At 31.0% G+C, this 57,671-nt stretch carries 44 protein-coding genes (1 of these 44 running past the window's edge); 27 read left to right on the top strand and 17 right to left on the bottom strand.

Annotation, left to right across the window (positions count from 1 at the left end; genetic code table 11):
- The 4 genes from CHRY9293_RS10845 to pdxR all read right to left on the bottom strand — a co-directional run.
- Window positions 1-1,247: the 5' portion of a GNAT family N-acetyltransferase gene (locus CHRY9293_RS10845; protein ID WP_162032993.1), read on the bottom strand. Its footprint begins 1,168 nt before the window's first position; the window shows 1,247 of its 2,415 coding nt (coding positions 1-1,247); its start codon is at window positions 1,245-1,247; the stop codon falls past the left edge of the window.
- Window positions 1,231-2,748, bottom strand: a complete 1,518-nt coding sequence (locus CHRY9293_RS10840) for a pyridoxal phosphate-dependent decarboxylase family protein (protein ID WP_162032992.1) — start codon at window positions 2,746-2,748, stop codon at window positions 1,231-1,233. Before CHRY9293_RS10840 ends, CHRY9293_RS10845 begins: the two co-directional genes overlap by 17 nt.
- 42 nt (window positions 2,749-2,790) lie before the next feature.
- Window positions 2,791-5,019, bottom strand: a complete 2,229-nt coding sequence (locus CHRY9293_RS10835; protein ID WP_162032991.1) for a TonB-dependent receptor — start codon at window positions 5,017-5,019, stop codon at window positions 2,791-2,793.
- 296 nt (window positions 5,020-5,315) lie between these two features.
- Window positions 5,316-6,797 carry a MocR-like pyridoxine biosynthesis transcription factor PdxR gene (gene pdxR / locus CHRY9293_RS10830; RefSeq protein WP_162032990.1) on the bottom strand — a complete coding sequence of 494 codons (1,482 nt, stop codon included), beginning with the start codon at window positions 6,795-6,797 and terminating at the stop codon, window positions 5,316-5,318.
- A 71-nt stretch (window positions 6,798-6,868) separates the two neighbouring features.
- Here pdxR and CHRY9293_RS10825 point away from each other — a divergent pair, with 71 nt between their 5' ends.
- The 6 genes from CHRY9293_RS10825 (at window position 6,869) to CHRY9293_RS10800 (ending at window position 12,804) form a co-directional block, all read left to right on the top strand.
- Window positions 6,869-7,489 carry a hypothetical protein gene (locus CHRY9293_RS10825; RefSeq protein WP_162033011.1) on the top strand — a complete coding sequence of 207 codons (621 nt, stop codon included), beginning with the start codon at window positions 6,869-6,871 and terminating at the stop codon, window positions 7,487-7,489.
- Complete coding sequence (locus CHRY9293_RS10820) at window positions 7,479-8,603, top strand: aminotransferase class I/II-fold pyridoxal phosphate-dependent enzyme (RefSeq protein ID WP_162032989.1); 1,125 nt, start codon at window positions 7,479-7,481, stop codon at window positions 8,601-8,603. Before CHRY9293_RS10825 ends, CHRY9293_RS10820 begins: the two co-directional genes overlap by 11 nt.
- Before the next feature lie 2 nt (window positions 8,604-8,605).
- Window positions 8,606-9,253, top strand: coding sequence for a dethiobiotin synthase (bioD, locus tag CHRY9293_RS10815; RefSeq protein WP_162032988.1), 648 nt, complete (start codon window positions 8,606-8,608; stop codon window positions 9,251-9,253).
- Window positions 9,216-10,223, top strand: coding sequence for a biotin synthase BioB (gene bioB, locus CHRY9293_RS10810; protein WP_162032987.1), 1,008 nt, complete (start codon window positions 9,216-9,218; stop codon window positions 10,221-10,223). Before bioD ends, bioB begins: the two co-directional genes overlap by 38 nt.
- A gap of 33 nt (window positions 10,224-10,256) precedes the next feature.
- A complete protein-coding gene (bioA, locus tag CHRY9293_RS10805; RefSeq protein WP_162032986.1) occupies window positions 10,257-11,531 on the top strand; it encodes an adenosylmethionine--8-amino-7-oxononanoate transaminase in 1,275 nt (424 codons plus the stop codon).
- 331 nt (window positions 11,532-11,862) lie between these two features.
- On the top strand, window positions 11,863-12,804 hold the full coding sequence (locus CHRY9293_RS10800) for a hypothetical protein (RefSeq protein ID WP_162032985.1): 942 nt from the start codon (window positions 11,863-11,865) through the stop codon (window positions 12,802-12,804).
- 592 nt (window positions 12,805-13,396) lie between these two features.
- On the opposite strand, the gene CHRY9293_RS10795 is transcribed toward CHRY9293_RS10800, so the two are convergent.
- Entirely contained in the window at window positions 13,397-13,909 is a 513-nt protein-coding gene (locus CHRY9293_RS10795) for an Lrp/AsnC family transcriptional regulator (RefSeq protein WP_228455514.1), read from the bottom strand.
- Window positions 13,910-14,010: 101 nt separating this feature from the next.
- On the opposite strand from CHRY9293_RS10795, the gene CHRY9293_RS10790 reads away from it, so the two are divergent.
- Both CHRY9293_RS10790 and CHRY9293_RS10785 read left to right on the top strand, forming a co-directional pair.
- A complete protein-coding gene (locus tag CHRY9293_RS10790) occupies window positions 14,011-15,399 on the top strand; it encodes an MFS transporter (protein ID WP_162032984.1) in 1,389 nt (462 codons plus the stop codon).
- A 122-nt stretch (window positions 15,400-15,521) separates the two neighbouring features.
- Window positions 15,522-16,403, top strand: coding sequence for a DUF3078 domain-containing protein (locus CHRY9293_RS10785; RefSeq protein WP_162033009.1), 882 nt, complete (start codon window positions 15,522-15,524; stop codon window positions 16,401-16,403).
- A gap of 156 nt (window positions 16,404-16,559) precedes the next feature.
- Here the strand turns inward: CHRY9293_RS10785 and CHRY9293_RS10780 are convergent, their stop codons facing one another.
- Window positions 16,560-17,129: a fasciclin domain-containing protein gene (locus CHRY9293_RS10780; protein WP_122636508.1), complete on the bottom strand. Its 570-nt coding sequence runs from the start codon at window positions 17,127-17,129 to the stop codon at window positions 16,560-16,562.
- 354 nt (window positions 17,130-17,483) lie between these two features.
- Here CHRY9293_RS10780 and CHRY9293_RS10775 point away from each other — a divergent pair, with 354 nt between their 5' ends.
- Window positions 17,484-17,960 carry an RNA polymerase sigma factor gene (locus CHRY9293_RS10775; RefSeq protein ID WP_162032983.1) on the top strand — a complete coding sequence of 159 codons (477 nt, stop codon included), beginning with the start codon at window positions 17,484-17,486 and terminating at the stop codon, window positions 17,958-17,960.
- A 1-nt stretch (window position 17,961) separates the two neighbouring features.
- The gene (locus CHRY9293_RS10770) at window positions 17,962-18,759 is read left to right on the top strand and encodes an anti-sigma factor (RefSeq protein WP_162032982.1); all 798 of its coding nucleotides are present in this window, start codon (window positions 17,962-17,964) and stop codon (window positions 18,757-18,759) included.
- A gap of 540 nt (window positions 18,760-19,299) precedes the next feature.
- Here the strand turns inward: CHRY9293_RS10770 and CHRY9293_RS10765 are convergent.
- Window positions 19,300-21,114: a chloride channel protein gene (locus tag CHRY9293_RS10765; protein WP_228455513.1), complete on the bottom strand. Its 1,815-nt coding sequence runs from the start codon at window positions 21,112-21,114 to the stop codon at window positions 19,300-19,302.
- Window positions 21,115-21,304: 190 nt separating this feature from the next.
- Window positions 21,305-22,105, bottom strand: a complete 801-nt coding sequence (locus CHRY9293_RS10760) for a Cof-type HAD-IIB family hydrolase (RefSeq protein WP_162032980.1) — start codon at window positions 22,103-22,105, stop codon at window positions 21,305-21,307.
- A gap of 246 nt (window positions 22,106-22,351) precedes the next feature.
- Here CHRY9293_RS10760 and CHRY9293_RS10755 point away from each other — a divergent pair, with 246 nt between their 5' ends.
- The 3 genes from CHRY9293_RS10755 to CHRY9293_RS10745 all read left to right on the top strand — a co-directional run bounded on the left by CHRY9293_RS10755 (window position 22,352) and on the right by CHRY9293_RS10745 (window position 31,582).
- Entirely contained in the window at window positions 22,352-23,677 is a 1,326-nt protein-coding gene (locus CHRY9293_RS10755; RefSeq protein ID WP_162032979.1) for a phosphatidylserine decarboxylase family protein, read from the top strand.
- Window positions 23,678-24,480: 803 nt separating this feature from the next.
- Window positions 24,481-27,102 (top strand): non-ribosomal peptide synthetase, encoded by a 2,622-nt coding sequence (locus tag CHRY9293_RS10750; RefSeq protein WP_162032978.1) that lies wholly within the window; start codon window positions 24,481-24,483, stop codon window positions 27,100-27,102.
- Between the two features lie 4 nt (window positions 27,103-27,106).
- The gene (locus CHRY9293_RS10745) at window positions 27,107-31,582 is read left to right on the top strand and encodes a non-ribosomal peptide synthetase (protein WP_162032977.1); all 4,476 of its coding nucleotides are present in this window, start codon (window positions 27,107-27,109) and stop codon (window positions 31,580-31,582) included.
- Between the two features lie 70 nt (window positions 31,583-31,652).
- Here the strand turns inward: CHRY9293_RS10745 and CHRY9293_RS10740 are convergent, their stop codons facing one another.
- The 3 genes from CHRY9293_RS10740 to CHRY9293_RS10730 all read right to left on the bottom strand — a co-directional run bounded on the left by CHRY9293_RS10740 (window position 31,653) and on the right by CHRY9293_RS10730 (window position 35,332).
- The gene (locus CHRY9293_RS10740; protein WP_162032976.1) at window positions 31,653-32,147 is read right to left on the bottom strand and encodes a GNAT family N-acetyltransferase; all 495 of its coding nucleotides are present in this window, start codon (window positions 32,145-32,147) and stop codon (window positions 31,653-31,655) included.
- Between the two features lie 8 nt (window positions 32,148-32,155).
- Window positions 32,156-32,734, bottom strand: coding sequence for a hypothetical protein (locus CHRY9293_RS10735; RefSeq protein WP_162032975.1), 579 nt, complete (start codon window positions 32,732-32,734; stop codon window positions 32,156-32,158).
- A 192-nt stretch (window positions 32,735-32,926) separates the two neighbouring features.
- Complete coding sequence (locus CHRY9293_RS10730; protein ID WP_162032974.1) at window positions 32,927-35,332, bottom strand: GNAT family N-acetyltransferase; 2,406 nt, start codon at window positions 35,330-35,332, stop codon at window positions 32,927-32,929.
- Between the two features lie 467 nt (window positions 35,333-35,799).
- Between CHRY9293_RS10730 and CHRY9293_RS10725 the strand changes: the two genes are divergently transcribed.
- From CHRY9293_RS10725 to CHRY9293_RS10715, 3 genes are read left to right on the top strand one after another with little or no spacing between them, the layout of a single operon-like run.
- On the top strand, window positions 35,800-36,252 hold the full coding sequence (locus CHRY9293_RS10725; RefSeq protein WP_162032973.1) for a hypothetical protein: 453 nt from the start codon (window positions 35,800-35,802) through the stop codon (window positions 36,250-36,252).
- Between the two features lie 14 nt (window positions 36,253-36,266).
- Entirely contained in the window at window positions 36,267-36,965 is a 699-nt protein-coding gene (locus CHRY9293_RS10720) for a hypothetical protein (RefSeq protein WP_162032972.1), read from the top strand.
- Between the two features lie 4 nt (window positions 36,966-36,969).
- Complete coding sequence (locus CHRY9293_RS10715) at window positions 36,970-37,683, top strand: DUF1266 domain-containing protein (RefSeq protein WP_162032971.1); 714 nt, start codon at window positions 36,970-36,972, stop codon at window positions 37,681-37,683.
- 105 nt (window positions 37,684-37,788) lie between these two features.
- Here CHRY9293_RS10715 and CHRY9293_RS10710 read toward each other — a convergent pair whose 3' ends face one another.
- The gene (locus tag CHRY9293_RS10710) at window positions 37,789-38,655 is read right to left on the bottom strand and encodes a sigma-70 family RNA polymerase sigma factor (protein WP_002979276.1); all 867 of its coding nucleotides are present in this window, start codon (window positions 38,653-38,655) and stop codon (window positions 37,789-37,791) included.
- A 734-nt stretch (window positions 38,656-39,389) separates the two neighbouring features.
- Here CHRY9293_RS10710 and CHRY9293_RS10705 point away from each other — a divergent pair.
- Window positions 39,390-42,320, top strand: coding sequence for a sensor histidine kinase (locus CHRY9293_RS10705; RefSeq protein WP_162033008.1), 2,931 nt, complete (start codon window positions 39,390-39,392; stop codon window positions 42,318-42,320).
- 107 nt (window positions 42,321-42,427) lie between these two features.
- On the opposite strand, the gene CHRY9293_RS10700 is transcribed toward CHRY9293_RS10705, so the two are convergent.
- The gene (locus CHRY9293_RS10700) at window positions 42,428-43,219 is read right to left on the bottom strand and encodes a S1/P1 nuclease (protein WP_162032970.1); all 792 of its coding nucleotides are present in this window, start codon (window positions 43,217-43,219) and stop codon (window positions 42,428-42,430) included.
- A 336-nt stretch (window positions 43,220-43,555) separates the two neighbouring features.
- Here CHRY9293_RS10700 and CHRY9293_RS10695 point away from each other — a divergent pair, with 336 nt between their 5' ends.
- From CHRY9293_RS10695 to CHRY9293_RS10680, 4 genes are all read left to right on the top strand, one after another.
- A complete protein-coding gene (locus CHRY9293_RS10695; RefSeq protein WP_228455512.1) occupies window positions 43,556-44,473 on the top strand; it encodes a type VI secretion system baseplate subunit TssG in 918 nt (305 codons plus the stop codon).
- 24 nt (window positions 44,474-44,497) lie between these two features.
- A complete protein-coding gene (locus tag CHRY9293_RS10690; RefSeq protein ID WP_162032968.1) occupies window positions 44,498-45,400 on the top strand; it encodes a TssN family type VI secretion system protein in 903 nt (300 codons plus the stop codon).
- A 24-nt stretch (window positions 45,401-45,424) separates the two neighbouring features.
- Complete coding sequence (locus CHRY9293_RS10685) at window positions 45,425-46,567, top strand: hypothetical protein (protein WP_162032967.1); 1,143 nt, start codon at window positions 45,425-45,427, stop codon at window positions 46,565-46,567.
- Between the two features lie 107 nt (window positions 46,568-46,674).
- Window positions 46,675-47,844, top strand: coding sequence for an aminotransferase class V-fold PLP-dependent enzyme (locus CHRY9293_RS10680; protein ID WP_162032966.1), 1,170 nt, complete (start codon window positions 46,675-46,677; stop codon window positions 47,842-47,844).
- Between the two features lie 192 nt (window positions 47,845-48,036).
- On the opposite strand, the gene CHRY9293_RS10675 is transcribed toward CHRY9293_RS10680, so the two are convergent.
- Window positions 48,037-48,690 carry a metal-dependent transcriptional regulator gene (locus CHRY9293_RS10675; protein ID WP_122547405.1) on the bottom strand — a complete coding sequence of 218 codons (654 nt, stop codon included), beginning with the start codon at window positions 48,688-48,690 and terminating at the stop codon, window positions 48,037-48,039.
- An 84-nt stretch (window positions 48,691-48,774) separates the two neighbouring features.
- Between CHRY9293_RS10675 and CHRY9293_RS10670 the strand changes: the two genes are divergently transcribed.
- A complete protein-coding gene (locus CHRY9293_RS10670) occupies window positions 48,775-49,806 on the top strand; it encodes a threonine aldolase family protein (protein WP_162032965.1) in 1,032 nt (343 codons plus the stop codon).
- Window positions 49,807-49,880: 74 nt separating this feature from the next.
- Window positions 49,881-50,444, top strand: a complete 564-nt coding sequence (gene aroQ / locus CHRY9293_RS10665; RefSeq protein WP_162032964.1) for a gamma subclass chorismate mutase AroQ — start codon at window positions 49,881-49,883, stop codon at window positions 50,442-50,444.
- Between the two features lie 44 nt (window positions 50,445-50,488).
- Here the strand turns inward: aroQ and CHRY9293_RS10660 are convergent, their stop codons facing one another.
- Together CHRY9293_RS10660 and CHRY9293_RS10655 are read right to left on the bottom strand one after the other, a co-directional pair.
- The gene (locus tag CHRY9293_RS10660) at window positions 50,489-50,992 is read right to left on the bottom strand and encodes a hypothetical protein (protein WP_162032963.1); all 504 of its coding nucleotides are present in this window, start codon (window positions 50,990-50,992) and stop codon (window positions 50,489-50,491) included.
- Between the two features lie 80 nt (window positions 50,993-51,072).
- Window positions 51,073-51,630 (bottom strand): DUF4256 domain-containing protein, encoded by a 558-nt coding sequence (locus CHRY9293_RS10655; protein WP_162032962.1) that lies wholly within the window; start codon window positions 51,628-51,630, stop codon window positions 51,073-51,075.
- Between the two features lie 450 nt (window positions 51,631-52,080).
- Here CHRY9293_RS10655 and CHRY9293_RS10650 point away from each other — a divergent pair, with 450 nt between their 5' ends.
- The 4 genes from CHRY9293_RS10650 to CHRY9293_RS10635 all read left to right on the top strand — a co-directional run bounded on the left by CHRY9293_RS10650 (window position 52,081) and on the right by CHRY9293_RS10635 (window position 55,731).
- Window positions 52,081-52,893, top strand: coding sequence for a T9SS type A sorting domain-containing protein (locus tag CHRY9293_RS10650; protein WP_162032961.1), 813 nt, complete (start codon window positions 52,081-52,083; stop codon window positions 52,891-52,893).
- A gap of 789 nt (window positions 52,894-53,682) precedes the next feature.
- Entirely contained in the window at window positions 53,683-54,681 is a 999-nt protein-coding gene (locus CHRY9293_RS10645; RefSeq protein ID WP_162032960.1) for a hypothetical protein, read from the top strand.
- 192 nt (window positions 54,682-54,873) lie between these two features.
- A complete protein-coding gene (locus CHRY9293_RS10640) occupies window positions 54,874-55,200 on the top strand; it encodes an ArsR/SmtB family transcription factor (RefSeq protein WP_162032959.1) in 327 nt (108 codons plus the stop codon).
- A gap of 57 nt (window positions 55,201-55,257) precedes the next feature.
- Window positions 55,258-55,731: a DUF6428 family protein gene (locus tag CHRY9293_RS10635; RefSeq protein WP_162032958.1), complete on the top strand. Its 474-nt coding sequence runs from the start codon at window positions 55,258-55,260 to the stop codon at window positions 55,729-55,731.
- Between the two features lie 324 nt (window positions 55,732-56,055).
- Here the strand turns inward: CHRY9293_RS10635 and CHRY9293_RS10630 are convergent.
- On the bottom strand, window positions 56,056-57,671 hold a 1,616-nt coding region (locus CHRY9293_RS10630), incomplete at its 5' end, for an alpha/beta fold hydrolase (RefSeq protein WP_162032957.1).

The following is a 57,671-nucleotide window of genomic DNA, read 5'->3' as shown; positions in this document are numbered from 1 at the left end:
TCTACAGGTAAATCAAGATTGTGAGCTGTTGTTTCTATGATGTTTTGTAGTCTAGAAGATTGTCCTAAAATGCCGTCTTGACAAAGAGCTGCTAAAAGAGTTACATTTTTATTTTTGTTCTCTTTTCCTTGAAAAGGATTTCTCCTAATACTGATATTAAATCCATTAATAATTTTCCCATTCAATTGAACCGCAATAAAGGCTGGGTCAACCATAAAATCAATTTCCGGAAAATCATTTTGTAGATTTTTCCCCCAATCTGTTTTTAATAGTCTACTGATATCATATCCTCTATGAAGTTCAGGAAACAAATTGATTCTTTCTGAATTGGTTATTTTAACATGCAAAGAAAACTTGAACATCCAGTTGCAGTCTTCATTATAAACGGTTCTTACAGATGAAGTAGGAGTGAAGTCTTCGCCGTAATTTCCCAACGCAAAAAGAAGTCCTTGTTGTTGCATGCTTTGAATTTCCTCTACATTCAGAAGATATTCGGCTTCCCAAGGATGCATAGGGATTATTTGATAACTAGGATGTTGATCGCATATATTTTTATGTTCAACACTTAATATAGGATATAATTTCTCAGCTATTTCTTTTGTAATAAGTTCCCCATCTGCATTTTTTTCAATAATATTTTCTGGATTTATCAAGAAATAAAACAATTGAAATCTTCCGCAAGTTTCTGGGGAATATTGTATCAAATCTTTCGAATTGAATCCCTGTTTTGATTTTGGAACAGGATGAAGAATATGCCCTAGAATAAGAGATTGTTCCGCTTCAATAAAAGACATTTCTAGATCATTAACGTGCTTTTTATTTTCAACAAGGTAATTTAAATAGGTGCTAAGATTTTCAATACTATTACTCAATCTATTCATTACAATCGAAGCATCAATATCAGAATATATCCCTTTAGCATATTCCGCAATAAGAGTCATGAAAGTATAAATATCTATTTCTGAAACTTCATCGGTCTCCATAACCCTCTTTACAACTGGGAAATCAAAAAGATGTCTGCCAGTTTCTGAAAAGTAATTTACCGGAATATATACATCACATCCTATTGTAGAAAAATCAATTCTTATATGAAGATTTGTTGGCGTCTTTTGAAGCTTATTGGCTATAGCATCATCATAATCTGGAATTCCCAGATAACGGCTCCAGTTGGTAAATTCCTTCATGTAGCAGTTAATAAGAGCCGTATAGTTTATTGTAACTGCATATTCATTAATTGACTTCGACATACTCATTTCCATATTTTCTTATAATTGTTAAGGTTGATTGGATATCTTCGATGGTTGTTAAGGGGTTCAGAATAGTAAATTTTAAATAAAATTGCCCATTTACTTTAGTTCCTGCTACTAATGCATTACCGTGTTTATACAATTGTGACTTTATATAGGTATTGATTCTATTTAAATCGAAAGTTTTAAAAGGATTTGCAGAATAACGGAATACCAAAGCTGAAATATCAGAACGATTTAAAATTTCAAATTCAGGATCATTTTCTAACATAACAGCAGCTTTTTTAGCAGTCTGAATGATGGTATCAATATAATCACCCAATCCTTTTTTACCGATAATTCGGAGCGTAAACCAAAGTTTTAACGCATCAAATCTTCTGGTAGTTTGTATGGATTTATTGACCTGATTTGGAATTGCATTATCATCATGATCTTTAGGATTTAAATAATCAGCATAATGGGTTATTAAGGTAAAGTAGTTTTTATCTTTTACAAGAAATCCGCTACTGCTTACCGGTTGAAAAAAAGATTTGTGATAATCTACTGTCACAGAATCTGCTTCTTCAATTCCATGAATTAAATGACGATGGTTCTCAGTTAAAAGTAAAGCACATCCATAGGCAGCATCTACATGAAACCATAAATCATATTTCTTAGCAATGACTGAAATATTATGGAGAGGGTCTATATTTCCGAAATCTGTTGTTCCTGCTGTTCCTACTATTGCAATGGGGATATTACCTTCTTCTATTTCTTTTTTAATCGCATCTTCTAGTAAAATACTATTCATTTTAAAAGATCGATCAGTTTTAATCTTTACAACCGCTTGTTCACCCAATCCTAAAATAGAAGCACTTTTTTGTATACTAAAATGAGCAGCTTCTGAAACAAAGATTCTAAATCGATGAGCATGTATCGGTAATCCATTCTTTTTAATATTATGATTAAAATGTTTTATAGAATAATGATCTCTCGCTAGAAGCATTCCCATAAGATTACTTTGGGATCCTCCACTGGTAAATACCCCATCAGATTCTTTGCTAAATCCAATTTCTTTACATGTCCATTCAATAAGCTTTTGCTCCATTAATGTTCCTCCAGCACTTTGATCCCATGTATCTAAAGAAGAGTTTATGGAGCTAATAAGTACTTCTGCAATCACAGCCGGTATAACCACCGGGCAATTCAGATGCGCTACATATTTCGGATGATGAAAAGCGATTGCATGTTTTGTATACAATGTTTTGACTTCATCAAAAACTTCATCATAATTTTTTGACTGTTCATTTAAATTGATGTTTTCAAACTGCTTTCTTAGTTCATTAGGAGAGACTCCGCTGAAAGGTTGATTGTTCTCTTCTAAAAATTCTACAACTGCCTCTTGTGCTTTTTGCATGGCATTTTGATATTCGTGAACGTTGACTTCACAGAATAGGTTCTTCAAATTTTTGAATAGGTTTTCCCTTTCTAAAACCGTTTGTTGAGTAATAACTGTGTCCATTTAAATATTTGTGTTCTTTTCTAGTTGTAAATATATTCTTGCTTAATAATTGATCGTATAACCTATAGAGAAAGTGGTTCCTCTCCCTTGATATGCATATGCTTTTTGAGGTTCTCCGTAAAAAAATACAGAGCGTTGTCCCCATATTGTTGTATATTGTTTATTGAAAAGATTTTGAACCCCAAAATTGATCGTTCCTTTATTTAATTTTACATCACCAATGAAATCAAATAGAGCATAACCACTTATTTTCATATCTGCTAGGTCTGTATAATTCATAGCGTTTTGCATCTGTAGCTTTAAAGAAAATCTGTTGGTATTCCATCCTGTAAAAACCGTAAACTTGGAAGGATTGGTGGTGTATACGGACTGATTTTTCCAACCCTCATTGGTATCCGTTTCAGATTTTACGAGTAAGATATTTCCTCCTAATTCTAATCCTTTAGAAAAGCGGTAGGTTAAGGCACCTTCAAAACCATAGTTTCTTAATTTTTGGTCAAGTAGAGAAATAGTAAATGCCACATTGTCAATTTTTAAGGTCTTATCCGAAAGAGAGTAAAAAAATGATCCTTGAGCCGATATTCCGGTTTCAGAGCTTCTATTATTTCTAAAACCTAATTCCAATTGATTAGTTTTAATACCACTTAATGGTTGTTCGGCAATATTGATGCTATTGAGGAGGTTCCAGTGATTATTTGCTAATTCATATTTCCCAAATCCATATGTTTTTGCAGCATCAGGAACAGCAAATCCTTGAGAAAACCCAAGCCAAGTTTGCCAAGTTGGAGTAATTTTATATAATAAACTAGCATTAAGTAATGTAACGTCATAATTATTTTTACCTCCTTTTACTGCATCTGCAGAATTGCCATATCCGAAATGCATATATACTTGTTCTTTAAAACCTACAAAGTCATCCAGTTTTATATTGATGAATTGTTGTCTGATTCCTCCGGAAAGAATAAATTTATTCGTAATATTCCATTCTGCCTGCATAAAACCTGACAAAGTAAATATTTTAGTATTGGGATATCTTCCTACAAAACCATCAGTTTTATTAATTAAGCCTCCTGATGCACTGCTTATTTCCGGATTGAATAGAGCTTGATCCCCTTTGAATTTCTCCACATCAGAATCCATTCCATAGGTAAAACTAAATGATTTCCATTTTTTATTGAGTACTGCTTTTACACCATAAATGTCAGTATTTCCTCTGGCTGAAGAAAGGAATATAGGAAGTGTAATTCCTGCAGGTGGCTTAGGAACTTCGGCGAAAGAGGCTCCGAAATCAATATTTTCTTTTCTCCCATACGCTTGTAAGATTGCATTTTGATTTCCTAAAATATTTCGAATACTATACTGGATATTAGCCATGAAACGCTCTGTACGAGGTACTACATCTGAATCAGCTCCACCCATTACATTGATTAAATCAGGGTTTTTTGTAGTAAAACCGGCAAAATTTTGTCCAAAAGACAACCATTTTTTATTCCTAACCTTTGCATTATAATATTGTAAATCTAAACTTAAGTCTTGGTTTGAGGCTATTTTTGCTGTCATACTTCCCAAAAGATCAATAGATCTGTTGTATTGAAAATCAGCTTGTTTTACATCCGTAATTATTTGATTTCCACTTGGATCAAATGCTCCTTCATTTTGAGTAAAAGCAGCTCCCAATCTAAATTTTATCGCATCATTTCCTCCTTGAATTGACTGAGCAATTCTTTTGTCTAAATCATCTTTATGAAATCCCGTTTTCAATCCAACTAATGTTTCAAAGGCCAGCGCATTTGAGGTTGGTTTTTTTGTAATGATATTAATTATTCCTCCTGTAGAATCACCTCCATATATTGATGAGGCACCAGAAAGGACTTCAATTTTTTCAATATTGAAAGGATCAATAGAGTCAAATTGTCGGCTTGAAGCTCTGGTACTGTTTAAAGAAACTCCATTGATCATGACAAGAACATTTCTTCCACGCATATTTTGAGCAAAATTTGTTCTTCCTTGATTTCCAAAGTCAAATCCGGGAATCATATTTCCCAATACTTCTTTCAATCCGGAACCTCCTTTAATCTGCATTTGAAGTTCCTCTTTACTTATAACCCAAACGGTTCCAGGGATATCACTAATTTGTTTTGGAGAACGAGAAGATACCATAACAATTTCATTAATATTTTGAGTATTAACAGTATCTTTCTTTGTTTGGGCAGAAATAGAAGTCACGAAACTTGCTAATAAGCTGATTGAAAGCACATATTGTTTATTCATTTATTTAGAACAATTAAAAATAATTTAGCAAATATAGTTTTTTATCTCACAAAGTATCAAAATGATATTTATCATATAACTCAAATATTTGTGATTTCTAAAAATTAAATTGCTTAAGTGCAATCGATTGATCGGCCCTGTATATGGTTAAATACAATCTTTTTAAGAAGGTAAAATAATAAAAATATGATTAAAAAATAAAGATAAATTTTTAATAAAATTTTAATAATGTGATATTTTTAAAATAAATTGAGTTTAAATGGAATATTTTCCAAAAACATTTTTTTTAATGATGATCAGAGAATCAATTTTGAGTTTTTCGAAAAAATATCAATGCTTTTTTCTATTTCATTGAAATTCAAACTTCCGAAGCCTAATCTCATTGCAGTATGGTCTTTAGTTTGATAAAGTAGGGTTTTAGGAATAAATAAATTATTTTCATTACATTTTTTGCTTAGCTTAAGTAAGTTGATGGGAACTTTCCATTCTATCCAAATGGCAAGCCCTCCACTAGGTATTTCAAATTCTACAAATTCACCTAAACTATCTTCAAATAACCGGGTAAAATGATTACGTCTTTCTTTATATACTTTTAAAGACTTTTTTAAATAACGATTAATTTCTCCCTCTGCTATCATTTCGCCTAGAACATGTTCCATTAGAATATCTCCTTGTCTATCAATAATACCTAGATATTTTCTCATTTCAATCATTACATTTTCCGGAGCGACAATAAAACCCGTACGAAAACCGGGCGCTAAAGATTTTCCAAAAGAACCTATATAGATAACCATTCCATGAGTATCTGCACTAGCAAGTGGAAGAATAGGACTTTTATCATAATTAAATTCGTAATCATAATCATCTTCAAGAATTATAAATCCATATTCATTGGCAAGATTCAAAAGCTCTAATCGTCTTTGTGCAGTTAACGTAACTGTAGTAGGATAGTGGTGATGGGGCGTAATATATAACACTCTAATTTTTTGTTTTTTACAAAGGTTTTTAAGTGCATCCACATCAATCCCTTCTTTATCGACTGGAATTGTAATAATTTTAACTCCTTTATTTTGAAAAATCATATTCACAGAAAAATAACTTAATTCTCCTACGACTACAGTATCACCTTCGGATAATAAAATTTCTGATACGATGTACATACTCATTTCTGTACTCCGGGTAATGAGTAGATTGTGTGTTGTAATAGGTAAACCTCGTGATAAATTCAAATATTGTGAAAGGTTTTCCTTAAAGAATTCACTTCCGTCATGATTATAGTGTTTTAGTTTATGTGTTCTTCTTTTAAGTGTAGAAGTGTAAATTTTTGAATGTTGATCAATTTGAGCTAAGCGGATATCAGGAATACCATCATTAAAAATAAATTCACAATTTGAGTATTCAAAAGGATTATCAAGAATATTTGATATCTTAAAATGAAATCCTGTTTTTTTAGGATAGTGGGTAAGATTTTCTTGATTAAAACTTTCTATTTCCGAATTATTTTGTGTATTTTTTCCTATAACAAAAGTGCCTTTATTAGGATAGCTTTCTATCCAGCCTTGTGCAAGTAATTCATCATAAGCAGCAATCATTGTATTTCTATGAACATTTAAAATTTTACTTAATGTTCTAGTCCCCGGAAGTTTAGTTCCAAAAGGTAAAAAGCCTCTATGAATTGCATTGATCAACTGATTGGTTATTTGCATGTAAATTGTAGCCTCTGATTTTCTATCAATTACAATAAAACTTTTATAAGGAATTTCAACCGGACTATTCATAATCTATAAACTGGCACTATGTAACCATCCGGCAATATACTACTTTTGGCCATAAAATAATAAATATGGAATTGTATACTATTTTACAGCAAATTGTTCATGATAATAATATGCATGCCAAATGGCTCAATACTCTTTCTTATATGGAAAATGCAGGAGCAAGAAAAATTTCGGCTTGTGAAAGTCTTACCAAGGTGGAAATTATACAATTAAAACATGCAGCAGAAGAGCATCGCCATGCTTACTATCTCAAGAAACAAATTGGGAAAATAAATACTCAAGTATGTACTACTTATTCGGATCATGAATTATTAGCATCAGTTGCAACAAGACAGTATCTTAATTCTTTGGATATCAAAACATGCAAATATCTCCAATCTGTTTTTACTATGACCAAAGAAGAAATGAAATTTGCCGCTTATCTTTTTGTGACGTATGCCATAGAAGTTCGTGCAGATGTACTTTATCCTATATATCAGAAAGTTCTTACGGAAACCTCTTCAAAAATAATGGTAAAATCAATTATATTGGAAGAGGAGGGGCATTTGGAAGAAATGATCAGCCAGTTAACGACTTTTTCAAAAAATTGGAAATACTATGCGGAAGAAATTTTGAAAATTGAAGAAGAACTTCACACACAATGGATAACGGCTATTTCTAAAGAAGTAGAACAAGACTGCTATGCTCAATAATCAATTGAATAATTGGAGGAAATCACTTGAAAAAAGGAAGCAAGAAGGAACTTTAAGAGTATTAAGGCCTCAAACCCAGGAAATTGATTTTTATTCTAATGATTATTTAGGATTGGCAGGGAATAGGAGTTTTCAAAATAGATTATTAGGAAAGATTTCTGAAAATCCTAGATTGCTAACGGGAAGTACAGGATCTAGGCTTATTAGTGGACACAGTATAATAGTTTCTGAAACAGAAGATTATATTGCTAAAGAACATCAATTTCCTTGCGCTTTACTTTTTTCTTCGGGATACAATGCTAATTTATCTTTATTCTCTACACTATTAAATCGTCATGATACTCTTATTATGGATGAGCAGATTCATCGTTCGGTACATGATGGATGCAGATTGTCAAATGCTAAAAAAATAAAGTTTAAACATAATGATCTACAAGACCTTGAAGATATTTTGAAAAGGCAGAAAGGGGGTTGTTATGTAGCTATTGAGACCCTTTATTCTATGGATGGAGACATTGCACCGATAGAAGAGATCGTACAAATAACAGAAAAATATAATGCTAATCTGATTGTAGATGAAGCACATGCTTTTGGTGTTTTTGGGTATGGCATGATAGAAAAGTTTCGATTGCATGACAAAGTAATGGCAGTAGTGGTTACTTATGGAAAGGCCTTAGGTACGCATGGGGCCGCCATTTTATGTAATAAAACAATTAGATCTTATCTTATCAATTTTGCTAGTCCCTTTATTTATACCACTTCTTCTCATGACTTTCTATGGATGAGTATAAAAGAAGGATATGAATTTTTAAAACAAAATCATCAGTTAGCAATGGATCTGCAAGAAAACATTAAAATTTTCAGAAAGCAAAATTTAAGGTATGCATCATCTGAAAAGAGTCCTATTCAAGCTATCTTAATTCCGGAGAATAATCGCTTAAGGAATTTAAAAGAAATTTTATTTGAAAACGGGATGTTAACTTATGCAGTTTTCAGTCCGACTGTAAAAACAGGAACAGAAAGACTTCGTATTTGTCTGCATAGCTTTAATACCGCACAAGAAATTGTAAAATTAACCCAAATCATAGAAGAATTTAATGATAAAAATGAGTAGAGATGAACTTATTTATAACAGGAATTGGAACTGAGATCGGGAAAACAGTATGCTCAGCCATTTTAACAACCTATTTTAAAGCAGATTACTGGAAACCCATTCAATCAGGTGATCTTCATTACACTGATAGTATGAAAATTAAAGATTGGGTGGGTGAACAGACTATTTGCCATCCGGAAACGTATCGTTTGGTACTTGCTGCATCCCCTCATCAATCTGCATCGGAAGAAAATATTTCTATTAAAATAGATGATTTTCAACTACCAAAATCGTCAAATCACATTATTGTAGAAGGGGCTGGAGGGCTGATGGTGCCTCTTTCTGATAATGAATTTATGATTGATCTTATTGTAAAATTAAATATTCCGGTTGTTATGGTTATAAGGAATTATCTGGGATGCATTAATCATAGTTTATTATCAATTTTAGCTTTAAAACAAAAAAAAATTAAGCTAGAATATGTGATTTTCAATGGAGATTTCCCTGAAGATACAGAGAGAGTAATTCGTAAAAATATCAATAAAGAAACCAAAATCATTAACATTCCTGAGATCGAATCTTTAACAAGAAAAGATATAGAATGTATAACAAAAAAAATAAAAATTAAGGATCATGAATACAAGAATAGAGCTAAGAAACAACTGGAGTAAAGAAGAAGTGGAGGAGGTTTATAATCTTCCTCTTTTGGAACTTATATATAAGGCCGCCACTGTGCATAGAGAATGGCATAATCCGGAAGAAATACAAATATCTACTTTATTATCAATAAAAACAGGTGGCTGTCCGGAAGATTGTTCCTATTGCGGACAAGCAGCACGATATCATACAGATATTAAAGTTCAAGCTTTGCTTTCAACAGAAAAAGTAATAGAGCATGCCCAAAAGGCAAAAGAAAGTGGATCTTCCCGTTTTTGTATGGCTGCCGCATGGAGAGAGGTTCGGAATAATAGAGATTTTGATCGGGTTATTGATATGGTAAAAGGAGTTAATGAAATAGGAATGGAGGTGTGCTGTACTTTAGGAATGTTAACAGAAGAACAAGCTATGCGTCTTCAAGAAGCTGGGTTATACGCCTATAACCATAATTTGGATACTTCAGAACAGTACTATGAAGAAATTATATCCACAAGAACTTTTGACAACAGGATCAATACTATAAATAATGTAAGAAAAGCAGGAATTACAGTATGCTCAGGAGGAATCATTGGACTTGGGGAAACTCATACAGATAGAATTTCAATGCTTTTGACTTTAGCGACGATGCCCGAACACCCGGAATCTGTTCCTATTAATGCTTTGGCAAGGGTAGAAGGAACACCTCTGGAAAATAACGCAAAAGTTGATACTTGGGAAATGATAAGAATGATTGCTGTTGCTAGAATTATAATGCCTTCATCAATGATTCGATTAAGTGCAGGTAGAATTGAAATGACTGATTTTGAACAAGGTTGGTGCTTTATGGCAGGTGCAAATTCGATTTTTACGGGAGAAAGGGAAACTTTATTGGTAACCCCTAATCCCGGCGTTTGTGAAGATATGCAAATGTTCACAACGTTAGGATTAAAACCCATGAAAAAAGAAAATAAAACTACAGAAATGAGTAGTTGTGAGGATAAGTGATATTAATTAAAGATAATTAGACTTTTATATTGTATGAGTTATTTAAAAAAACGAGATAAAGCGGTCAATTGGCATCCTTATACACAAATGAAAACCGCAGAAGATGCTATTCCTATTATGAAGGGAAAGGGAGTTTATCTTTTTGATGACGAAGGGAAAAGGTATATTGATGCAGTTTCTTCATGGTGGGTAACTTTACACGGTCATTCTCATCCGTATATTGCCGAACGTATTTTTGAACAGTTAAATACTCTGGAACAAGTTATTTTTGCTGGATTTACTCATGAACCGGCAATTGAGCTTTCAGAAAGATTATTACAATTGCTGCCTAAAAATCAAAAAAAATCATTTTATTCTGATAATGGTTCAACCGCTGTAGAAGTAGCTTTGAAAATGTGTATCCAATATGCTTATAATAATGGAAAAGAAAAGGGAAAAATTTTAGCTTTTAAAAATGCATATCATGGAGATACCTTTGGAGCAATGTCGGTAAGTGGAAGAAGTGCTTGGACACAGCCCTTTGCTGAAATGCTTTTTGAAGTTGTTTTCATTGATACTCCCAATTCAGAAAATATAGAAAGTTTACAACTAAAAATTAATAATTGGGCAGATGATATCATCTGCTTTATTTATGAGCCATTAGTGCAAGGAGCAGCCGGAATGCTTATCTATAAACCTGATGATTTGAATGAATTAATGAAAATATGCAGGAATAAAAATATTCTAATGATTCAAGATGAAGTCTTTACAGGTTTTGGAAGAACAGGTAAATTATTTGCTGCGGATTATTTATCTGAAATGCCAGATATTATGTGTTTTTCTAAAGGGCTAACAGGAGGGACTTTACCAATGGGGATTACGACTTGTTCGAATGAGATATTTAATAGCTTTTTATCTGACAATCAATACAAAGCATTATTTCATGGGCATTCCTTTACGGCGAATCCTCTAGCTTGTACAGCTGCTTTGGCAAGTATGGATCTTTTATTGGAGAAAAAGACTCAAGAAAATATTCATCTTATAAGCGAAAGGCATTCTGTGTTTTTAGATATAATTAAGGATATCACATACATTGAAAATCCACGTCAAATAGGAACAATTATAGCCTTTGATATTATAACAAAAGAAGGGACATCATATTTTAATAATATTGGAAAAACTCTTTATAAAGAATTTTTAGCCCGAGGAATTATTATACGTCCTTTAGGGAATATAATCTATATCGTTCCTCCCTATTGCATTACGGCAAATGAACTGGAATATATCTATCAGAACATACTGGAAGTTTTAGACGCATTTCAAAATTAAATATATCTCCCTTATATCGAAATGTAATATTTAATTGACATGCTTTTTAAAGTTATATCACAATTATGTTAATTATCCCACTTAGAAATATTTTCTCCTTTTAAATATTTAATGATGTAGTATTGTGTAGTTGTATTCTATTTTTTTTGATTGGAAAGTTCTATGGTAGAGTCTTTCTAGGCTTGCAATAAAGGATGTAGTAGCTATTACTACAATATACTTCATTTGATGTACATTATCCCAATTAAGTGAAATACAACTCGTTAAGTTATATTTATTTTTCAAAAAAGGTTAAATCAATATATCTTCGTTTTGTTAAAATTCAAATGATATGAAATTATTTTTTACCATTTTATTCCCAGCGACCATGTGCTTTGCACAAAATGGAGTCGGAATAAATACAACCAACCCTCAAGGAGTTTTCCATGTAGATCCTCTAAAAAACAATCCTTCATCTGGTAACATAACACTAAGTCAGTCGAAAGATGATTTTATTATTACGGAAAAAGGAGCTGTTGGTATAGGAACTCATCTTCCTGACGCATCAAGTATATTAGATATACAATCATCTAACAAAGGTCTTTTAGTTCCCAGAATAGCATTAACCGATAGGCTGGATGCTACAACCATTACTTCTCCTTCTAAAGGGCTGATAATTTACAACACTACCAATGATGTAACAAAGGATATAAGGGAAGGCTTAGCTGTAAATACGGGAGCTCCATCAGCACCAATATGGGAGTATATACAAACTAAAGAAGCATCAAAATATTCTTTGGAAAATATATTTACAGAACAGGCTAAAAATTCAGTTTATTTTTCTGTTACAGGTACTTCAACTAGTAATACAAATAATTTATTTGATTTTAGCGTTGAAATTCCACCCAATTCAATTGATGCAAAATTAATTATTAATTATAATATCCCTGGAGGACCGGCGGATGAAGTAGTAAAACCATCGGCATATATAGGAACTATAATTTCTAAATCTGTAGATGGAGGTAATACATACACTAATGTAACAGGGGGTAGTAAAATCCCTTTAAAGGTATTGCCATCAGATTTGCTTAATATTGAAATTATAAATGGACAAATAATTGATACTGTTTCTAATACATCTAATGTGCCATTGATCGTTCATTATAAATTTAATGCCTATGTAGAACAATTTGTGTCTTCATCAACACCAGTATATTATAGATTTAATATTATCAATGAACAAGATAATTCTTGGGGTGTAGGTGCTATTACAGCGCAACTTTATTTAAAATAATGAATTAATAAAATAAATAATTGTTTTTTCAAAGCCAATCTAAAGTTAAATTTTATAATTATTTTTTTACAAAACTCAAATTTGTAAAATTATTAAAACCCCAAATTTAATATATAGACTCATCATAATAAATTTAGCTTTGGATGGCTTTTATTAGAGTGTAAATTTTTCTATAATATAATTATTTAATGAGAAATATTTTTAACGCTAAATAAAAAAGACCCCTTGTTAGGGGCCTAAAAAAAACACAAATGATGAAAAAAAATTATTTCGATTTGCGAATATAGTAAATTAATTTATGTGAAACATAATTCTAGTGTTAATTTTTTATTATTTTTTTATTTAAATATTTATTAACCCATTACAATATATGTGTTAATTTCAAAAATAATAATGAGTTTTGAGAATTTACCCCTTGCAAAATTTGATTTATTGTCAATGGGAACATAAATGTAATATCATTTTGTAGCTAATTTATATGTAAATAAGTCTTATAATTTTATATATTATTCTATTTTGTGTGAAGCTAGATATTATAGCTCTCTTAGTTTTTAGTTAAGCCTCTCATATATATTGAGAGGCTTTATTAATTTTAAAGAATTTGAGTAGTTTCTTTAATACTGTTCATGACGAAAATACTTTTTGTCTGACCAATTCCTTCAATTTCGGAAAGTTTATTTATAAAAAAATCATGGAAGTCATCCATATTTGGAGCTAAAATCTTAAGCATAAAATCAAATTCACCACTGATATTATAAAACTCAATAACTTCTTTTAGTTTCACCACTTCTTCAATAAATTCAGTAGCCGTTTTTTTGTTATGAGCATTCAATGCAATCATGCAAATCACCATTATTCCCTTATTAATTTTTTTTCTATCTATAATGGTCACATATTCTTTTATAATACCTAATTTTTCCATTCGCTTAATACGTTCGTGAGTAGGAGTGGGGCTTAGATTAATCTTTGCTGCGATCTCTCGCACACTCAATTTAGAATCTTTTTGTAATAAACGTAGAATGGATCTGTCTTTTTCGTCCGGAATGTAGCTTTCTGTTGTCATTTGTTCTGTTTTTTTGATTCTTAAAACTTGTAAAAAGGACATTTGACCTTTTTGCAAGTAAATATATTATAATTGTTCTAAATATTTTAGGTTATTTTTATAATTGTTCTAATTGAGATAAATTTGCCGGGAAATTTAGAATTATGCAGAGACAGAAAAAATTAATCTTAATTTTAGCATCAATAGGAACTTTTGTAGAGGCTCTTGATATTGCTATTATTAACTTGAGTATTCCATCTATTCAATCTCAATTTGGAATAGGTACAGAGATGGCTCAATGGCTACAGACATTATACGTCTTATTTTTTGGAGGCTTTTTAATTATTGGAGGAAAATTTTCAGATCAAATAGGAAGAAAAAAAATATTTCTTATAGGAAGTCTTATCTTTATGTTAGCTTCTTTAGGTGCTGGGTTGTCTTCCAGTTTTCATATTTTAGCAATATTTAGAGCTTTACAGGGCTTAGGTGCCGCTTTTATAATGCCTTCTTCTCTTTCTATTGTTACTAACACATTTAAAGAACATCAGGAAAGAAGTCGTGCTTTAGGAGTATTTAGCTCATTTGCTGCTATAGGATCGGGTAGTGGGCTTTCCATTGGGGGAATTATCAGTACCTATTTAAGCTGGCATTGGGTATTTTTAATAAATGTTCCTATTCTTTTAATAACTATCATACTTTCTTATCAATATTTACCTTCTGATAACAAGAATGAAAATGATCAACCCATAGATATTCTTTCAGGAGTTATATTGGTATTTGGACTTTTATTTCTGACATATGGGACACATGAACTTATACATATTCAACAAAATCCTTTATCGATTGTAGGATCTATAATCCTTTCCTTCTTATTATTAAGAATCTTCTTATCTCGCTTAAGAACATCCTCTAATCCATTGATTAATTTACCATTATTTAAATATAGATCATTGGTAGTATCTAATTTGACTTTCTTTACATTAGGGGCTTTTTTTATATCGTTTTTATTTTTGATTTCATTGATGCTTCAAAAAGATCTTCATTACAGTGCAGCTAAAGCAGGATTATTGCTTGTCCCTTTTAGTATCATGTCAGCTTTAATTGCCAAATTTATTTTGCCTCATATTTCTAAAAGAATAACCACAATTCAAATGGGAATTCTAGGTTGGGGATTCATGCTGTTAGGTGCTCTTTTTTTATTAATCACAACATATACAGGACATCCAATAGTGCTCATTCTCTTAGGAGCTGCTTGTATATCTGGAATTGGAATGACTTTATGTTTTACAAGCCTATCTGTTTTAGGAATAAGAGATATTGATGCTTCTCAATATGGAATTGCATCGAGCTTAAGTAGTACTAGCTATTTTTTAGGAGCAGGAATTGGATTGTCTTTTACTACATTTATGACTCAAGTTTTTCCTTCAGAGTGGGCTACCGGTAGTCTCAGTTATGGAATTTTAGTAGGATATTCTCTCTGTGCAATTGGTGTATTAGTTCATATGATATTGAAAGAATTTAAAATGAAAGAGTCAAAAGTAATAACATCATAATTGGGAAGTATTTGTTATTTTTAGGGTTTTATTATTTTTAATAAAATTTATATTTTAAAAGCCAAAAACAAAATATTTTACTTATGAAAAAAAAATTAGTGCCATTTTTTATACTATCATGGATGTATGGATTTTCTCAAGAGCAAAAAGCGATGGCTTCTGAAAATGATACGATCAAAGCTTGGAGTATACAGGGACAAAATACACTTATGCTTAATCAAGCAGCCTTTTCGAATTGGATTGGGGGAGGTGCTAATAATATAGGTTGGTTAGCAGGAACCAATTATAATTTAACATATGAAAAAGGAAAAGATTTATGGGAGAATATTATTATTTTAGGATATGGGCAAAATAATACCAAAGGTGTAGGGACAAGAAAAACACAAGATGTCATTAATCTTTCAACCAATTACGGGAGAGAATTTAGAAAGCACTGGTATATATCCGGAGGGCTTGGTTTACAATCTCAGTTTGCTGCAGGATATGAAGATGGCAATAATCCAGCGGCAAAAAAGATTTCCAACTTTATGGCTCCGGGTTATTTTACAATAGGAGTGGGGGTAACATATCGACCTAATGATAATTTCACTCTTACATTACGCCCAGCCAATGCAAGATGGACTTTTGTATTGGATAAGGATCTTCAATATGCAGGAAATTATGGATTAAAAAACGATAATGATTCCTCTTTATTTCAGTTTGGATTTCTAGGTACTGCTATGTATAAGGTAAAAATAATGGATAATATTAGTCTTATTAATACGGGTTCGGTATTTTCAAATTATCTAGATCACCCTGAAAGGCTCGTTTTGTCCTATAGTGGTATTCTTAATATGAAGATTAATAAATTTGTGTCCACTAATATAACATTAGATTTGTTGTATGATCATAATCAGATTAGAAAAACACAGCTAAAACAGACTTTGGGAGTAGGTTTTGCTTACAATATTGATAACGGCAAAAAAAGATCAGTGAATAAAATAAACCAATCTTGGCAAAAATAGCTGTGTTGCCATTATAATAAAAAATCCTTTTCCGATATTTTCGGAAAAGGATAAACACCAAATTAAGAAATGTACATGACAAAATAAAGAATTTGTCTGCGCTTCATTTCTCGTTAAAATTTTCTCATCATAAAGAAAAATTAAAACTAAATCTTATTAAGGCATCAAAACAGTATCTACCACATGGATAACACCGTTTGATTGATTTACATCTGCTATTGTTACTTTAGCACTATTACCTTTAGCATCTTTTACATATAAGTTTTTACCTTTTGTCCAAAATGTAAGTTCTTCACCTTGTACTGTTTTCATCATACTTTTACCATTTCCAGCTTTTACTGCAGCCCAAATTTGCTTAGCACTAAATTTTCCCGGTAAAACATGGTATGTTAAAATTTTAGTAAGCATTTCTTTATTTTCAGGTTTTACTAAATTTTCAACGGTTCCTTTAGGTAATTTTGCAAACGCGGCATCAGTAGGTGCCAATACTGTGAAAGGGCCTGCTCCTTGTAATGTTTCTACAAGACCTGCTGCTTTTACTGCTGCTACTAATGTTTTGTGATCTTTAGAGTTCATTGCATTTTCAATAATGTTTTTTGATGGATACATTGCAGCTCCACCTACCATTACTGTTTTTTCTTTTGTCATCTGTGCGTTAACATTTCCACTGAATGCAAAAGATAATGCGATCATTCCTAAAGTTGCGATTTTTGATTTTGTGTTCATTTTAAATTAGATATTTAAGATTAAATATTAGTTGTTTTCTTGTTCTTACAAATCATTTACGATGTTAGTTTTATTTTAGATTTAAAAATTTTAATAAAATATTCAAATTACTGATAATCAATTTATTATTTTTCATTTTCAACAATAACCATATGATTAATTATATATATATTCTATATTTTATTTCCAATTATTATTACCCTATCGTATATAAAAGACTATTAATATTTTTTGTTATATCTTTTATTTTATTACATTTGAGTTGAAAAAAAATTTATTACTATCAAAACAAAATATTCGGAAGAGGAGCTTATTGTTTTATTAAAAACTAAAAGCGAAAATGGTTTTCAATATTTGTATGACCATTATTCTGGTGCATTATATGGCATCATCCTCCGCATTGTTCAATCTAAAGAATACACGGAAGAAATTATCCAAGATGTTTTTATTAAAATCTGGAATTCTATTGATCAATACGATTTGAATAAAGGTAGATTTTATACGTGGATGATTAATATTGCAAGAAATACTGCGATAGATTATTTGAAATCTAAAGGGTTTCAAAATGAACTTAAAAACCAATCACTTCCAGATTTCGTATATAATACTACAGAGCTTTCGATATCTAATAAAGAGTCTGATTTTATTGGATTTAAAAATATACTCGAAGGATTGGAAGAGGACAAGCTAGAACTTATTGAACTAGCCTATTATAAAGGATATACTCAAAGTGAAATATCCGAACAGTTGAATATTCCCTTGGGAACTGTAAAAACCAAGATGAGGAATGCACTGATGAAATTAAAGGATTTGTTAAAAGATTATCAATAAATTGAATACTAAAGAATACATATCATCCGGAATTATAGAATCTTATATTCTAGGTCTTGCATCTCCAGAAGAAGCAGGGATTTTGGAGTGTGTGATAAAGAACAATGCAGAAGTAAGAGAAGCTTTTGAAGCAGCTCAAAAAACATTGGAAGACCTAGCTACAGTGAGTGCGGTGAAACCGCCAAGTGATTTGAAAGATAAAATTTGGAATAAAATTCAACAGGAACAAACTGCGAAAAAAATAACCCCAATTATTGAGCTTCCGAAGGAGGAGGAAAAAATTGAAAATAAACAAATCTACAGTTGGAAAAAATATACAATTGCAGCGTCTTTTCTTTTTCTATTGAGTATTGCAGGTAATTTATTTTGGTTAAATAATCAATCGAAAACCAACGATGAAATGGGGAAACTAAAGAATGAGATGCACTCTCAGAATTTGGTATTAGAAAAAATGACCCAAAAAATGGATATGTTTTCAAATCCAGATATGCAATTAGTTGTATTAAATGGGGTAGATAAACATCCGAATGCTAAAGCGATGGTTTTTTGGGATAAAAAGACAAAAGAAGTATATCTAAATGCTGAAAACTTACCTAAGGCACCAGATGGGTTACAGTATCAACTTTGGGCTATTATAAACGGTAAACCAATAAGTGCAGGTATGTATTCAGACGATAAAGACAGTAAAGTTGCTCTATCAAATATTCCCAATGCTGAAGTTTTTGCGATCACTCTAGAGAAACAAGGCGGAAGCGAGGTTCCTACAATGGAAAATATGTATGTAATGGGTAAAATTTAAACATAGAAGAATTTTAATTCGTATCTCAAGTTCAAAAAACGATCAGTATAAATGTCCTTTATTTATTATAGACAATAATATTTGTTTATAATATACTTATTTCATTATAAATCAAATAGTACTAATTTTGATGAATCCTTAGCCTACGTTCTAACTTCTATCTAGACTCTATTTCTAATATTATTACAATAGTTCTATAAAATTAATAACTTTGAATTTATTATCTTATTAATAAAGAGAATAGATTTTTATCCTAATATATATCAAGATCTGTTGATATATTCTTCTATAAATTTGATTATTTAGTTTGGAAAATTCGAGAAATCTTAATATTATATTTAAGGCTTCTGTACAATTATTACATCTTTTATTCCTATCTTTTTATGACAGCACTCATAAATCTTTCATTAAAGTTTGAATAATTTTGTCCAACTAAATGAGAGTTTACTCAAATAGTTTTTTTTCATCATTTGTGTTTTTATTTGAGGCTGTTTTTTAATAGCCTCATTTTTGGAATTTTGTATTTTATAATAAGAAAAACTAATCAGAATACTCTTTTAATAGCTCTCTATAGCCTGTTAAAATAGACGATTTAGAAATAAAGCCAATAAATTCATTATTTGAATTCACTACCGGTAAATTCCATGCCATCGTCTCATCAAAAATTTGAAGAATTTCCAACGGTTTATTTTCAGGATGAATCAACGCAGGAGGATTTTTCATAATCTGAATAATAGATATTGAGCTATAATCTGTAAATAAGTAAGGGCGAATATCATCCAAAGTAAGAATTCCTTTCAATTTTCTAGTATCATCTATAATAGCAAAAATATTTTTATTTCCATTTTTCACAAATTCAAATAGCTCTTCAATAGGGGCATCTTCATGAATAGTTTGTGAATATTTATCGATGAAATCTTCTGTATGTAAAGAAAATAATAAATTTTTATCGTGTCTATGGGTGAAAATTTTCCCTTGATCTGCCAAAAACTTCAATTCGGGCGAAATAGGAGAGAACCATTTTGCAATAAGATAGGCCATAATAGAAACAATCATAAGTGGAATAAATAAATCATATCCAAAGCTAGACTCTGCAATGAGAAAAATTGCAGTTAAAGGAGCATATAATACACCACTCATTGTTCCGGCCATTCCTACAAGAACTAAATTTGTCACTGGAACATCATTAAATCCTAAATGTTGACAAATAATAGCAAATAGATATCCTACGGTCCCTCCTGCAAAAAGTGATGGAGCAAAATTTCCTCCGTTACCTCCACTGAAGATAGTAAAAGAAGTGGCAAAAGCTTTTAACAGACACACTAAAATTAAGAAAATAATAATAGTCCACTCTTCAATTTTAAAATACCTAAAAAAACTATTTTCAATAATAAGATGTATATCGCCATTGGTAAAAGCTTTTACAGTATCATATCCTTCTCCAAATAAGGGTGGGAATAGTACGCAAAGTAAAGATAATACACCTCCCCCAAACATGGCTTTACGTAATCGTGACAACTGCAGTCCTTTAATAAAGTGTTCTACTTTTTGAGATATTACTACAAAATATCGAGCGTACAAACCAGTTACAATACCTAATATTAAATAATAGGGTAGATTTTTATAATTAAACGGCTCTCTTGTATAAAATCTGAAAAGTACATCTTCCTGAAGTAAAATTCGAGATAATAGACTTCCACATACTGCCGCTACTACAAGAGGGATGAAATCTGTAAATACAACTCCTGTGAGCAAAATTTCAAAAGCAAACATAATCCCTGCTATAGGAGCATTAAAAGCAGAAGCAATTCCTGCTGTAGCACCGGCTGCCAGTAATAACGTTCTCTCTTTATAAGTTAGTCTATACGTTTGTGCATAATTAGATCCTATAGCAGACCCGGTAACGGCTATAGGACTTTCAAGCCCTGCAGATCCTCCAAGTCCTACTGTAATAGCACTCTGAATAATCTGAGAATACATTTTTACGGATGATACAACACTTGAATTCTGGGCAATTTCATAAAGAATTGCTCCAATTCCTTTTCTATCTTGCCCTTTAAATAATGTAAGTACAATGCTTGTAGTAAGTACAATACCTAAAAAAGGAAAAACAATATAAAATAGAATTTGATCTTCAAAATGTACTTTATGGGTAATAAAATAATGTATATTATGAACAAGTGTTTTAAGAAGAACTCCAGCCATTCCAGCAGTACAACCCACAAGAATTCCTGAAAGTAACAAAAATTGACTTCGCGTAAGCCTATTATTTAGCCAATGAAGAATAAGTTCATAGCTACGGGCTTTTTCTAGTCCGTATTTTTGAAAGTCTCTTTTGAATTTTAAAAAACTCAAATATCTTTTTTTATTGTGAAGTTTCACTTGTGCAATGATTTTTATTCTATAGTTACGTTTCTAATTTCGTAAATGTAAGAAATATCTTAAGAAAAAATTGTACATACAGCTATTAGACTTTCATTATAAACGTGAAAAAGGGAGACCCTTTTATTTTCTGCTAATATTAATATCTATAATGAAATAATATTCAACTGATTACTTTGAAATGGATGAGCGCATTTTCAATTCCATCATCATCGACATCATCGGTTATATAATCCGCTACTTCTTTTACATTATTATTAGCTTTTCCCATAGCAACACCTATTTTTGTATGCTTTATCATTGATATATCATTTCCACCATCTCCAAATGACATAGTTTCAGATATATCGATTCCAAAATATTGACAAAAGCAATCTACTCCTAATTTTTTTGTTATCCCTTTAGGATTTACATCAGCAAAAAGTGGAGTCCATCTTGAGGCAATACAATTTGGCATAATGTTTTTCATAAACTCATTTTCCTCTTCAGGACCAAGAAAAATATTGGCTTGTAACACATTATCTATATCAATGCCCTTTTTTCGGACAATAGGAGGAACAGGTAAATTAAGATGGGCATACATCCCTATAACTTCTGGAGTGGTATCATTCAGCATTACTTTGTCAAAATACATTAAAGAATAATTTAAAGGATGTTCATCCGCATATTGTACTAAAGATGTTATATCATTTTTATTAATGGCTTCTCTGAACAAAATATAACCTTTTTTGCTGACACAACATCCTCCATTAAAAGTAATAAATCCATCAAAATTTAGTGATGTTATATGTTGTATCGCATCTACTGAACGACCTGTTGCCACAATTATTTTGATATTTTTCTTTTTTAGTTCAGATAGAGCACGAAGGGTAGAAGAAGGTATTTTCCCTGTTTTGAAGCTAACCAAAGTTCCATCAATATCAAAAAAAACTGCTTTAATAGAAGGTATGTCAGGTGAAATCATGTGTTTTTTATTCAAAATTCTTATTGTATAAATATACAACTTAAGTCTTTAACAAACTATGGACCATTATAGATTATTACATAAAATAGCGGGATTTTTCGCCTTAGATACACCTAAAATAATTATAAATATTATTAAGTTGAAATTATTTCATATATCACTTTAACATGAAATAATATTGCTTCATTTCATATTTCAAAGTATATTTATACATCTTAAAAACAAATAACCATAAAAAACAACATTATGAATCATGTAAAGTACAGAGTGGGAAAATGGCTTCCTTCCGATAGAAGTTTCTTAAATAGCTGGATCGAGAAAAAGGTAAATCAAGTAAAACACTCTAATCTTCCATTAAGCCCAGCTATTTCTGATCTTAGAGATGCTATATATAACGATCCTATTTTATTTATGGGTTTTACAAGTATGTATGATCAAATACCACAAGGCTATAATGAACCAGTAAAAAACTTTGAAACCATGCTCCTTATCATGAATCAGATTTTACAGGAAGCTCCTTGCTACAGTAACATAGAGAATACAATTGGTTTGGTGGGCTTTCCTATTAATGCTATTTTAGATTGGGCAATGGGTACTCAAGGAGGATATTTAACATTTACCAATACTCTTGTTAATGAAAAGTTGAATGCGATTTTAAACGAATGGAAGTTATTTTTACAATCGAGTGATTCGCAATATGTTTTAACTGATGGTCCCATCTTTCAACCACAGCCCGACTATACCAATCCAATTGGTTGGTTTTCACCAGACGCTTTAGAAGCTATTGCAGCAATGGATCCTTTGAGGGGGCAAGGTAATGATCCACAGGATGCTTTGGCAAACTTTATATATAACTACCAATGTGATCCTAATGCACCCTATTTTGGATATAAAAGTTGGGATGATTTTTTTACCCGTGAATTTAATCCTGGTGTCAGAGAGGTAAGTGATGCAGATAAAGACCCTTCAGTTATAGTTAATGCATGTGAATCTGCTCCTTATAACTGCGTAACTAATGCTATGAGTAGAGATAAATTCTGGATGAAAGGACAACCGTATTCTTTATTGGATATTATGGATAATCATCCATTAGCAGAACAATTTGGAGATAATAGTACAGTGTATCAGGCTTTCCTTTGTGCTAAAACGTACCATAGATGGAATAGTCCTGTTGACGGTAAAATCGTTGCTGTTCAAAATGTTTTAGGTACATATTATGCTGAAGCTCCTGTAGAAGGATATGATCCCGCAGGGCCTAATGATTCTCAAGGTTATATTACGGAAATAGCAGCTCGTGCTTTGATTTTTATACAATCTGATAATGAAAAAATAGGACTTATGTGTTTTGTGGCTGTTGGAATGGCAGAAGTTTCCAGTTGTGAGATAACAGTGAATGTAGGAGATCAAGTGAAAAAAGGAGATCCTATTGGGACTTTCCATTTTGGAGGTTCAACGCATTGTTTGATTTTTAGACCAGGTATTAATATTGATTTTGACTTTCATGGACAAACCCCGTGCTTAAATACTTATAATATTCCTGTAAAAGCAAGAATTGGGGTTATCACTAATTAAAAATGAACTAATACTAAATATTTGAAGTATCTATAGAATCATTTTTCTCTGATGCGGAATTATGGACTTTCAGGCTTGGTTATAAAAATCCAAGCCTCATTTTTTATATAATATATTTAACAATAAATTCGGAAAAATAATATCTTTTTAAGGCTAATATAGCATATTTTAATACAAATTAATAAGGTTAGGTAGGGATTAAAATATTTAACATAATATATAAGGTTAATACTAATATAAATTTTTATATTTGCCACATAAAAGCATGATGATGAAATACGCAATACTCTTAGTTCCTATAAATAATTATCACTATCTAAAAGATAATTTTTCACTAATAACACACCTGAAATTATAATACTGAAGTAACAAACTCTTAAACTTGTTATTAATACATGAGTTAGAATCAGTGATATACTGAGCTCAACAACCTAAACACATATTTAATATTTTTATTCTTTTTGAGTTATATTCAGAATGAAGAATTATATTATTTATATGTAAGCTTTTGTATGTTACTTTTTCATTATAAGGCCTATTTTATTACTGAAAATAAGTTTATTATCAGCAATATAGCCTGTATCTCATAACATTATTTTTTCTTAAACATTAAGAGAAAGTAATATATTCTAACATTTTCAAGTGTGATTTTACTTTTCAGTTTACCCCATACATTTTTAATATACACAGGAGGTATGAATCTGTACTTACTCCTTTAGAAGAATTCTATTTTGTTATCAGAATTTAATATTGAATCAATTTACAAGACTTCATAAAATAATTTAAACACTATATATCTTATAATGAAAAAATCTCAATTTTTAATCAAATTAACCCCTTATCAGGAATCTTTTTATAATGAATGGATGCTCAATCCTTCAAGAAGTGATTATAATATGGTGCTAGATCAATCAATGTCTGGAGCTCTAGATATTGAAAGATTAAATTCTAGTTTGGTAAGATTTATTAATAATCATTTATTAATGAATAGTAATGTTCTCAATACATCAGATGAACTCATTTGGAAAAGTAGGCCTTTACTATCCGAAGATGCCCAAATTATCACCTATTTTCCTCAAGAGCTTAGTCGAGAAGAATTATTAAATTTGGTTCTAGAGCCTTTTGATCTTGAAAAAGATTTGTTAGTAAGATTCTATGTTATTCAATTAAGTGATGAGAGATATAGGATAGTATATGTACTCTCTCATATTATAGTAGATGGATTAAGTGGTAATTCGTTATACGATGAAATTAGTAATTATTATAATAATCCCACCTATATAAATCCAGTAAATCTTTTTGAACAGGCACGGTTACATGAAAATTTGAATCATCAATTTGATGAAATTTTCAGGAAAGGAAAAAATGAGATGTCTAGTTTTTGGAAAAAGCAGTTGGAAGGCATCGAAAATATTGGATTCAAATTTTTACAGACTTCTAGCATATCGAAAGAACATTCTCATATCAATAGAGTAAAAGAGGTTAGGTTTGAGTTTCTAGAAAATATTTTCTTAAAAGTAAAACAACTTACAAGAAATCATAAATTGACTCCTTATACCTATGGACAGATGATATTAGCCATAGCTATTCATAGAATTTCAGGAATAGAACAGGTAGGGATAAATTACCCAGTAGGAATAAAAGAAGGAAAAGACCTTATATTTGGAGCACATGTTAATACAATTATAAAAGGTTATCATTTTACTTCAAAAACGAATCTTTCAGATCTTATTGATCAGAATTTAAATTATGTTACGGAGTTAAAGAAAACTAAGGCTCATTATCTTCCGGTAGGAGAAATTATTAGACTTGCTCCAACATCAGATATATTAGAGTTTAATTTTGTTCAGGCTAATCTTAAAGATATATTTTTTAATTATGAAGGAACCTACAATAGAATTATTAATAGTGATCTGAATGTAGACTTACCTGGAAAAATTATATTTGAACAGGAAATTAAAGATAATCAATTAAATTGTCGCGTCAAATATGATCATTTTGAATTAGATTCTGATTTAGTCTCTCAATTTATAGAAATCTATAAAAAATTATTTGTCCAAGTATTAGATGATATATTAGAAAATAAAACAAAAACTCAAATATCTTCCTATGATTTATTAAATAAAGATGATTACCAAACTCTCCTTCATGACTGGAATTCTACAATGGCTGAATATGATACAACCGTTACCCTTCATGAATTATTTGAAAGACAGGTAGATAAGACTCCGGATCATATTGCTTTGGTGTATGAAGATGTAAAGTTAAGTTATAGAGAGCTTAATGAGAGATCAAACCAATTGGCTCATTATTTATTACAAAATTATGAGATTAAGGCTGATGAATTGATCCCTCTATGTTTAGAGAGATCTGAACAGTTGTTTATAGGAATCTTAGGAGTTTTAAAATCAGGAGGAGCTTTTGTTCCTATAGATCCTGATTTCCCTATGGATCGTATAACCTATATAGTAGGAGATACTAAGGCCAGACTCATGATAGGTGAAAAGAATACAATACAAAATCTTTATGGATCAAAGGATCAAATTGATGATCTTAGCATTATCAGTTTGGATTCTTCAGGTATGGAAGAAATATTGAGTAGCTATTCGATAGATAATCCAAAGACTGATGTGGGTCCGAAAGATTTGTCTTATGTTATCTATACCAGTGGAACAACAGGTAATCCAAAAGGAGTAATGATAGAACATGGTGGAGTTGTGAATCTTGTAGAATTTATGATTAAGCCTCACAGACTTAATGAATATACTCATGTAGGCTGTTATTCCAATTATATATTTGATGCCTTTATAAGTGAATCTTTCCCAGTTCTTTGCCATGGTAATACCTTGTGGTTGTATAGTAATAGGCTGAGAAGGTCAGTAAGTGAGCTTAATGAATATATCACAGAGAATGGTATAGAGGTATCGTTTATACCCCCGGTTATCTTGAGAGAGCTTCTTCCTGATACAAGTCTTCAACTGATATTGGTAGGAGGAGAAGCTTTCCCGGATATTAGTGATTTAAACCATGAGAATGTCATTTTAATTAATGAATGCGGACCAACTGAGACTACAGTATGTGTTACTTATCATCATTATGACAAGGATAATAATCCTCTTAATATAGGTCGTCCTATAGCCAATACGACAGCCTATGTATTGGATAGGTATCTACGTCCAGTTCCAGAGGGAGCAGTAGGAGAATTGTATATAGGAGGAGTAGGAGTTTCGAGAGGCTATTTGAATCTTCCAGAGCCTACCGATGAAAAGTTTGTAGTTAATGTTTTCCAGAGCGAGGAAGAAAAGGCTATAGGTTACAATGGACGTATGTATAAGACGGGGGATTTAGTACGTTATCTTCCGGGAGGAGATTTGGAATATATAGGTCGTAATGACTTTCAGGTAAAGATCAGAGGATATAAGTAGATTGTTGAGCTATGCAGGTATTCGTCAAGCAGTAGTCTTAGCTAAAGAACATAGCTCAGGGTTAAAATACTTAGTAGGCTATTATGTGTCTGATACTTCATTTAATCCTGAAGACCTATCTGTGTATTTATCAGGATTACTTCCTGAGTATATGGTCCCTTCTGTGTATGTTCATCTGGAATCACTTCCTATAGCGTTCAATAGTAAATTAGACCATAAAGCTTTACCAGAACCTAACTTCACAGGAGATAAAGAGTATGTAGCACCAACGACTATCCTTGAAAAACAATTAGCAGAGATGTATGGAGAGGTGTTAGGTCTACCAGTAGAAAGTATCGGTTTACATGATGACTTTTTCCGTTTGGGAGGGAACAGTATTATGGCTATTAAACTGATCAGTAAGATTCATCAAGGATTAGGCTTACAGGCCAGTGTAGCGATGGTGTTTAGCCATAAAACGATCTTTGGATTAGCAGGTGCACTTGAAGGTTTATCAATTGATATTGTAGAGATGATCCGTCCTATAGCGGTTCATCATCCTGAGGACCAGCTTTTATCTTTTGCTCAGGAGCGTTTATGGTTTATTGATCAGTATGAAGGAGGAAGCTCTGCGTATAATATTCCTATGGTTTTTGAATTATCATCACAAGTTGATCTTGGCATTTTAGAAGAATCTTTTAAAGTTCTTCTGTCCAGACATGATATTCTACGTACTTTGATTGTAACCAGTTCAGAGGGAGTAGGTTATCAATATGTGAGTGATCATGAGCTCAGTATTAAAGAGACTTATGTGGAGAGTTCTAAGCATTTAGAAGATCTTATATCTCAAGAAGTTAATAGAGTTTTTGATTTGTCCCAAGAACTTCCTATTTCAGTTCAAGTATTTCATGAGAAAGAAAAGACTAAAAATAATAATGAGTATATCTCTTATATTAGTATAGTCATTCATCACATTGCTTTTGATGGTTGGTCTACAGATATCTTTTTAGAAGAACTACGTGCTATCTATAGGGATTTATTATCAGGTCATCCGGTTTCTTTACCCTCGTTACATATTCAGTATAAGGATTTTGCTTTATGGCAGAGATCTTATCTTCAAGGTGAAGTATTAGATAGACAGTTGAATTATTGGAGGACTAAACTTTCTGGAGTTGAGTCTCTAAATCTTCCTTTAGATTATGCTCGTCCTTCGGTTATTTCTTATAAAGGAAATACGGTACATTTTAGTATTGCAGGTACTTTAGGTGAAGAACTTCGATTATTGTCTCGAGATTTAGGAGTGAGTTTATACAGTGTGATGCTGGGAGGATATTATTTGTTATTATCTTCTTATTCGGGACAAAAGGATATAGTACTAGGAACAGTAATAGCGAATCGTCATCATACAGGCTTAGAGGATTTGATAGGCTTCTTTGTTAATACACTTGTCCTTCGAGAAGAGATTGACTATGGAGTATCGGTAAGAGATTTTATTTTACAAGTTTCAGATTCAGTATCTCAGGCTCAGATGCATCAGGATGTTCCTTTTGAGAAATTGGTAGAAGAGTTAGGAGTAGTTCAAGATGTATCTCGTCATCCTCTATTCCAGGTGATGTTTGGTTTGCAGAGTTTTGGAAATGAAGCAAAGAGGATGTATGGAGAAGACTCTTTGTTTCAAGAATTTGAAGGAAATGTTTCGTATGATGTATCCAAGTTTGATTTAAGTGTTATGATAGATGATGGAGGAGATTCTCTGTCAGGAAGTTTTAATTATGCTCGAGGATTATTCAAGGAAAGTACGATTGATCATATGATTAAGACGTATGTATATCTCTTAGAACAGATGGTATGTCACCCAAGAGATAATAGATGTCCGTTAAAACTTGAAAATCTATCTTGGGTAAGAGAAGAAGAGTATAAAACAGATCAAATCTTCTCAAATATTGTAGATACCAATTCAGAATATGACACAACTGCTACCCTTCATGAGTTATTTGAGAGGCAAGTAGAGAAGACTCCTGATCATATAGCATTGGTGTATGAAGATGTAAAGGTAACGTATAGAGAGCTTAATGAAAGATCCAATCAGTTGGCTCATTATTTATTACAAAACTATCAAATCCAATCTGATGAATTGATAACCTTATGTTTAGAAAGGTCTGAGGAGATGTTAATTGCAATCTTAGGAGTCTTGAAATCAGGCGGAGCGTATGTTCCAATGGATCCTAATTATCCCATGGATAGAATAGAACATATTTTGGGAGATACCAAGGCTAGAATTGTAATCGTTGAAGAGAATACAAAAGACAGATTATATGAGTATAAAACAGAATCTTCAAACCTGAGTGTCATAAGTCTGAATGGTTCAGAAATGAAAGCTGAAGTGAGTACTTGTTCTACGGATAATCCAAATACTGAAGTAAGTCCGGAGGCTTTAGCTTATGTCATTTACACCAGTGGAACAACAGGCAAGCCAAAAGGAGTTATGATAGAACATAAAAATGTGGTTAATTTAATCGAGCAACAGTCTTTTATATTTAACCTGGATACAGTTCATTCTTCTTCCCATCTACAGAAAAGAGCATTATGGTATGCCAACTATGTTTTTGATGCTCATGTATGGGATGTTTATTCCGTTCTTTCGTTTGGCCATACCTTACATCTAATAAGTAAAGAAAACCAGACAGATTTAAGTTTATTACATAGATATATAGTTGAAAATAGGATCCAGATAGCCACGATCCCTCCTGTATTACTGACTAAAGAGCTAATCTTACCGTTGGATACCCTTATTGTAGCAGGAGATACTACTCATCCGGAAGTCATGGAATGTTATAGAAGAGAAGGTGTTGATGTAATCAATGCGTATGGTCCTACTGAGTCAACGGTATGTGCTACTTATCATCATTATCATGAGGATGGTAATGCTCTCAACATAGGTCAACCTATTACCAATACAACAACTTATGTACTGGATGAATATTTACGTCCCGTACCTGTGGGAGCTGTAGGAGAATTGTATATAGGAGGAGCCGGTTTATCAAGAGGGTATTTAAATCTTCTAGAGCTTACAGAGGAACGTTTTCTGGTTAATCCTTTCCAAAGCGAAGAAGAGAAGGAGATAGGTTATAATGGACGTATGTATAAGACTGGAGATTTAGTACGTTATCTTCCGGCAGGAGATTTAGAATATATAGGCAGAAATGACTTCCAGGTAAAGATCAGAGGGTATAGGATTGAGCTAGGAGAGATAGAAAGTGCTTTGTTGAGTTATGAAGGGATTAGACAAAATGTTGTGCTAGTTAATGAGCATAGTTCAGGATTAAAATATTTAGTAGGCTATTATGTATCAGATAATGCAGTTAATCATGAAGATTTATCTATGCACTTATCAGGTCTTCTTCCGGAGTATATGGTTCCTTCTGTATATGTACATTTGGAATCACTTCCTCTTACGATAAATGGTAAGTTAGATCGCAAGGCTTTACCTGAACCTAACTTCACAGGAGATAAAGAGTATATAGCACCAACGACAGCTCTTGAAAAACAATTAGCAGAGATTTATGGCGAGGTTTTAAGTTTGCCTATAGAAAATATTGGCATCCATGATGATTTCTTCCGATTGGGAGGAAACAGTATTATGGCTATCAAACTCATCAGTAAGATTAATCATCAACTAGGAGTCCAAATAAAAGTTGCTGATATTTTCCAAGGAAAAACCATTGGAAGATTATTCTCAATTATCCAAAACTCTAAACCGGAATACCAACCGCTTGTTTCTCTTAATAATGCAGATACAAAACCTAATATGTTTATGATTCATCCAGGAGGTATATGCAGTGAAGTATATCAATCACTTGCAGATCAGTTATATCAAGATTATCATTGCTATGGAGTAGATTATTATAATTTGTATCATGAAGAAAAGATAGATAACCTCAACCATTTGGCTATATATTATTTAGATCATATTGAGTTAATACAAAAGACTAGTCAGCAGGAAGAGTATATTTTATTGGGATGGTCTTTAGGAGGACAAATCGCTTTGGAAATTGCTTCTGAGTTGGAAAGTAGAGGATATAAAAACATTACAGTTTATTTATTGGATACGATTCTTAAATATTCGGATTCAGAATTGATGAAAATGAATACGTTAGCTATTTCCGATGAAGAACTATGCCAAAGATTGGAAACTCATATGAATAGTGTTCATTTTATAGATGTTAAAAATCTATTGAAAGCGGAGTTGATATTAAGTGATCAGGATATTTCTACTAAACTAAGATTTACAAAAATAATCTTATTGAAAGCAATGACTATGGAGGGAGAGCAAAATCAAATAATAAATGAGTATATCCGAAAATTGCCTTATAATAATGTAGATAAGGTATTAGCTAATCACAGTTTGTTAACAGTATATCCTGTGAATGCATCACATATCAATATTGTAAAAGAAGAACAAACGATAATAGATATTATAACAAATAATAGTGTTTGCTAAATACACATTAAAGTTAAGGCTTGGATTTTTATAATCCAAGCCTTACTTTTTACCCTTATATTTATTAAAATTATAACATAAGAATATAGTTTTCGGAAACTTTTTCAAAACCATATTTATTGAAAAAATGATGGGCTCCTTCATTATCAACACCACTTTCTAATAAAATAAAATGGATGTCCCAATTTTTTGATTCTTGAATAGCATTTTTTAGTAATGTACTACCAATAGACATTCCTCTTATAGATTGATCTAACAACATATCTTCTAACACGGCATACTGCCTAAATCCACTGTTAATTACATGAAAAACCAACATCCCTATAATATCGTGATTATTGTTTTCTGCAATAAGTATTTTTAGTTGAGTAGAAGTATTATTTTCATTATTGAACTGATCTGTGAGTATCGCTTCCAGATTCGAATTCCAATGTTTAGAATCTACGGCTCGTCCTGAGATTATTTCACTATGAGAAATATAAGAAGTAGTTTTATGGGAGATAAAGAAATTAACGAGTTCTTTAATTCTTGTATTATCTGAGAGCCACTGTACAGTATATTCCATGAATATTTTTATTTCAAATTTTTAAGTTTACTGAGAAGTTTATTTTGTTTGTTAACAAAATTTTCAAGACTATCTGTTTTTAAAGGATGGCCATTTTGATATTTTTCAATTTCTGGAAGTGTTTTTTTAATTTTAAATGCAGAATAATGACAATAAATAGTTTGACGATTATCATTGATTTGTTTAGTAAGTTCTCGATATTTTTTCTCTTTTAAAAAGTTATTATTGGAGCTGTTTTTTAATAACTTTAATAATTCTTTTTTTAGAACAGAATCATTAACTGACTTGGCTACATTCTCAGCGTCTGCATAATATTCTGAGGATTTCTTTTGTATATCTTCGTATATATCTTCTACCTCATGACTTTCTCTTTGAAGTAAAAGAATTTTTTTATCTAAATTTTTAAGATTTTCATCATTTTTAATTAACTCATAATAAATGGCATCAATCATATTCTGTCCTTTGCTATATCTTGAAGAAGATATTTTTGATTCCGCATTTTCTACGATATCATCTGCTACAGCTTCACTTTTCGCACAGGAAAAAAGCAAAAGAAAGGCTAGGGAAGAGGTAAAATTTTTTTTCATACAATTTGTTAAATCTCATAAAAATAGGGAAATATTTTAAATGTATGGATATTGGAACGTAGGTTAGCGTATTTTTCTTTAAAATGGAGATAACATGGTGATTAGAAAAATTCAAGAAATAAAAAAATAAGACTGAAGATAGACTTCAATCTTATTTTTATTAAATCAATTTATATGAAAATTTATATGAAATTATTTTTTGTATTTATGGATAGGGTTTTCCAAATCTCCAAAAAATTGTAAGCTTCCTGCAGGATCTGCCAAATTAAGCATATGTTTATTATTTTTGATCTGAATTCTATTTAAACAACTTCTTTTAAACTTTTCTTCAAATATATCAAATCGAACAAATTTTTCTTTCAAATGAGGCATTTCTTCTTGGTATGAAAATATTTTTTCTGCAACCAATTGCCAGAAATCCTCATCAGAAAATCCGGAATGTTCATAAAGAACTGCAGAAAGATATCGGAAGAAGCAATCAAAAACATCCGTGTATATTGATAATAGTTGGATATAATCCGGCATTTCTAAGCGAACTCTACTCACATTCTCAGGAAGCTCAATATCCTGATTAAATAAGGCAATTTCTTCCGAAATATCCTTCATAAATATTTTAACAGGGACATGATCTTCCATCACTAATATAAGATTTTCTCCATGTGGCATAAACACCAAATCGTACTGATAGAAGCAATGGATCATAGGCATAAGGTATACATCAAAATATTTACTTAGCCAGTTTTTGATAGAAAGCCCTGATTTTTGAATAAGCTGAGATACAAGAGCATTATCTTGATTATCAACATGTAGTAAGGAAGCCATAGTCATTATTCTTTGGTTTTCTCCTATATATTGATTAGGGCTTTCTCTCCATAAAGTGGCTAACATTTTTGTATATGGAGTATTGTTATTTCCTAAAGCTTTTTCATAATACCCACTTCTGAATCCAATAGCTGCAATTTCTTTTAAAAGGATGAAGTTTCTTTGTTTTAAATATGGGTCATCAATAAGAAGTTCTTCCAACCATTCATTTACTGCCGGAGTAGAATTCATATAATAAGGAGAAAGCCCTCTCATAAAGCCCATATTTAAGATGGAAAGAGCTGTTTTTACATAAAACTTTTGGGGATTGCTAATGTTATAAAAAGTTCGGATAGATTGTTGAGCTTTGTAATAATCCTGAGTTTCACCTAAAAGTATAATATTTTGTCTACCTATTTCTATTGCAAAGATAGTATTCATTTTATTATACCATTGCCAAGGGTGAATAGGAATGTAGTAAAAATTTTCCGGTTGTAGCTCTAGCTCAAGAAGAGTTCTGTCAAATCTCAACTTTTCAGAGGCGGAAATTTCATGTTCCAACAATTCTTCATATGACATGGATTGAATCGTCGCCATTACACATTGTTCCTTCTTTAAAGCAATCCAAATAAGCTTTATTTCATTTTGAGATTCTGGAGCGTATTTATAATAATCATCGGCATCAAAACCAATTCTACCATTATTTGCTAAAAATGTGGGATGGCCGGTCATTGAACCTTCTATACTTTGATAATCAGCATCGGCTAATGTCTGAACATTATTTTCTCTACCATAAATTTGAGCTCTACCATTCAACGTACTGATAATTTCCTCAATATATACCGGTAAAACCGTTTCTGAAAATCCTAAGTCTTCCTTAAATTCAATCATAAAATGCACAGCATCCAAAGATAATTCTTTTTCGTTCTTAGTCTTTTTTATTGATTCTTTATCGATCATCCAATGATCTAATGCCAATTTTTTTGCTTTGAATCTATAAACAATATTTTCAGGATTTATTTTCGGACAAAGTTTATAATGATGCCAATCTTGAATTATAGTCTCTAGCTCAGGAGTAATGAGCATTTCATGAGAGAATTCTGAAATTGCTTTCTGTACTATAAATGAATTTGCTTTATGCCAATTTTCTGGGGTAAGATGTTCTATTGTTTTTTGGGGAGATATAATAAGGTTTTGATTCATGGGTTGATCATGAGTATGAATCGTTTTCTCCAATGAATTAAAAAAATCTTCACGGTTACAGAATCCAAGATAAGCTTCCTTATTGGGTAATTTTATTTTTTTCTCGTAAACAAATCCTGCTTTAAAGTTGAGCTTATGTATTTTTTCATTTCTAACATCAGGTTCTACAATTATTCTGTGAATTGTATGGTCGGAAAAAATGAACTCAATAATTGTTTGGAAAATATTCCAGGTAAATGAAGGTATTTTTTCTTCGCATGGAGCTGTAAGAATATGCATTCCTTTATCCAAATCTTTTGGGGTATAAAATTGGGTGAGTTGACTTTCAATAGGATTATAGCATTCTAAAAGAAATGCAGGTTTTCCATTAAAGTATCCCATATAAATACTATTATTCTGATCTTTAATTAAAGTTTCATAAGTATCGGTAACTTCTTGAATAGTAGTATTTTGCATTTGCCAATATGCAGCATAACTTTTATTTACCCAATGATGAATAATGGATGAATGTTCTTGAAGATTGAAATGACATATTTCAAATTTACCCCATCCGGTAAATTCTTTAGAAAAAATTTTTTCGTTGATAGCTTTCATGTTTTTTGTAGGTTTCTTTTTAATATATAGCTTATTTGTTTATTTTGGCTATACAATTTATAGGTGAGTGTTTATTATATAGGATGTTATCTTTCGTTGAGAAACTGTAATTTTACCATTTGGAGATGAAGAAAGGGTAGTGATAATTTTATTTCTACGTTTGATAGATTCATATATAAAGAGAAAAATTTTTCAAAAGTATTATTTTTATTTAATCTAAGTAAAAACAAAATTGTATTTTAAGAAAATTTTAACATTCTCTTTACTTCAAATTATTGACTATTAAATAAAAAGATAAAAAACTATTCGTTACCACTTTTGTTCAACTAAAACCAAGGTATGGCAACTAAAAACGCTCTAAAAAACACTGTAAATCAACATGTTGATTTATTTTAAATTTATATTTTGTACTTTTGCAGAGTTGACCCATACTAAGGTAACGGGTTCAATTTATAAAAATACAAATTATGACTACAAAATTATTTTTAACTGCAATCATCGCATTTTGTACAATAACTTTTGCATCAGCAAAAGCGAAATTTCCAGTTTGCCTTCCTTGTGAAAAAATCCAACCAATTCAAGAATTGCCAACCGATTCTGAAATTCAGAAATTGGTGGGACAAAAAGTAAACCTCTCTTATATTAATACTGAATATGGTATTTTATGGATGTCTATTTGGAATACTAATGGGAGATACGTACTCAGCGATATTTCGAATAATACTTATTTTGAAATTGATACTCAAGAGGCTAAAATATTAAAGGAGAAACATGATTTTGATGTAACGACTGCTGAAAACCCTTTATCTTTTTGGCAAAAAATAGGAGGAAAACTTGTTTTTTTTATTTTAATAACATTGTTAATTTGGGGAAATATATCTTCAAAAAAAACTAAAAACGTAAAAACCACTAACATTTAACCAGCTAATTTTTTATGACTCCACTATTTTTAATTCCCGTAGTATTAGTTGTTGCAGGTATCATTTTTATGGTATATATGAACAAAAAACACCAATCCGTAAAATCAGAGATCGATTGGGATAGCGAAAGAAAAAAATATACTTTATACAATCAAGACGTTTTAATGCAAGATTTTCCGCAACTAAAAGAATGGATGAATGGGAAACCAATTGATGCATATACCTCTGCATCTGTACCTCAATCTACAACTAATAAAGTTCAGCATATTATCAGTGACGGTATGAAAAACGTAGCGCTTTCTACAATAGGTGTAAAACTGAGACGGATAGAAACCGAATGTTTTTGGGTATTGAGCGGTAGTGATCTGCATTTTTTCAGTACCAATACTGTTGGCGAATTAGATGAGCATATTGTTTTTGATCATTTCCGAATTGAAGAAGCAAAACTTCAATATGGAGGGATTTTAAAATCACAATTAGGAATCTATTCAAAATCTTCTGAAGAATATTTACCGAAAATACACATTATAACATTTGATATCGATGAAACTCCTGTGTCACTAGAAATTCACGACAGATTAAACTATGTGCCAGATCCAACCGACCTTTTAGACATGAAAAAACAACTAACCACAAGAGTTAAGTATCAAGTAGTGGGCGAAAAATTTGTCAAAATATTGCAAGACAAGTTTCCAAACCTACAAATAATATAGATATATGGGACTATTTTCCAAAATTTTTAATGCGTTTAAAAGTATAAGATTAAATGATAAAAATGTAGTAATAGGTCAGCAATTAGATCATCTATTGATTAGCTCAATGTATGCAGAACAACAATCTGCTTATCTTAATTCTTATGTAACAGGTCTTAGCAGCGCCAAACTAAAAACAATTTTAGAGGAATATTGGCAAATATTTGATAAAGATTGCGCCGTTGAAGTGCTTTTGGATTTGCAAAACAGAAACCAAGATGAGTATTTGGATGTGATATATAAAGCGTTTGAGGACAAAGAAAACTATGCTTCTATTTTAAAATCAAACTTACCGGGTAAAGAAGATGTTTTTAAACATTATTTAGAAATATATCGAAAATTAAACAATGTTGTCCCTGAACTGATAGAACAGAATGTAATCTTAAATTTCACAGAGATAAAAAAAATAAAAGACACTGCTTGGAATTATGGAAGAGGTGCATTTTTAGTTCGGTGTTGTTATGAGGTAGGCTATATTTCTGAAGTAGAGTTGAAGGACTATTTACAAAAATCATATACAGGACTAAAAACCTACTGCAGTACTTGGAAAGAGTATACCACCAGCTATCTTTTTGGAAGAGCAATTTGGGGAGGTTCAAATAACAGCAGAATGATACAAATTGCATACGATTTGCTAAATCATGAAAAAAGTCCCTTGAAAAATAAAACTTATTTGTAAAATGAGGTTTAATAATCATTAATACATATTCCTCAAATACAGAAGACAATAAAAAAACGAAGCTTTAATGGGCTTCGTTTTTTTATTGTACTTTTTTCGAATTATTTACTTACCTAGATAAGATTTTAAGATCTTACTTCTGGTATTGTGTTTCAATCTTTTGATTGCTTTTTCTTTAATTTGGCGAACCCTCTCTCTTGTTAGATCAAAAGTTTCTCCAATTTCTTCCAAAGTCATTGGGTGTTTTCCGTTCAATCCGAAGTATAATCTTACAAGATCAGCTTCTCTTGGCGTTAAGGTATTCAATGCTCTTTCGATTTCGATTTGAAGAGATTCAAGCATAAGATCTTTATCCGGACTTGGAGACTCTCCTGAACGTAAGACATCATAAAGATTGGAGTCTTCACCTTCTACTAAAGGAGCATCCATAGACAAATGTCTTCCGGAGTTTTTCATTGACTCTTTGATGTCTTCTTCACTCATATCAAGAACTTCAGCCAATTCTTCTGGAGAAGGTGGTCTTTCATTTTCTTGTTCTAAGTGAGCATACGCCTTGTTAATTTTGTTGATTGAACCAATTTTGTTTAATGGCAATCTTACAATTCTTGATTGTTCAGCCAAAGCTTGTAAGATCGATTGACGAATCCACCAAACTGCATAAGAAATAAATTTAAAACCTCTTGTTTCATCATACCTCTTAGCAGCTTTCATTAGCCCTAGGTTACCTTCATTAATTAAATCGGGTAAAGAAAGACCTTGGTTTTGATATTGTTTTGATACAGAAACTACGAAACGAAGGTTAGCTTTAATTAGTTTTTCTAATGCTGCTCTGTCACCAGCACGTATTCTTTGTGCTAATTCCACTTCTTCGTCTGCAGTGATCAATTCTACCTTACCAATTTCCTGCAAATACTTGTCTAATGAAGCAGTTTCCCTATTGGTAACCTGCTTAGTAATTTTTAATTGTCTCATCTATTATTATCCTCAAAAAAGAGTTTCTATATATTATACGTTTGAAAACACCAAAAGGTTACACAAGATTTAATTATTTTTTTATTTTTCTGAAATTATTATTAAAATAATTTGTAACTTAATAGGTTGTGTTGCTTAGATAGGTTTTTGGACTGTATTAAAAAAACAGAATAGGGACGTTTAAAACTCACTTTCAAAATCAAATATTCGTTGCTATCTATTATAAAAAAGAAAATTTAGCATGCTAAGCACTTTACTTATTCCAAAAAATGACTGAGCTGTCTATTTAAAAATGTGCTCATTGTTTTGGAAACTATTATTAAGAATAGTTAATCCCCATATAGAATCCTGGCTAAGTTATGGCTGTTAAATAACTGTTGGAAGGTGGAGTTTCTCCCAAAGAAGTAGCAAAAAGTCTCGAAATATCCGTAGTAATACTTTACAGATGGATTCCTGCTTCAGGATAAATGATTTAAATCACTTATAACAAGAATGTTAAGGTGTTTTAAGGATACTTTTAGTATTTTTGTATAGCTAATTTCATATTTTTGTCTTAAAATAGAGAGATAAAAGCAATTCCTTTAGTAAAGATTTATGTTTCAGTGATAACACAAATTGATTGTATGCAGGAAATATTTACCGTACTGAAAAACTTTATATTTAGATTACTATTTCTTCTGATATTTGTAAATAAAAGTTTCTACTCTCAATCTACAAACACCAAGTGGTACAATATGGACAATGGTCTGCCACAGAACAGTGTAAAAGATATTGTAAAAGATAAATATGGTTTTTTGTGGCTTTCTACAGAAAACGGATTGGTAAAATATGACGGAAACAAGTTTGAGGTTTACAATGATTTTCCTACCAAGACTCTAAATTTCGAGTATTTTAGAGGTAGTATAGAAAAAGATAGTATAATGATTTTCTGTGGCAATGAGGATTTTCCTGTTCTGATAAAAAAAAGAAAGCCTGAAATTTATTCTCGCAAAAATATACCTCCACCATTAATACTAATTAAAGACTCTGGGCATGTCGTTATTAATAAGAACATTTTTTTTTATAGAGTTCCATCTTATTTTCTACACTATGCTTTTTATTTCAAACATTCAAAATATTTCTTTTATCCACAGAAAACAGTTTTGTTGCAGGATGGTAAGTATAATAAAATAAAAATGCCGTCAGGTTTTGATAATCTAAAAGACCTTCCTAATATCTTTGCATTTGATGAAAAAATTTTCATCATTAATAAAAAAACAAAAGAAATCACAACCCTATATCGCGGAAAGCTTTCCGAACAAAGAAATAATCCATCACTATTTTTTGAAAAAGATGCAAAAATATATTGGCAGCAATTGACTAATCAGACTTTTCTCATTGTTTATAATAAAATTTATAAGGTTTCTTATAAAAATAATAGAATTGAGACTCAATTCATTACTCATTATGATAGTTTTGATACGGATCAGATTGTTTCTATTTTTTATGATGAGAAATACAAAAAGTTATACTTAGGAAGTTCCACAAAAGGACTGAACATATTACCCGTAGATAGCTTTTATACGTCAATAGATAACACAAAATATGCTGACAACGTTTATTATGCTTCTATTCCCTTTGGGAAAAGTAGTGTGATAACAGAGGGGGGTAAAATCTATAACAGATATGGTATCATCGGAAAAAAGAAATTTGAAGAAATTCCTTATAAGAGAACTTTAGTGTATGATGACCAGTTCAATATTATCTATCCAAAACGAGGCACTATATTAAGATATTTAAAATCCACACACTATGAAAGACATGATTCTATTACCTCTGATATCCCTCTAAAAACATTAAACTCATTCGGAGGTAAAATACTTGCTACTTATTACTATGATCCAACTACAAACCTTTTCCGTATTTATGATAAAAGCGGCAAAAAAGAGTTTGAACTTAAAATGAATATTGATGAAACCCCTAGTATTATTGAAAATTTCGATCCCGGATTTTATGTAATAGCTAGTTCGAAAAATATATTCTGGTTTTCCATTGATAAGAAGAAAATAACTTACACATTAACACTTAATATCGGATTAAAACAGATTCAAAAACTGGGAAATGACCTATATCTTTTAACAACATTCAAAAACGGACCTTATATTTTAAAAAATAAAAAGCTCATAAAACTTCCTTTAGATTCACAAAAAAATCTTTCCACGGCACATATCGCTCTTGAAGATTCGGCAGGAAATTTCTGGATAACTTCCAACAATGGTCTTTATAAAATCCTAAAACAAAATATTCTTGATTTTGTTGAACATAAACGTAAAAATTTGTATTATTATGTTTATACCAAAGATGATGGGTTGGTAAATAATGAATTTAACGGTACTTCCTCTCCATGTGCCAATAAATTGGAAAATGGAGAATTTGTATTTCCTTCAATGGAAGGACTTGTATTTTTTAAGCCTAATGATGTAAAATCTTATTATCCCGCCTCGATAGATCTTTATCTTGAAAGGGCAAAACTAGAAAACAAAATTGTTGAGTTTAATAACAAATTATTCCTCCCATCAGATTACAAGACGGCAGAAGTTTTTGTCGATATTCCTTATTATGGTAATCTGGAAAACATTCATCTGGAATATCTATTTGATGATGGTAAAGCCTGGAAAAAAGTTAATAACAAAACGATAAATCTTGCTGGACTTTCTTTTGGAAAACATGAGTTAACCGTTAGAATGCTCATCTCTGAGAAAGGAAATTTTGCTTATAAAAAAATCACCATTGAAGTTGAACCTAAATTTTATCAAACGATATGGTTCAATCTTTTGGTGGGAACCATTCTTATTTTATTAATTTTAGTTATTATACATTCCAGAACACGATTGTTGAAATCAAAGAATGATATTCTCAAAAAAACAGTAATTGAAAAAGCAAAAGAGCTGGATGAAAGCCTGAAAAACCTTCAGGAAAACCAGAAACTACTTTCCAACAGATCTGAATATGAAAAGAAAATCATTGAAAATATTATCCACGACATTACAACACCCATAAGATTTATTGCCTTAATTTCAAAACAACTAGCCGACACCCTAGATCCTGAAATGCAAAAAGAATATTTTGAAAGCCTGCACGCTTCTTCTAAACAGGTATACAAATACACGCTTAATCTTAAAGATTATACCCAGATCTATAAAGATGAAAAATACTATGAAGATGAATATTATTCATTATCGAATTTTGTCAATGAAAAAAAGCTTTTATTTTACGAAATTGCATTGTATAACAATACCATTATTACTAATGAAACTCATTCTGAGATTACAATCAATATCAAGAAAAGTTTCATCAATATGATTCTTCATAATCTCATTGACAATGCTGTGAAGAATACTTTCGATGGATATATTACTATTTCAGGAACTTTCAATTCGGATCAAGATGTTATTTTAGAAATAAAAGACACCGGAACTGGTATACAGGATAATGATATTGAGTATTATAACAATTTGTTCAGCATTAACGGGAAGACTTCTGATCCGATATATAAAAGCAGTCTGGGATTGTACTTGGTATCGCAGATCTCAAAAAAAATCAGGCTGGATATAACTTTCCAAAAGAACCAGCCTAAAGGGACTATTGTAAAATTAATTTTAAAACACAAAAATACTAATGAATAAAAAGATAATAATGCAGTCGACCATCCTTATAAGTATTAATAATCAAGAAAAAAGGTTCGAATATTCGAACCTTTTTTCTTATTTTAGATTGATGATTTAATGTATAATTAAAAAAGATCATTCAATAGTTTAGCAAGTCTTATTCCTCCATACAGAAGCTGTCTTTCTAATGTATCGTTGAATTTGTATTGATAATCGTATGAAAGTTTAGAACCATCAGGTGTTTGTGCATATATTTTATTGGCTATCATATGTGAATCATATAACCATCCTTCTAAGCTTCCAGATTGAATTTGCTTTACCTCTTCCTTAGTTTTAATATCTAAAAGGGTGGAGTATTCCGTATAGCTATATTTTTGAGAATCCAGTAATTTCCCATCCCAAACAGAATGTAAATTTGTTTTCTCTCCAAAATAAGTAACGTTTATTTTATTTCCTCCTAAATCTTCTGCTCTTCCTGTGTGTAGAGGTTGTGCAAGATCTCCCATAATATGAATGAGAAAAATTAATGCTGTTTTTTTATCTTTTTCGGAAGTGTTTTTATTCTTAAGTTGGGTAGATAATGTTTTAACTTGTGTATATAGGTTAGGTCCAGCTTGAGCTTTTAGATGTTGTTCGAAAGTATTGAAATCTTTTTGGGGATCAATATTTACGTAATGCCACATTGAGGCTTGCTTCCATGTCCCGGTCGTATCAGATTTTATAAAATCTGGCCAGTTAGCCCAATACGCCAAGCGTTCTTTACCCATTAATTTTCGAATCTCTCTTTTTGCTTTTCCGGAAAGATGATTTTCTGCAATTTCTGCAATAATTCTATGCCCAGTCAATCCCCAAGCATAAGAATAAATAGAGGACGCCATACATGCTAAAAGTAAAATTTTAGAATACGTACTTTTCATTATTATAATTATATTTTTACTGTACAAAGATAAGGCTCCTTCTTATAACTGATACTGAAATCTATATGGATTCTGATCATCATCGGGTTAATAAAATTTAATCCAATTTAATGATTAAATGAATTTTCTAATAGTATACAATCAATTGTTAAATTATTATTGTTAAAAACAGACTTTTTATTCAATAATTCAAACGTTCTAGCCAAGAACTCTAAAAGACTAATAAATTGTTTTTTTAGATAAATTTAGTCAAAATATTTTTTCTATCCTGAGAGATATACTAACTTTACGATCCCATAATCATGAAAGGCTATGTATGAAGATAATGTGGTAAATATGAAATACAATAAATTACAGACCGATTTTAAAGCTGAGGCGGTCGCTGTTAATTTATTGAAGTATCACCGAAAAGTAAGTGATATTTTTATCGAAAGAATAGGAATTAAAGATAGAGCCTATCTAAAGGATATTAAAAATATTTCAAGTAACTATTGGGGGTTCGATGAAGAAATTCTTACCATAGAAACGTATCGTGAGGGGATTTATGATTATCTTCCGGAAGGTTTATTCCATCCGCCTTCCTTGGGTGCTTCAAGAAGGAATATCGAAACTGTTGTTAAGGAAATTCGTAAACAAAAAAGAGTAGAAGAAGATGCTAGAAAGTTTTTTCGACCTTTTGAATTAGAAATTTTTTATGCAGAGGTCAATGCTTTAATGACAGAGATTAATTTTGATGTAGCCAATGATACAGATACATTACTTGACACAATCAATGAGCTCTGGCCACTAATAAAAATGTTGGATAGACAAAATGCTTATATTTTTATCCATATTTTACCATTTTTCCATCATATACGAGGAGATAAAGCATGGTTTGAAAAATGTATGATTGCTTTTTTACAAGTTCCGGTCAATGTTACTTTCGTTCCTAATATCATAGATGATATAGAAGATTATGATCATTCCATGTTATTAGGAAATTCACGATTAGGAGTGACGTATATTCCTAGTGGTAAGCATATGGATGGACAGAGAAATTGGGTAATAAACGTTGGGCCTATTTCTTATCAGGACATGGAAAAATATGTGCCAGAGAGTCCATTTCGAAAAATCCTTCAAGCTATATACGATTATTTTCTTCCTTTAACTGTTGATATAAAAGAAAATTTTATTACAGAAAAAAAAGAATATTCATTTAGTCTTGAAAATGATAATAAGAATGCTAACCACCTCGGTTATTCCACGTTTTTGTAACATATTAAATTGAAAAATTAAAAAATGGAAGTTTCTTCAGTGAAAGGTTTTTTTTTAAGGTATGTTCTGATGCCTTTAATTGCAATAATAATGATGTTTATTTTAGGTGTTATAAGAAAAAATACGCCTTCCATTAAAATTAAAACCATTATAGTATACATATTGCTTGGTAGCCTATGCTTGTCTATACCTGGATTCTTGGGTTTTGCAGGAAACCTTTTTAATCCTTATTGGTATCTTATTGCTCAGATGTATTCTCTTCTTTTAGGTATTGTTCATATTAATTTATTAGATAAATTTTTCAAAAAACATATCGATTCTTTAGGAATAACCATTCTTTTTGAAGCCTTGCTTTCTATAATATGTATTACATTCGGAGGATATTTTTTTACATTATTATTTGATTATATGAGTCATGGAATGGGAAATGCAACCATGGCCGCTACTAGTATATTAATATTTATTGTTCCTCTGGTATTCTATTATAGTTATATTCAGTTTATTAGTATTCCTTTTGATATTTACAAGACATGGAAATACTCACCTGATCAGAAGCTCCCAGATTTTGCAGGCGCAGATTTCGACAAATTAATGGTACTAAATGTTGAATTAAGTAAAAGCTTAGAAGATTCCAGTAGGTTTAGAATTAAGGCTAAAACATTGCCTACCGGAATAACGTTCGGAGATTGGTTTTATAGAGTAGTAGATGACTATAACCATAAAAATCCAACCTCTATTATCCACCTTACGGATCAGGAAAAAGAATCATATTACTGGATTTTTTATACTAAAAAATCATTTTTTAGTCTTCGAAAATATATTGATTTTGAACAAGATATTGCTGCAAATGAAATTTTAGAAAATGATATTGTTATTTGTAAAAGAGTCATTCAGCATGAAGAAGAAGGAGCTAAAAGAACGTCATAATCACACACTATAAGTATTCAACACATGATACAACCTATTAAGCATTTTGCAATCAATTGGGTAGATGGGATGAAAGTATCTCAAAAACACCTAAATGCTCAGGATAATTTTTTTATCGATACGATAAGAGATTCTAATTCATTAGGAATCAATATATATAACTATGGACTTTTACCTGCCTCAAAGGAATTGATGGGTAAAAATATATTTGATGTCCATAATACAGCCACCCATGATGTTCAATTAGTAATTAATCATTGTAATGCGGTTACAATGGCAGGATATAGAATTGAATTGAACGACAAGAGGATTAGTGTAAAATCAATAGCTAACTCAATGAGTGAAGAACGGGTTGATGGAGCGTATTATATTTTAATATCTGTAAATCCATTTGATAAAATTCCATTTGGAGATATTGATTCAGAAGAAACTCCACCAAGACATCCTAATACTAATTCTAACTATCATATTGAATTATTCCCTGCATCGTCTCTTAGTAGTAACTATTCAGGAGGGAATTATATTATTATTGGAAAAGTTATTTTTAAAGGAGATATTGCACAAGTTGATTCTCATTTTATCCCTCCATGTACATCGATTCAAAGCCACCCTGTTTTGTTGGAATACTACAGTAATTTTGCAAAATCTATTGGGAATTTACAACAATATGCTTTTAAAATTCTTCAAAAAACGTCTCATAAAAATCAAAATATAACGCTTGCCAAGAACGTGAAATTTCTTTGTGATACGATGATCAATACATTTGGAGATATGTATTTTCAATTCAGAAATGTTGTCCCATGGCAACCACCGATATTTCTTATTGAATCTTTTGCGAAATTGTCTCTGCATTTGTATAATTCAACACAGGCTCTTGCACCAGGAGAACTGGAAGAAATGCTAAATTATAGCTTGGAATGGAGTGAAGTTGCTCCACATACTTTATTAAACCAATTATCTATTGTTGCAGAAACCAATTATGATCATCATAATTGTGGTGAAATACTACTATCTATTCAGCAAGTTTTAAAAAGCCTCGAAACCATCTTCTCTAAGTTGAGTGAACTAGACTATATTGGGCAAAGGAAAGAAAATATTATTGTTAATGAGCAAGAAATTGTTTCAAATAATATGACTCCTAAAAGAGGCTGGAGTGTTTTAGATTAGTTAAAAAGAATTAAAATAATAATCCCGAGATTAGGTTTCGGGATTTTTTGTGTAACATTGTCTTTGAAATATATCTGAATATTAATTATTTAACAATGAATTTCATAATGGATATACAATCAATAAGACAAAATACAAAAGGGTTATCAGGTAAATTTTTTTTTAATAATGCAGGCTCATCTTTAATGCCTCAAACGGTGGTTGAATCAATGATTGATTATTTTAATCAGGAAGAGCAATGGGGAGGATATGAGGTTGCTGATCGAAATTCACAATTATTAGAGTCCTTTTATGAAGAAACATCGAAATTAATTCACTGCAAACCTTCAAATATTGCTTTTGCAACAAGTTCTACAGATGCATACGCAAAAGCTTTATCCAGTATTATATTTAAAGATGGAGATTGTATTATTACAACAATTAATGATTATATTTCTAATCAAATTACTTTTATCTCCTTACAAAAAAAACTAAATGTAAAAGTGATAAGAGTAAAAAATCTTCCAAATAATGAATTAGATTTGGAAGATCTTGAAAATTTAATTAGAGAATATCATCCCAAATTAGTTGCCGTCACGCATATACCTACTAATTCCGGATTAATTCAAAATGTGGAAGCTGTTGGAAAGATATGCCGCCAATATGATATTATATATCTGGTAGATGCTTCTCAGTCAGTAGGGCAAATGGTTGTAGATGTTCAAAAAATTAATTGTGATTTTTTGACGGCCACTGGAAGAAAATTTTTGAGAGGCCCAAGGGGAACAGGTTTTTTATATGTTTCAGATAAGATTTTAGAACAAAACTATGCTCCTTTACTTTTGGATATGCGAGGGGCTCATTGGACAGAGTATAATGATTATGAATTAATAAATACTGCCAAGCGATTTGAGCATTGGGAAACTTCTTTCGGATCATTATTAGGATTACTAGAAGCTGTAAAGTATGCTAATGCGATCGGATTAGAACATATCGAGATCTATAACCGGAAACTAGCGGAAACTCTTCGTCAAAATCTTGAAAATAATGGGTTTAAAATTATGGACAAAGGTATGAATCTAAGTAGTATTGTTACATTTTGTGAGCATAATGGAGATCTTGATCGTATCCAAAAAGTGCTTAAGGAAAATCATGTGTTTTTTTCCATGAGTTATAAAAAATCTGCCTTGATTGATTTTACAAACAAACATATAAATGGAGTAGTACGCCTCTCTCCCCATTATTTTAATACATTAGAAGAAGTAGAAAGAGTATCTCAAATTTTAGAATCAATATAAAAATTATCTTTTTCACAAGATAATTTATCATATATTCTTTATAAAATTACGGTTTACTTGTAAAGTTTTTATTACATTATTGACTTTTCAATAAAAATAGTTTGGGTCTATTTGATTAAGTATCTATTTTCGCCACACACTATAATAAAAAATAATTTAAAATGAATGTATATAATCAAAAGGAAGTATATCTCATTTTTTTACTAATATTTTTTCAGTCGCTTTTTTGCTAAGTATTTCGTTCTTTCCTTCAATTTCTATTGTCATAGAGTTGTCAAAGTCTTCAATTTTAATGATTTTAATTTTTGTATTGAGGAGAAGTTTTCTCTCATTTAAATAACTTAAAAAGGCATCATCAGAATGGGTTACAGAAGTAAAAATAACAACTTCATCAATCTTACACTCGGTTAATTTCTGTAAATCTTGGGCTATAATATTTCCATCTTTATCAGGAATAGGTTCACCATGAGGGTCAAATTTTGGATAATTGAGAATTTCATCCATTTTGTCAAAGAAAATTTGAGAATGGACGTGTTCTAGCTGCTCCGCAATTTCATGCACGTTTTCCCAACCAAAATTCATTTTTTGAACCAAAAACATTTCTGTAAGTCTATGTTTTCTTACTACAAGCGCTGCTTCTTGTTTACCTTTTTCAGTAACAATTAAAGGCTTATATGTTTCATAGATTACCCAGTTTTTGTCAGCAAACTTTTTCATCATATTATTTACACTGGGCATTTTTACAGCCAAAAACTTACTGAGTTCATTGATGGTGACTTTTCCCTCATTATCAGCTAAGTGAAATAAAGCTTTGAGATAATTTTCTTCTGTGAGAGTTGTTTTCAAATGTTAGATGTTTTTCTCTACAAATCTAACAAAATATTATGAAATTTCTTTACACTCTAGGATAACTTTACTTACTTTTACTCTATGAAATTTTCATTTAAAAACGACTATTCTGAGGGATGTCATCCTCATATTTTACAAGCACTTTTACAGTGTAATTATGATCAACAGGCTGGTTATGGTGAAGATATATATTCTTTAAAAGCCAAAGAGTTAATTAAAGAAAAAATGAATAATCACGATTCTGAAATTTATTTTGTTTCAGGCGGAACTCAAGCCAATTTAATTATTATTTCTTCGATTTTGAAACCTTATCAATGTGTCATTTCCGCTTCTACAGGACATATTTTAAATAATGAGGCAGGAGCTATAGAAGCCACGGGGCATAAAATTGTAAGCATTGAAACAGAAGACGGAAAATTAAGTCCTTTAGATATTATTCCTATTTTAGAATCTCATAGAAATGTTCCGCATCAAGTCATGCCCAAGCTTGTGTATATATCAAATTCAACTGAACTAGGAACTGTTTATACCACTGCAGAGCTCGAAGAACTTTCAATTTTTTGTAAGGAAAATAGGTTGTATCTTTTTATGGATGGAGCAAGAATAGGGCATGGAATTATGTCGGAAGCCAGTGATCTTACTTTAGAAAAGGTCGCCAAATTTACTGATGTTTTCTATTTAGGAGGGACTAAAAATGGAGCATTAATTGGAGAAGCTATTGTTATTAATAATCTGGATTTGCAAGAGGATTTTGCATTTAATATCAAACAGAAGGGAGCTTTGTTAGCAAAGGGGAGGTTGCTAGGGATTCAGTTTATGGAATTGATGAAAAATGACTTATATTTTGATTTGGCAAAACATGCGAATCAACAGGCTATGAAAATCAAAAATGCATTGAAAGAAAAAGATGTTATCTTTCTTTCAGATACTTATACGAATCAGATTTTCCCGATATTAAAAAATATGTTGATTCAAAAATTAGCCGAAAGTTTTGAATTTTATATCTGGAAAAATATAAATGAAGAATTTTCTGCAATACGTCTGATAACTTCATGGAATACTAGTGATCAAGCTGTCTCCGATTTTATTGAAATTATCAAAAATGAGGGGTAAATGAATTGAAACTTGCATTTTAAGAACAACATCTTTCCAATCTTTTTGTAGATATTTATCACTAAAAATCTAAAATGAAAAAATTACTTCATCTTCTTTTGGTTGGAATATTTCTGACTATTATTTCATGTAAGAGTCAGGTACTCCTAGATAGTGAAAAAGAGGTCTTATTAAAGTTAATTGACAAACGACTATCAGTTGCACCATTAGTTGCCAAAAGTAAATGGAATACAAAAGCCCCGATTGATGATCCTGCGCGTGAAAAAGTGATTTTAGATGGTGTACAAGCTAAAGCAAAAAAAATAGGGGCGGATGAGATTTTTGCAAGAGATTTTTTTCAAGCACAATTTGAAGGAGGTAAGATAGTACAGAGGCAATTGCATCATCAATGGGAGGGAGAGAATCAGGGTTTATTTGATACATCCCCTGATTTGGCACAGGAAGTTCGACCTATTTTGGATAGTTTAACCCCTCAATTACTAATGGAACTAAAAAAAATTAAACCTAATTCTTGCGATACTCACTCATTAAAAAAACTCAATAGGGATGCGAGAAAAATCATCAATCCAATTTTTAATGATCACGTTGTAGAGACAGTAATAAAGCCTATAAAAAATTATTGTAAGGGATTATTATAACAAAGAGCCCGCCTCAAAATTGAGGCGGGCTCTTTTACGGAATTTTATTTTAAAAATTTCATAATTTTGTGACAGTCTACTATTTCTAGTTGAGTTCCATCTTTATAGCTAATCTTATTTTCGTGAGCATATTTTATTTGCTTATTATCTTCTTTATGTTCTCCAATTCCTTCAGTTAAGGTTTTTTCTTTTTGGAGAAAATAGATGTCTCTTTTACTTTTTGATCCTTCAGATTCAAACTCATAGGTAAGCTTGAGGGTATCTCCCGATTTGAAACCTATTACATCTCCTTTGTTACTATCTTTTTCAAAGTTTTTATATACTAATTTTCCGGTAATTGTTCCCAAATTATCATCAATACTAGCATATACTGTATCCTTTCCCGTTATTCCCATATAGCAAAATGATTTGGCACCTAACGTATCTATAATTACTTCTGAGCTCGTAATAGAATCTGTTTCATTGATGCTGGGTGGAGTTTCTATTTTCTTTTTGCAATTAAACAGAAAGACTGAGCATGCACATAGTAGTAGGATTATTTTTTTCATATTTTCTATGTATTTATTAAGAGCTTATTCCTATAAAATTATTAATTATTTTTACACAAAAGCAGGTTTAAAATTAAATTTTAAACTTTCAAAACCCCTCTAAATCCCCTTGCTGCATAGTAGGAATCTGCCCCATTATGATAGGTGAAAGTAGTATTATAACGGCGATCACAAAAGATAGCACCACCAAGTTCTCGAATAGGAGTAGGTGTTTTTACCCAGCTGGATGTTTTTTGATCAAATTTTCCCATTTCTTGAAGTTGCCGATATTGTTCCTCTGATAAGATTTCAATACCCATTTCTGTAGCTTTATCAATGGCATTATTTTCCGGTTTATTTGCTTTTCTACTTTGCCAGGCTTGATAATCATAGCAAAGACTCCTTCGTTTAGGGCTCTCCGGAGAACAGTCAAAGAAAATATATTCATCTGTATTTTTGTTGTAACCTACGACATCCGGTTCGCCCTCAGTTTCTTCCATAGCATTTAATGACCACATTTTTTCAGGATGCTCTTTTAATTTTGCTTGGATTTTTTTCCACTCCAAATCTTGATGACGCACCTTATTTTTTTCGAAACGATTTTTTAAAATCTCCAAAAGCTCTTCCGTTTGTTTTTCAGTTAATTTTTTCTTATTCATATTAATTTTTTTTAAAATTAATCATTAATTCTTTTCCCTCTAAATATCTGAAGAATATATTTCACGCTCCCACCACAAGGGGGCATCATAATAATTTTACTTTGACTCATAATAAAAATTACACATTTCGCATAGGAAGTCTTTATATTTGCATATAACACAATTAATACTTAGATATGATGAAAAATAAAATTTATTTTCTTTTATGAGAGAGTATATAATAATATTATAATTTTCTTCTAACTATATACATCTATATATATTAGTATTTGCAGTTTCAATAATGGGAGCTTTTGGAAAGCCATTCCATATTTACAGAAACCGGATTATACTATTATGGTAATTTTTACTTCCGAGCCTAAAATGGCATAATATCTTACAAAAACACATTTTAATTTGATATCTGAAATTACATCAGATAATTTTTATTATAAACTTAATACATAAAAGATGAAAACAATTAATTACTTTTTAATGTTATTTACATTATTGAAAAGCTATAATGTATATTCTCAAACTTCCTGTACAAATACAATCAATATTTTTCCTAATGGAATTACAACAGTGAATGGAGTACAAGTTTCTTATACGTCTACAGGTTCAGTACGAGAGGCTGGATTTTCGCCTTTTCTAAAGCTTTGTCAAGGAGGTGGTTCTCTTTCGTCAGGTAGCAGTTTACAGGTAGGCGCCCAGGGTTCTTGGTCTTTGGTTATTAACTTCGATAGACCGATTAATGATGTAAAAGTGGTACTAAGTGGCGTTGACTCCACACTGGGTGCCGAAAATTTTGTCTTTAATTCTAATGGGGGACCGGTAACTATTTCTTCTGAAAACTATTGTGGTATGTCTATTGGGGGAAATCAACTAATTGCAGATCCTACTGGAGCTGGAGGAGGTATTTTTAAAATTCATACTTTTATTCCATACACGCAATTAGTAATTAGTGGACAAGGAGGATCTGATGGAAGTGCCTTAGGAATATGTTCTACAAGTATTTCTGTTTTAGGAGTAAAAGATGTAGTAAATGGACAAAATAATTCAATAGATATTTTTCCAAATCCTACAAAAGGCCTAACCACTATTTCTTCTCAAGAAAAATTAAAGTCTTATAAAGTTTTTACTGAATCAGGAAGATTGATACATTCGGCTCCGCTTAAAGGAAATAAACAAGAACTCAATCTTTCTTCATTGGAAGCAGGTTACTATATGTTATCTGTAGAAACAGAAAAACAGAAAGTAAATAAAAAAATAATTAAGAGATAAGAATTCTATCCATATCTTTGTTTATCAGACTACTAATAGTCTCTAATATTCAATCTGAGCAGAAAAAAGTATTTTCATTTTTTCTGCTTGGGTTTTATAATAGGTTCAGATACATAATTTATAACATTGTAAGAACAACGTTTTTCCCGTTGAACTCTCCGCAGATAAAGTGCCTACTTTTAGCAAATATTCTATAATAGAATAGCAACTCTTGCAGGATGTCCTAATACTAGCTATTCTATTTTGCTCCTCTGTGAAGTGATTTATAGTATACTTTTTTCCCTATTCATCTTATTAAAAGAAAAAACAGGTAATTTTAATCAATGAAAAAATTACAAATTTTTTATGATATGTGTCATTTTTATGATTTTTATATAATTTTAATTTGGAATTAATTATGTGATTCTTGTTTCTTTGCATTATATATCATACCTTAAATGGGCAGGCTGGTATAAATTAATATAATATTAAAAAAACAAATGAGAAAGACAATTCTATTGGTGACCTTAGGGTAATTATTTACTGATTATGATTTCCTCTTTGCTAGAATAACTATACAATATAAACTTATATATCAATAAGATATAGCTTACAATGAATGTTTATATAATAGAAATAAAGTCCAGAGATCTTCCCATTCAAATTCACTAACCTTTAAACATTACTCATTCTCAATTCTTAAGAAATTCTGGTACAATTTAATAACCGGAAATAAAAATATTTAAAAAAAATAATATTTATTTAATCTAAATAAAAAAGCATATCGGTAATAAGTATATAATATAAGCAATGAAAAAAACAACACATTTAATTTTAACTCTTTTATTAGTATTGTCTTTTACTTCATGTTCAAGAGATGAAACGAATGAAGGAGAACCAAACAAATATTCTGATAATACTCAAAAACGATCTGTAATAGAAGAAGAATTACTCAAAAAAGGCTGGAAAATTATAGATCAATTTGAGGTTTCTGCTAGCCTTCCCAAAGAAGGAATAAGTAGTCATAAAATAATGAATAAAACCAATGGTAAATTTATTCCTTTGTCTGATAGTCATTTAAAATCAATAGGATATGATATATATACTTCAACAGGTAGAAAAAAACTTAAAAAAGATTTTGCCTATAAGAATATAATTCCTGACGGACTGGAGTTTAACCCTTATCTTTCTATAGATGGGCATAAGGGTAATAACGCTCCTGGCTTAGCGAATGTCTCGATTTTTATAGGAAATCCTATGGTGACACCAATCGAAGAGCCTTATTTTCCTTCCGAATCTTTTACTACAGAAGTTTCGAATGATTCAGATCAGGAGAATAGTATTGAGAAAAGTTATGAATATAAAACGGGAAGTGTAGTTAACTGGAATACAGAAGTTAATGGATCTTTTGAGCTAGGAGCAGAAGGACAAGTTGGGATTCCTTTTGTGACAAGTGGGGCCGTGAGCACTAAAATAAACATTGGAGGAGGATACTCTGAAGGTGGACAAGAATCTACAGAAAAAACAGTTAATTCTAAATATATTGCTAAGGTTCCAGGGAAGCATAAAGTAAAAATAACAATAGTAACTACCTCAAAAAAATACAGTGTTAATTATTTTGTACCTATAGGTCTCGAGGGCTTTTTTAAAGCCAATTTTCCTTCAAAGGTACTTGGACATTACTTTTATAAATTTGATATAAAACATGTTTATAATTTCCTTCAAAATATCAATGGACAAAAGGGAAACGCGACCGTTGTTGAAAACCAGTCTGTCAAAATATTCCAATCTCCAGCAGAGCCTATATAAAGCTTAAAGGTACTAAAAAAGTTAGGCTTGGATTTTATAATCTGAGCCTTTTTTCTCAAATAGACATCAAATTAATAAGAAATATTGATTATTTTAACTCTGAGTTCAAAGAAATAACCCCCTCAAATTTATTTAAAAAAGATTATTTTCTATTGAAATAATTATCGTAATATTGCAATATAATAATTTATTATGGGTGCAACTAAAACAGATCATTTTACAGATGAACAAAATCAGATAGCTACAATTGCAAAGGCTTTAGGGCATCCTGCAAGAGTTGCTATTATCGAATACTTACTAAAGGTTGATACTTGTATCTGTGGAGATATTGTAAATGAATTACCATTGGCACAGGCAACGGTTTCTCAACATTTGAAAGAATTAAAAAATGCTGGATTAATTAAAGGGAATATTGAAGGAACTGCAATTTGCTACTGCATTAATGAAAATACTTTTGGATTACTGAAAGAATATTTTTCAAAAATCATTCTGGGTGTTACAAATCAGAAATGTTGTTAGGACATTTTTTTACTCAAATATATCGTAATATAGCGTTTAACCAATAAATTAAAATTTATGAAATTATCTGAAATCAAAGGAATTTTACCAACATTAGAAAATGTAGAATTTCAATTAGAAAATGGAACTTTTGTTCCTGAACACTTTCATGTAACAGAAGTAGGAGCTGTAACAAAACATTTTATTGATTGCGGCGGAACTATCCGAAATGAAAAATTAGTAAGCTTCCAATTGTGGAATGCTGACGACTTTGAACATCGTTTAAAACCTACAAAACTTTTAAATATTATCAAATTATCAGAAGAAAAATTAGGTATTGAAAATGATGAAATTGAAGTTGAATATCAGAATACAACAATTGGCAAATTTGATTTAGAGTTTAACGGGAAAAACTTTGTTCTTAAAAATAAAACAACAGCGTGTTTAGCTCAGGAGGCTTGCGGGATTCCTTCAGAAAAACAAAAAGTAAACTTATCTGAACTTTCTATTAACCAATCTTCTGGATGTAATCCAAATTCCGGTTGTTGCTAAAATTCAATAAACTAAGTATCCAAAACTATTACAAACTAATCTTTTGTAAAGTGATATAATATACATATAATAAAGTCCTATAATTTATATTATGTTAAATTGTATTTTTTTCTGAAAACATCCCTGATTATTTGGGCCGGCTCACAATATGAATTATTATTTAGTATTTAAATTAATAGACTGATTTACTTAACCAAAAATATTGGGGAAACTTATTCACAAACTATTGCAGTAAAAGACTACACCCTATTAATAAAAGTCAGGCCTAGAAACTATATCCCTAAGCCTAACTTCTACAAATAATACTATTCAGTTGGTTATATACTAAGAGTCATTTTCATTTTTTACAATATCTATAATAGCTTGTTCTTCTTTTAAAATATTCATATGTGAAGCATTAATAGAATAAACACTTAATAAATCATTATTTTTCAACACCTTATCTACATTATTGTAAATTAATTGTTGTATATATTCTACGGCACTTTCACTTTGATTATCTTCTCCGAGCATAGCTTTTAGCAGTATAACTTTTGTATATTTCAATTGAGTAGAAATATTTTGTTCACTAATCATAAACTCTGCTCTCAATACATCTTTCATATGAACAAAATGGTTGCTATCAATAGGCACTTGAAGTTCTTGACTGAGCTGTTCATCTGAAAGAGATGACGTTTTCATTAATTCTAAATCTGAATATTTGATAAGGGTATCCAATAAATAAATTGTAATGTTTTTATGTCCTCTTTTTTCTAATTCAGCAGCAATTTCCAAAGAGATCAGCCCTCCTAATGACCATCCCAATAAAATATACTCTTCCTGTTGACTTTCTTTTTGGACTTGCTCAATATGATCAAGATAATACATAGCTAAACGATTGAGATTATCTATCTTTTCCTCATGATAGAGATTATATGAATCTATTCCATAACAATGATAATCCTGATGTAATCGATCAGCAAGTGATTGATACACTTCAAAGCCTCCAGTTCCAGGATGAACCATGAAAAAATTAGGTTTAGTATTACTATTGTTAAGAGGAACGATTACCTTATATTCCGGCTTGTAATTCATTATTATTAAAGATAATACTCCTATAGTTTTCCCATAAAAAATATCTGCTACTTTTATTTGAACTCCTGTCTGATGATGAATTTTACTAATCAGTTTGATAGCCATAATACTGTTCCCTCCCAAGCGGAAGAAATCATCATGTAAACCAATACTTTCAACTGGTAAACCTAAAACCTCACTATAAATCTCTGCTAACTGTTTTTCAAGAACCATTGTGGGTGCTATATATTCCTTATCTCCTGTGAAGTTAGGTTCTGGTAAGGCTCTTCGGTCCAACTTACCATTAAGTGTCATTGGGAATAATTCCAAATGAACATAAGCTGAAGGAACCATATACTCCGGAAGTAATCCTGATAAATATACAGATAAGTCTTCAGGATTAAATGAAGTATCAGATACATAATAACCTACCAAATATTTTAATCCTGAACTATGTTCTTTAGCTAATACAACACTCTGTCTAATTCCTTCATAACTCAACAAAGCACTTTCTATCTCTCCTAACTCTATTCTATAGCCCCTGATCTTAACCTGGAAATCATTTCGACCTATATATTCCAAATCTCCTCCAGCAAGATAACGGACTAAATCTCCTGTCTTATACATACGATCATTATAACCTTTAGCTTTCTCTTCTTCGCTTTGGAAAGGATTCAATAGAAAACGCTCAGCTGTAAGCTCTGCAAGATTTAAATAACCTCTTGATAAACCGGCTCCTCCTATATATAACTCTCCTACAGCTCCCAATGGTACAGGACGTAAATACTCATCTAATACATAAGTTGTGGTATTGGCTATAGGTCTACCTATATTAAGTGCATTATTATCATTATCATAATGATGATAAGTAGACCATACCGTGGTTT

This window comes from Chryseobacterium potabilaquae, from assembly GCF_902728265.1.
GTDB lineage: Bacteria > Bacteroidota > Bacteroidia > Flavobacteriales > Weeksellaceae > Chryseobacterium > Chryseobacterium potabilaquae.
The sequence above is the reverse complement of the archived record's forward strand: the minus strand, read 5'-3'. Positions and strand labels throughout refer to the sequence as shown.

Bases quoted from the DNA above. Each gene is read 5' to 3' on its own strand.
- CHRY9293_RS10735 (WP_162032975.1), bottom strand. From the start codon at position 32,734: ATGAAAAAAAATTTTACCTCTTCCCTAGCCTTTCTTTTGCTTTTTTCC.
- CHRY9293_RS10760 (WP_162032980.1), bottom strand. From the start codon at position 22,105: ATGATTTCACCTGACATACCTTCTATTAAAGCAGTTTTTTTTGATATT.
- CHRY9293_RS10780 (WP_122636508.1), bottom strand. From the start codon at position 17,129: ATGAACACAAAATCAAAAATCGCAACTTTAGGAATGATCGCATTATCT.
- CHRY9293_RS10840 (WP_162032992.1), bottom strand. From the start codon at position 2,748: ATGGACACAGTTATTACTCAACAAACGGTTTTAGAAAGGGAAAACCTA.
- CHRY9293_RS10640 (WP_162032959.1), top strand. From the start codon at position 54,874: ATGGGTGCAACTAAAACAGATCATTTTACAGATGAACAAAATCAGATA.
- CHRY9293_RS10755 (WP_162032979.1), top strand. From the start codon at position 22,352: ATGAATCATGTAAAGTACAGAGTGGGAAAATGGCTTCCTTCCGATAGA.
- CHRY9293_RS10685 (WP_162032967.1), top strand. From the start codon at position 45,425: ATGATACAACCTATTAAGCATTTTGCAATCAATTGGGTAGATGGGATG.
- CHRY9293_RS10725 (WP_162032973.1), top strand. From the start codon at position 35,800: ATGACTACAAAATTATTTTTAACTGCAATCATCGCATTTTGTACAATA.
- CHRY9293_RS10740 (WP_162032976.1), bottom strand. From the start codon at position 32,147: ATGGAATATACTGTACAGTGGCTCTCAGATAATACAAGAATTAAAGAA.
- bioD (WP_162032988.1), top strand. From the start codon at position 8,606: ATGAACTTATTTATAACAGGAATTGGAACTGAGATCGGGAAAACAGTA.
- CHRY9293_RS10635 (WP_162032958.1), top strand. From the start codon at position 55,258: ATGAAATTATCTGAAATCAAAGGAATTTTACCAACATTAGAAAATGTA.
- aroQ (WP_162032964.1), top strand. From the start codon at position 49,881: ATGAAAAAATTACTTCATCTTCTTTTGGTTGGAATATTTCTGACTATT.
- CHRY9293_RS10790 (WP_162032984.1), top strand. From the start codon at position 14,011: ATGCAGAGACAGAAAAAATTAATCTTAATTTTAGCATCAATAGGAACT.
- CHRY9293_RS10785 (WP_162033009.1), top strand. From the start codon at position 15,522: ATGTATGGATTTTCTCAAGAGCAAAAAGCGATGGCTTCTGAAAATGAT.
- CHRY9293_RS10680 (WP_162032966.1), top strand. From the start codon at position 46,675: ATGGATATACAATCAATAAGACAAAATACAAAAGGGTTATCAGGTAAA.
- bioA (WP_162032986.1), top strand. From the start codon at position 10,257: ATGAGTTATTTAAAAAAACGAGATAAAGCGGTCAATTGGCATCCTTAT.
- CHRY9293_RS10720 (WP_162032972.1), top strand. From the start codon at position 36,267: ATGACTCCACTATTTTTAATTCCCGTAGTATTAGTTGTTGCAGGTATC.
- CHRY9293_RS10700 (WP_162032970.1), bottom strand. From the start codon at position 43,219: ATGAAAAGTACGTATTCTAAAATTTTACTTTTAGCATGTATGGCGTCC.
- CHRY9293_RS10650 (WP_162032961.1), top strand. From the start codon at position 52,081: ATGAAAACAATTAATTACTTTTTAATGTTATTTACATTATTGAAAAGC.
- CHRY9293_RS10710 (WP_002979276.1), bottom strand. From the start codon at position 38,655: ATGAGACAATTAAAAATTACTAAGCAGGTTACCAATAGGGAAACTGCT.
- CHRY9293_RS10835 (WP_162032991.1), bottom strand. From the start codon at position 5,019: ATGAATAAACAATATGTGCTTTCAATCAGCTTATTAGCAAGTTTCGTG.
- CHRY9293_RS10705 (WP_162033008.1), top strand. From the start codon at position 39,390: ATGGACAATGGTCTGCCACAGAACAGTGTAAAAGATATTGTAAAAGAT.
- CHRY9293_RS10695 (WP_228455512.1), top strand. From the start codon at position 43,556: ATGAAATACAATAAATTACAGACCGATTTTAAAGCTGAGGCGGTCGCT.
- CHRY9293_RS10730 (WP_162032974.1), bottom strand. From the start codon at position 35,332: ATGAAAGCTATCAACGAAAAAATTTTTTCTAAAGAATTTACCGGATGG.
- CHRY9293_RS10655 (WP_162032962.1), bottom strand. From the start codon at position 51,630: ATGAATAAGAAAAAATTAACTGAAAAACAAACGGAAGAGCTTTTGGAG.
- CHRY9293_RS10800 (WP_162032985.1), top strand. From the start codon at position 11,863: ATGAAATTATTTTTTACCATTTTATTCCCAGCGACCATGTGCTTTGCA.
- CHRY9293_RS10715 (WP_162032971.1), top strand. From the start codon at position 36,970: ATGGGACTATTTTCCAAAATTTTTAATGCGTTTAAAAGTATAAGATTA.
- CHRY9293_RS10750 (WP_162032978.1), top strand. From the start codon at position 24,481: ATGAAAAAATCTCAATTTTTAATCAAATTAACCCCTTATCAGGAATCT.
- CHRY9293_RS10645 (WP_162032960.1), top strand. From the start codon at position 53,683: ATGAAAAAAACAACACATTTAATTTTAACTCTTTTATTAGTATTGTCT.
- CHRY9293_RS10820 (WP_162032989.1), top strand. From the start codon at position 7,479: ATGCTCAATAATCAATTGAATAATTGGAGGAAATCACTTGAAAAAAGG.
- CHRY9293_RS10670 (WP_162032965.1), top strand. From the start codon at position 48,775: ATGAAATTTTCATTTAAAAACGACTATTCTGAGGGATGTCATCCTCAT.
- bioB (WP_162032987.1), top strand. From the start codon at position 9,216: ATGAATACAAGAATAGAGCTAAGAAACAACTGGAGTAAAGAAGAAGTG.
- CHRY9293_RS10660 (WP_162032963.1), bottom strand. From the start codon at position 50,992: ATGAAAAAAATAATCCTACTACTATGTGCATGCTCAGTCTTTCTGTTT.
- pdxR (WP_162032990.1), bottom strand. From the start codon at position 6,797: ATGAATAGTCCGGTTGAAATTCCTTATAAAAGTTTTATTGTAATTGAT.
- CHRY9293_RS10690 (WP_162032968.1), top strand. From the start codon at position 44,498: ATGGAAGTTTCTTCAGTGAAAGGTTTTTTTTTAAGGTATGTTCTGATG.
- CHRY9293_RS10795 (WP_228455514.1), bottom strand. From the start codon at position 13,909: ATGTCCTTTTTACAAGTTTTAAGAATCAAAAAAACAGAACAAATGACA.